This window comes from Geomonas azotofigens (assembly GCF_018919395.1).
GTDB classification, from domain to species: Bacteria; Desulfobacterota; Desulfuromonadia; order Geobacterales; family Geobacteraceae; genus Geomonas; species Geomonas azotofigens.
Genome location: NZ_JAHLME010000001.1, coordinates 746,641 through 802,956 on the forward strand (window position 1 = coordinate 746,641; position 56,316 = coordinate 802,956).

Annotated in this window: 53 protein-coding genes, 1 tRNA gene and 1 other RNA gene (2 of these 55 cut by a window edge); 26 read left to right on the forward strand and 29 right to left on the reverse strand. The window is 63.5% G+C overall.

Annotated features, from left to right (window positions below):
- The 7 genes from KOL99_RS03310 to KOL99_RS03340 all read left to right on the forward strand — a co-directional run.
- Positions 1-238, forward strand: partial view of an Rne/Rng family ribonuclease gene (locus KOL99_RS03310; protein WP_216509053.1) — the end only. Its footprint begins 1,253 nt before the window's first position; only the last 238 of its 1,491 coding nucleotides appear in the window; its start codon lies beyond the left edge, outside the window; its stop codon occupies positions 236-238.
- 19 nt (positions 239-257) lie between these two features.
- Entirely contained in the window at positions 258-1,436 is a 1,179-nt protein-coding gene (gene purT / locus KOL99_RS03315; protein WP_216509054.1) for a formate-dependent phosphoribosylglycinamide formyltransferase, read from the forward strand.
- Positions 1,437-1,649: 213 nt separating this feature from the next.
- Positions 1,650-1,955, forward strand: coding sequence for a Rieske (2Fe-2S) protein (locus tag KOL99_RS03320; protein ID WP_216509055.1), 306 nt, complete (start codon positions 1,650-1,652; stop codon positions 1,953-1,955).
- 118 nt (positions 1,956-2,073) lie between these two features.
- A complete protein-coding gene (gene rplU / locus KOL99_RS03325; protein WP_015718499.1) occupies positions 2,074-2,382 on the forward strand; it encodes a 50S ribosomal protein L21 in 309 nt (102 codons plus the stop codon).
- 74 nt (positions 2,383-2,456) lie between these two features.
- On the forward strand, positions 2,457-2,714 hold the full coding sequence (rpmA, locus tag KOL99_RS03330; protein ID WP_183344437.1) for a 50S ribosomal protein L27: 258 nt from the start codon (positions 2,457-2,459) through the stop codon (positions 2,712-2,714).
- Positions 2,715-2,792: 78 nt separating this feature from the next.
- A complete protein-coding gene (gene obgE / locus KOL99_RS03335) occupies positions 2,793-3,809 on the forward strand; it encodes a GTPase ObgE (protein WP_216509056.1) in 1,017 nt (338 codons plus the stop codon).
- Positions 3,810-4,023: 214 nt separating this feature from the next.
- Positions 4,024-4,959, forward strand: a complete 936-nt coding sequence (locus KOL99_RS03340; RefSeq protein ID WP_216509057.1) for an HD-GYP domain-containing protein — start codon at positions 4,024-4,026, stop codon at positions 4,957-4,959.
- Positions 4,960-5,149: 190 nt separating this feature from the next.
- Here KOL99_RS03340 and KOL99_RS03345 read toward each other — a convergent pair whose 3' ends face one another.
- The 16 genes from KOL99_RS03345 to KOL99_RS03420 form a co-directional block, all read right to left on the reverse strand.
- Positions 5,150-6,544, reverse strand: coding sequence for an NADH-quinone oxidoreductase subunit N (locus tag KOL99_RS03345; RefSeq protein WP_216509058.1), 1,395 nt, complete (start codon positions 6,542-6,544; stop codon positions 5,150-5,152).
- Between the two features lie 88 nt (positions 6,545-6,632).
- The gene (locus KOL99_RS03350) at positions 6,633-8,111 is read right to left on the reverse strand and encodes a complex I subunit 4 family protein (protein ID WP_216509059.1); all 1,479 of its coding nucleotides are present in this window, start codon (positions 8,109-8,111) and stop codon (positions 6,633-6,635) included.
- Positions 8,112-8,146: 35 nt separating this feature from the next.
- Positions 8,147-10,024 carry an NADH-quinone oxidoreductase subunit L gene (gene nuoL, locus KOL99_RS03355; protein WP_407931845.1) on the reverse strand — a complete coding sequence of 626 codons (1,878 nt, stop codon included), beginning with the start codon at positions 10,022-10,024 and terminating at the stop codon, positions 8,147-8,149.
- 139 nt (positions 10,025-10,163) lie between these two features.
- Complete coding sequence (nuoK, locus tag KOL99_RS03360; protein ID WP_216509060.1) at positions 10,164-10,472, reverse strand: NADH-quinone oxidoreductase subunit NuoK; 309 nt, start codon at positions 10,470-10,472, stop codon at positions 10,164-10,166.
- A complete protein-coding gene (locus KOL99_RS03365; RefSeq protein ID WP_216509061.1) occupies positions 10,469-10,954 on the reverse strand; it encodes an NADH-quinone oxidoreductase subunit J family protein in 486 nt (161 codons plus the stop codon). Before KOL99_RS03365 ends, nuoK begins: the two co-directional genes overlap by 4 nt.
- 117 nt (positions 10,955-11,071) lie before the next feature.
- Complete coding sequence (nuoI, locus tag KOL99_RS03370) at positions 11,072-11,602, reverse strand: NADH-quinone oxidoreductase subunit NuoI (protein ID WP_216509062.1); 531 nt, start codon at positions 11,600-11,602, stop codon at positions 11,072-11,074.
- A gap of 137 nt (positions 11,603-11,739) precedes the next feature.
- Positions 11,740-12,189 (reverse strand): ankyrin repeat domain-containing protein, encoded by a 450-nt coding sequence (locus tag KOL99_RS03375; RefSeq protein WP_216509063.1) that lies wholly within the window; start codon positions 12,187-12,189, stop codon positions 11,740-11,742.
- Between the two features lie 45 nt (positions 12,190-12,234).
- On the reverse strand, positions 12,235-13,224 hold the full coding sequence (nuoH, locus tag KOL99_RS03380) for an NADH-quinone oxidoreductase subunit NuoH (RefSeq protein WP_216509064.1): 990 nt from the start codon (positions 13,222-13,224) through the stop codon (positions 12,235-12,237).
- A 192-nt stretch (positions 13,225-13,416) separates the two neighbouring features.
- Complete coding sequence (locus KOL99_RS03385; protein WP_216509065.1) at positions 13,417-15,354, reverse strand: 2Fe-2S iron-sulfur cluster-binding protein; 1,938 nt, start codon at positions 15,352-15,354, stop codon at positions 13,417-13,419.
- A gap of 6 nt (positions 15,355-15,360) precedes the next feature.
- On the reverse strand, positions 15,361-16,623 hold the full coding sequence (locus KOL99_RS03390) for a complex I 51 kDa subunit family protein (RefSeq protein ID WP_216509066.1): 1,263 nt from the start codon (positions 16,621-16,623) through the stop codon (positions 15,361-15,363).
- Positions 16,624-16,734: 111 nt separating this feature from the next.
- Entirely contained in the window at positions 16,735-17,208 is a 474-nt protein-coding gene (gene nuoE / locus KOL99_RS03395) for an NADH-quinone oxidoreductase subunit NuoE (protein ID WP_216509067.1), read from the reverse strand.
- 21 nt (positions 17,209-17,229) lie between these two features.
- The gene (locus tag KOL99_RS03400) at positions 17,230-19,614 is read right to left on the reverse strand and encodes an NADH-quinone oxidoreductase subunit B/C/D (RefSeq protein WP_216509068.1); all 2,385 of its coding nucleotides are present in this window, start codon (positions 19,612-19,614) and stop codon (positions 17,230-17,232) included.
- Positions 19,611-20,012, reverse strand: a complete 402-nt coding sequence (locus KOL99_RS03405; RefSeq protein ID WP_216509069.1) for an NADH-quinone oxidoreductase subunit A — start codon at positions 20,010-20,012, stop codon at positions 19,611-19,613. Before KOL99_RS03405 ends, KOL99_RS03400 begins: the two co-directional genes overlap by 4 nt.
- Before the next feature lie 103 nt (positions 20,013-20,115).
- Positions 20,116-21,528, reverse strand: a complete 1,413-nt coding sequence (locus KOL99_RS03410) for a GspE/PulE/PilB domain-containing protein (RefSeq protein ID WP_236025805.1) — start codon at positions 21,526-21,528, stop codon at positions 20,116-20,118.
- A 178-nt stretch (positions 21,529-21,706) separates the two neighbouring features.
- Entirely contained in the window at positions 21,707-22,162 is a 456-nt protein-coding gene (locus tag KOL99_RS03415; protein ID WP_216509071.1) for a GreA/GreB family elongation factor, read from the reverse strand.
- Positions 22,163-22,298: 136 nt separating this feature from the next.
- Positions 22,299-22,838 (reverse strand): acyloxyacyl hydrolase, encoded by a 540-nt coding sequence (locus KOL99_RS03420; RefSeq protein ID WP_216509072.1) that lies wholly within the window; start codon positions 22,836-22,838, stop codon positions 22,299-22,301.
- 225 nt (positions 22,839-23,063) lie between these two features.
- Between KOL99_RS03420 and KOL99_RS03425 the strand changes: the two genes are divergently transcribed.
- Positions 23,064-23,435, forward strand: a complete 372-nt coding sequence (locus KOL99_RS03425) for a hypothetical protein (protein ID WP_216509073.1) — start codon at positions 23,064-23,066, stop codon at positions 23,433-23,435.
- Positions 23,436-23,508: 73 nt separating this feature from the next.
- On the opposite strand, the gene KOL99_RS03430 is transcribed toward KOL99_RS03425, so the two are convergent.
- Positions 23,509-23,985: a peroxiredoxin gene (locus tag KOL99_RS03430; RefSeq protein WP_216509074.1), complete on the reverse strand. Its 477-nt coding sequence runs from the start codon at positions 23,983-23,985 to the stop codon at positions 23,509-23,511.
- A 103-nt stretch (positions 23,986-24,088) separates the two neighbouring features.
- Here KOL99_RS03430 and KOL99_RS03435 point away from each other — a divergent pair, with 103 nt between their 5' ends.
- Entirely contained in the window at positions 24,089-24,646 is a 558-nt protein-coding gene (locus KOL99_RS03435; protein WP_236025748.1) for a hypothetical protein, read from the forward strand.
- Here KOL99_RS03435 and KOL99_RS03440 read toward each other — a convergent pair.
- Together KOL99_RS03440 and KOL99_RS03445 are read right to left on the reverse strand one after the other, a co-directional pair.
- Positions 24,643-25,449, reverse strand: a complete 807-nt coding sequence (locus KOL99_RS03440; protein ID WP_216509075.1) for a four helix bundle suffix domain-containing protein — start codon at positions 25,447-25,449, stop codon at positions 24,643-24,645. The two genes, KOL99_RS03435 and KOL99_RS03440, sit on opposite strands and share 4 nt — an antisense overlap.
- 122 nt (positions 25,450-25,571) lie before the next feature.
- Entirely contained in the window at positions 25,572-26,771 is a 1,200-nt protein-coding gene (locus tag KOL99_RS03445) for a protoporphyrinogen/coproporphyrinogen oxidase (protein WP_216509076.1), read from the reverse strand.
- A gap of 151 nt (positions 26,772-26,922) precedes the next feature.
- Here KOL99_RS03445 and KOL99_RS03450 point away from each other — a divergent pair, with 151 nt between their 5' ends.
- Entirely contained in the window at positions 26,923-27,816 is an 894-nt protein-coding gene (locus tag KOL99_RS03450) for a DnaJ C-terminal domain-containing protein (RefSeq protein WP_216509077.1), read from the forward strand.
- Between the two features lie 72 nt (positions 27,817-27,888).
- Here KOL99_RS03450 and KOL99_RS03455 read toward each other — a convergent pair whose 3' ends face one another.
- The 3 genes from KOL99_RS03455 to mfd form a co-directional block, all read right to left on the reverse strand.
- On the reverse strand, positions 27,889-28,851 hold the full coding sequence (locus tag KOL99_RS03455; RefSeq protein WP_216509078.1) for a peptidylprolyl isomerase: 963 nt from the start codon (positions 28,849-28,851) through the stop codon (positions 27,889-27,891).
- Positions 28,852-28,947: 96 nt separating this feature from the next.
- Complete coding sequence (locus tag KOL99_RS03460; RefSeq protein WP_216509079.1) at positions 28,948-29,904, reverse strand: peptidylprolyl isomerase; 957 nt, start codon at positions 29,902-29,904, stop codon at positions 28,948-28,950.
- 57 nt (positions 29,905-29,961) lie between these two features.
- Entirely contained in the window at positions 29,962-33,435 is a 3,474-nt protein-coding gene (gene mfd, locus KOL99_RS03465) for a transcription-repair coupling factor (RefSeq protein ID WP_216509080.1), read from the reverse strand.
- Between the two features lie 206 nt (positions 33,436-33,641).
- On the opposite strand from mfd, the gene KOL99_RS03470 reads away from it, so the two are divergent.
- The 8 genes from KOL99_RS03470 (at position 33,642) to KOL99_RS03505 (ending at position 41,191) form a co-directional block, all read left to right on the forward strand.
- Positions 33,642-33,980, forward strand: coding sequence for a hypothetical protein (locus tag KOL99_RS03470; RefSeq protein WP_216509081.1), 339 nt, complete (start codon positions 33,642-33,644; stop codon positions 33,978-33,980).
- A 123-nt stretch (positions 33,981-34,103) separates the two neighbouring features.
- A tRNA-Ser gene (locus tag KOL99_RS03475) sits at positions 34,104-34,194 on the forward strand.
- Between the two features lie 33 nt (positions 34,195-34,227).
- Positions 34,228-34,326, forward strand: an RNA gene (gene ffs, locus KOL99_RS03480) — signal recognition particle sRNA small type.
- A gap of 78 nt (positions 34,327-34,404) precedes the next feature.
- Positions 34,405-36,153 carry a DNA polymerase III subunit gamma/tau gene (gene dnaX / locus KOL99_RS03485; protein ID WP_216509082.1) on the forward strand — a complete coding sequence of 583 codons (1,749 nt, stop codon included), beginning with the start codon at positions 34,405-34,407 and terminating at the stop codon, positions 36,151-36,153.
- 48 nt (positions 36,154-36,201) lie between these two features.
- Positions 36,202-36,516, forward strand: a complete 315-nt coding sequence (locus KOL99_RS03490) for a YbaB/EbfC family nucleoid-associated protein (protein ID WP_216509083.1) — start codon at positions 36,202-36,204, stop codon at positions 36,514-36,516.
- 141 nt (positions 36,517-36,657) lie between these two features.
- Positions 36,658-37,251 (forward strand): recombination mediator RecR, encoded by a 594-nt coding sequence (recR, locus tag KOL99_RS03495; RefSeq protein WP_216509084.1) that lies wholly within the window; start codon positions 36,658-36,660, stop codon positions 37,249-37,251.
- Positions 37,252-37,328: 77 nt separating this feature from the next.
- Positions 37,329-40,880: a pyruvate:ferredoxin (flavodoxin) oxidoreductase gene (gene nifJ, locus KOL99_RS03500; RefSeq protein WP_216509085.1), complete on the forward strand. Its 3,552-nt coding sequence runs from the start codon at positions 37,329-37,331 to the stop codon at positions 40,878-40,880.
- A gap of 110 nt (positions 40,881-40,990) precedes the next feature.
- The gene (locus tag KOL99_RS03505; RefSeq protein ID WP_216509086.1) at positions 40,991-41,191 is read left to right on the forward strand and encodes a cold-shock protein; all 201 of its coding nucleotides are present in this window, start codon (positions 40,991-40,993) and stop codon (positions 41,189-41,191) included.
- 149 nt (positions 41,192-41,340) lie between these two features.
- Here the strand turns inward: KOL99_RS03505 and KOL99_RS03510 are convergent, their stop codons facing one another.
- Positions 41,341-42,018, reverse strand: coding sequence for a pentapeptide repeat-containing protein (locus tag KOL99_RS03510; RefSeq protein WP_216509087.1), 678 nt, complete (start codon positions 42,016-42,018; stop codon positions 41,341-41,343).
- Positions 42,019-42,231: 213 nt separating this feature from the next.
- Here KOL99_RS03510 and uvrA point away from each other — a divergent pair, with 213 nt between their 5' ends.
- From uvrA to KOL99_RS03530, 4 genes are all read left to right on the forward strand, one after another.
- Positions 42,232-45,069 carry an excinuclease ABC subunit UvrA gene (gene uvrA / locus KOL99_RS03515; RefSeq protein WP_216509088.1) on the forward strand — a complete coding sequence of 946 codons (2,838 nt, stop codon included), beginning with the start codon at positions 42,232-42,234 and terminating at the stop codon, positions 45,067-45,069.
- An 18-nt stretch (positions 45,070-45,087) separates the two neighbouring features.
- The gene (locus tag KOL99_RS03520) at positions 45,088-45,252 is read left to right on the forward strand and encodes a hypothetical protein (protein ID WP_216509089.1); all 165 of its coding nucleotides are present in this window, start codon (positions 45,088-45,090) and stop codon (positions 45,250-45,252) included.
- A gap of 75 nt (positions 45,253-45,327) precedes the next feature.
- Positions 45,328-45,897: a hypothetical protein gene (locus KOL99_RS03525; protein ID WP_216509090.1), complete on the forward strand. Its 570-nt coding sequence runs from the start codon at positions 45,328-45,330 to the stop codon at positions 45,895-45,897.
- A gap of 158 nt (positions 45,898-46,055) precedes the next feature.
- On the forward strand, positions 46,056-47,042 hold the full coding sequence (locus tag KOL99_RS03530; RefSeq protein WP_216509091.1) for a serine/threonine protein kinase: 987 nt from the start codon (positions 46,056-46,058) through the stop codon (positions 47,040-47,042).
- Between the two features lie 84 nt (positions 47,043-47,126).
- On the opposite strand, the gene KOL99_RS03535 is transcribed toward KOL99_RS03530, so the two are convergent.
- The 3 genes from KOL99_RS03535 to KOL99_RS03545 all read right to left on the reverse strand — a co-directional run bounded on the left by KOL99_RS03535 (position 47,127) and on the right by KOL99_RS03545 (position 49,520).
- Positions 47,127-47,621 (reverse strand): hypothetical protein, encoded by a 495-nt coding sequence (locus tag KOL99_RS03535; protein WP_216509092.1) that lies wholly within the window; start codon positions 47,619-47,621, stop codon positions 47,127-47,129.
- Positions 47,618-48,871: a HAMP domain-containing protein gene (locus KOL99_RS03540; RefSeq protein WP_236025749.1), complete on the reverse strand. Its 1,254-nt coding sequence runs from the start codon at positions 48,869-48,871 to the stop codon at positions 47,618-47,620. The genes KOL99_RS03535 and KOL99_RS03540 overlap by 4 nt, the downstream gene beginning before the upstream one ends.
- Before the next feature lie 145 nt (positions 48,872-49,016).
- Positions 49,017-49,520 carry a shikimate kinase gene (locus KOL99_RS03545; protein WP_216509094.1) on the reverse strand — a complete coding sequence of 168 codons (504 nt, stop codon included), beginning with the start codon at positions 49,518-49,520 and terminating at the stop codon, positions 49,017-49,019.
- A 434-nt stretch (positions 49,521-49,954) separates the two neighbouring features.
- Here KOL99_RS03545 and KOL99_RS03550 point away from each other — a divergent pair, with 434 nt between their 5' ends.
- From KOL99_RS03550 to KOL99_RS03565, 4 genes are all read left to right on the forward strand, one after another.
- A complete protein-coding gene (locus tag KOL99_RS03550) occupies positions 49,955-50,482 on the forward strand; it encodes a DUF4402 domain-containing protein (protein WP_216509095.1) in 528 nt (175 codons plus the stop codon).
- Between the two features lie 84 nt (positions 50,483-50,566).
- Positions 50,567-51,037: a DUF4402 domain-containing protein gene (locus KOL99_RS03555; RefSeq protein ID WP_216509096.1), complete on the forward strand. Its 471-nt coding sequence runs from the start codon at positions 50,567-50,569 to the stop codon at positions 51,035-51,037.
- A gap of 9 nt (positions 51,038-51,046) precedes the next feature.
- Entirely contained in the window at positions 51,047-51,877 is an 831-nt protein-coding gene (locus KOL99_RS03560) for a fimbrial biogenesis chaperone (RefSeq protein WP_216509097.1), read from the forward strand.
- A 3-nt stretch (positions 51,878-51,880) separates the two neighbouring features.
- On the forward strand, positions 51,881-54,598 hold the full coding sequence (locus KOL99_RS03565) for a hypothetical protein (protein WP_216509098.1): 2,718 nt from the start codon (positions 51,881-51,883) through the stop codon (positions 54,596-54,598).
- A gap of 6 nt (positions 54,599-54,604) precedes the next feature.
- On the opposite strand, the gene KOL99_RS03570 is transcribed toward KOL99_RS03565, so the two are convergent.
- The 3 genes in view from KOL99_RS03570 to KOL99_RS03580 are tightly spaced (at most 48 nt apart) and all read right to left on the reverse strand, a layout consistent with a single transcriptional unit that may run on beyond the window.
- A complete protein-coding gene (locus KOL99_RS03570) occupies positions 54,605-54,913 on the reverse strand; it encodes a hypothetical protein (protein ID WP_216509099.1) in 309 nt (102 codons plus the stop codon).
- Between the two features lie 48 nt (positions 54,914-54,961).
- Positions 54,962-55,747 (reverse strand): rhomboid family intramembrane serine protease, encoded by a 786-nt coding sequence (locus tag KOL99_RS03575; RefSeq protein WP_216509100.1) that lies wholly within the window; start codon positions 55,745-55,747, stop codon positions 54,962-54,964.
- On the reverse strand, positions 55,734-56,316 hold the 3' portion of the coding sequence (locus KOL99_RS03580) for a hypothetical protein (protein WP_216509101.1). 155 nt of this gene lie beyond the right edge of the window; the window shows 583 of its 738 coding nt (coding positions 156-738); its start codon lies off the right edge, out of view; it ends in the stop codon at positions 55,734-55,736. Before KOL99_RS03580 ends, KOL99_RS03575 begins: the two co-directional genes overlap by 14 nt.

Here is a 56,316-nt window from a genome sequence, read left to right on the forward strand (position 1 = left end):
CGGCTACGTGAAGTCCAAGATCACCGTCTGCCATGAGATCTTCCGCGAACTGCGCCGCGAGATGCTCGACATCCGCGGCACCAAGGTGATGCTCACCGTGCACCCGCAGGTGGCCGATCTCCTCTACGACGAGGAGCGCCGCGGCCTCGAGGAGCTGGAGAAGAACTTCAAGAAGCGGATCACCGTCCGCGCTAAGCCCGGCTTCCACCAGGAACAGTTCGAAGTAGCCGTAAGTTAATAAAGGAGCAGGAGAAAAGATGATTGGCACGCCGCTGAAAAATGGTGCGACGAGGATGATGCTGCTGGGCTCGGGTGAGCTTGGCAAGGAAGTGGCCATCGAGGCCCAGAGGTTCGGGATCGAGGTGGTCGCGGTGGACCGCTACGCCGACGCGCCGGCCATGCAGGTCGCGCACAGAAGCCACGTGATCGACATGCTGGACCGTGAGCAGCTGGACCGGGTGATACGCCTGGAAAAGCCGGGCTACATCGTCCCCGAGATCGAGGCGATCAACACCGAGTATCTCCTGGAGCTGGAAAAGGAAGGGTTCAACGTCGTCCCCACGGCGCGCGCCACCAATCTGACCATGAACCGCGAGGGGATCCGCCGCCTCGCCGCGGAGGAGCTTGGCCTCCCCACCGCCGCCTACCGTTTCGCCACCAGCATGGACGAATTCAGCGAGGCCGTCGCCGCCATCGGGCTTCCCTGCGTCGTGAAGCCGATCATGAGCTCGTCGGGGAAAGGGCAGAGCGTCCTGCGCGACGCGGCCGACATGGAGCGCTGCTTCACATACGCCATCGAGGGGGCGCGCGGCGCCTCCAACAAGGTCATCGTGGAGCAGTTCATCCCGTTCGACTACGAGATCACCCTGCTCACCGTGCGCCACGTCGGCGGCACCAGCTTCTGTCCTCCCATCGGGCATCGCCAGATCGACGGCGATTACCACGAATCGTGGCAGCCGACCCCGATGACCCCGGCGGTACTGGCCGAGGCGCAGCGCCAGGCGGAGGCCGTGACGGGCTCCTTGGGCGGGCGCGGCATCTTCGGGTGCGAATTCTTCGTCACCGGGGACAAGGTCTGGTTCTCCGAGGTTTCGCCCAGGCCGCACGATACCGGCATGGTGACCATGATTTCCCAGAACCTCTCCGAGTTCGAGCTGCACGTGCGCGCCATCTTGGGCCTTCCGGTGCCGGAGGTGGTGAGCCAGGGGTGCGCGGCGTCGCACGTCATCCTGGCCGAGGACTCCGCAGCGGAGGTCGGCTTCGAAGGGGTCGCCGAGGCGCTCGCCGTTGCCGGCAGCAAGCTGCGCCTGTTCGGCAAGCCCGACACCAGGAAGGGGCGCCGCATGGGCGTCGTCCTCGCCTTTGGTGCCGACTGCGACGAGGCGAGGCAGAAGGCCGAGGAGTCGGCGCACTGCGTGAAGATCGTGAAGCGGTAACGAGTTCCCAGCGTGAGGTTCTGTAGGGGCGAATAACTATTCGCCCAGCCGCAGATGGCCTCGGCAATGCCGCTGCCGCACGACCCGTACAGGTGGCGTCTGCAACGGTGGTTTGCCTATGGGGGGCGAATGATTATTCGCCCCTACAGGAGGCCCCTGACGAAGACCAATATTTTGCTGGGACCAATTTCTTTGATCATCCGGAGGTGTTCCATGGTATTTGCCGCGAAGGTTTCCGAAGTTCCTGAATTTGGCAAGAAGCTGGTCGAGGTTGGCGGGGTGCAGATCCTCCTGGTGAAAACCAAGGGGACCGTGTACGCCTGCGAGCACGAATGCCCACACCAGGGGGCGCCGCTGCAGGGGGCATTGATCAAGGAGGCCGGCAAGCTCTCCTGTCAGCGCCACGGCTACCGTTTCGACCTGGTCACCGGCGACTGCCCCGAACACAAGGAGTGCGCTCCCCTGAAGATCTACCCGGTCGAGATCCGGGGCGACGAGGTCTTCGTGGAGCTCGATTAGCCTCTGGCGCCTCTCGGCAGGAAAATCGCGATTGCCCGAAAAAAACCTTGACTCAAAATACTTTTCAAGATAAGTTTGACCGCTCAATTGTAAATCCAGAGTAAAGGTGGTGAAGTACATGTACGCAGTAGTCAAAACCGGAGGGAAGCAATATAAAGTTTCCGAAGGCGACTTTCTCAAAGTCGAAAAGCTGGAGGGTGCGGTAGGTGATACCGTTGAAATCTCCGACGTCCTGATGGTTGGCGGCGATAAGGTTGTTATCGGAACACCTTTAGTGCCCAGCGCCTCTGTTGTCGGCAAGATTGTCGAGCAGGGCAAAGACAAGAAGATTCTGGTCTTCAAGTCCAAGCGCCGGAAAAACTCGAGGAAACTTAACGGGCACCGTCAACTCAGGACCATTCTGTTGATTGAGAAGATTAACGCCTAGGTAATATTCAAAACGGCGGTGCGGCAGCCGCGATTCGTTGGGATCAGGGCCGCTACCGGCAGAAGGAGCAGAAAATGGCACACAAGAAAGGCGTCGGTAGTTCCAGGAACGGTCGCGACTCCGACGGCCAAAGACTTGGTTGCAAGAAGTTTGGCGGCGAAGCCGTCAAAGCTGGCAACATCATCTACCGTCAGCACGGCACCAAGATCCACCCGGGCAACAACGTGGGCCTCGGTAAGGATTACACGCTGTACGCCCTGATCGAGGGCGTGGTGAAGTTCGAGCGTCTGGGCAAGGACCGCAAGAAGGTCTCTGTCTACCCGGCCAACTAGCCAGCGCAGCAAGACGAAAGTGTGAAAGCCCGGAGCCGCAAGGTCCGGGCTTTTGCCGTTTGCACAGGATAAAACTTAATGAGTTTCATAGATGAAGTAAAAATTTACGTGAAGTCAGGCGACGGCGGTGCAGGATGCGTTTCGTTCCGCCGTGAGAAGTTCATCCCGCTGGGCGGGCCCGACGGCGGCGACGGCGGCAAGGGGGGCGACGTGGTATTCAGGGTGTCGTCGCACCTCTCCACGCTGCTCGACCTGCGCCAGCATCCGCACCAGAAGGCCGGCCGCGGCAGGAACGGCATGGGGAGCGACCGCCACGGCGCCAACGGCGCAGCCAAGGAGATCCTGGTGCCTCGGGGGACCGTGATCAAGGACGCCGAGACCGACGAGATCCTCGCCGACCTCACCGAGCCGGATTCGTCGATCGTGCTCCTCAAAGGTGGACGTGGCGGCCAGGGCAACGCCCGCTTCAAGACGGCGACCCACAAGGCGCCCAAATTCGCCCAGCCGGGTGAGCCGGGCGAGGAGCGCTGGATCCGCCTGGAGCTGAAGCTCATGGCCGACGTCGGCCTGCTCGGGATGCCGAGCGTGGGCAAGTCCTCGCTGATCAGCAAGATCTCGGCGGCGCGCCCGAAGATCGCCGAGTACCACTTCACCACCCTCAAGCCGAACCTCGGCGTGGTCAAGTACAAGAACTACCGCAGCTTCGTAATGGCTGATATCCCGGGCCTGATCGAAGGGGCGAGCGAGGGGGCTGGTCTTGGCCATCGTTTCCTCAAGCACCTGGAGCGCACCGGGCAGCTTCTGCACCTGCTCGATCTCTCCTGGATGCCGGACCGCGATCCCATCGCCGAGTACGAGGCGATCAACCGCGAACTGGCACTCTTCAACCCGGACCTGGCAGAGAAGCGGCAGACCGTGGTGATCAACAAGATCGACCTGCCGCATGTGAAGGAGAACCTGGCACAGGTGCTCCCTTACTTCGAGGAGCGCGGCATCAAGGTCTTCCCGATTTCCGCTGCGACCGGCGAGGGGATACCGGAGCTTCTTGATGACATCGCCTTGAACCTTTGGGGCGAGCCGGACGAGACCTGGTAAAAACTGAAAACAATGGTGTGAGAAGGGGGAGGGCCGACAGGCTGCTCCCCCTTTGTTTGTTCCGGCATTCGCCGGGGGAGCAATTCCTGAGGCGGCAATCCCTAAAAGACATGGTAGACTAGCATTTGCTTTTTCTAATAAACACGCAGGCAGGTTGTCGGATGTTCCAGAAGTAGTGCTGCGGCGCGGTTCCCACTTCTTCAGGAGGTCGGGCATGTACCGAATGATCCAGCTGGAATCCCTGATACCGGAAACACTGCCGGGTGTCGCCCTGTTCATCAAGCACGGGGAGAATCACGTACTGTACAAGGACCCCAAGCTCTCATTCACCCAAACCGACAAGGAGCGGCTACTCGACAACAATGTGAAGCATCTCTTCGTCAAGGCCGCCGAAATGTCGACCTATAACCAGTACGTTGAGGCCAACCTTCCGTTACTGCTCAGCGATGACAGTATCGAGCCGGAACTAAAGCAGACCATGCTGTACCAGGCATCGGTCAACTACGTGCAGGAAATCTTCGACAGCCCCGCCATCGCCATCAGGCAGAACGTAGACCGCTGCCGCAACCTCATCAAGCACATCCTCAACGACGTGATGAACTCCGACGGCGTCATGCCTGCCCTGAGCAGCCTGGTGGACCACAACGCCTATACCTACGTGCACTCGGTCCAAGTCGCCACCTACTCGATATCCCTGCATATAAAGGAATTCGATCTCGGCAAGGACGAGTTGATGGACGTTGGCATGGGATCGCTGTTCCACGACTACGGCAAGGTCTACGTTCCCAAGGAACTGCTGGACAAGCCGGGCAAGCTCTCGGCCACGGAGTTCCAGGAAGTGAAAAAGCATCCTGTCTACGGCTACAGCACCTTGAAGGACCTGGAGATCTTTACCCCGGTGGCCCTCGGCATCGTCAAGCACCACCACGAAAAGGAGAACGGCAGCGGTTATCCAGACGGTCTCTCCAGTTACGACATCGCCAGGAGTTCGAAGATCACCGCCATCGCCGACGTCTTCAGCGCCCTGACCACCAACCGGTCCTATCGCCAGGCCCTCACCAAGGAGAAGGCGCTCGAGATCATGTACGGCGAGATGGAGGGCTCCTTCGATCACCAGTACCTGAACACCTTCCGCGACAGCCTACAGTAGTCACCCCAACAAAGACAACGACAGGGTAATGAAAAAAGGCACCGACCCGGCGATTGGGCACGGTGCCTCTATTATTCAGGCCTTTACAGGATTGCTGCCCGTCCCCCTCCCCTTGCGGGAGGGGGTTAGGGGGTGAGGGGACATGCCATCATCAAGAAAGCCCGCAGCTTCTGCAACGAGAGGCTGAGTTTCAGTGCAGAGCCGCCTCGATGGCCCCCAAGAGCGGCCCGGGGTAGACCCCGATCACCAGGATCATCAAAGAAGCGAGGCAGAGGGCGAGGCCTTCGGCGAGAGAGACGGGGCGAGGCGCGGGTGCTTCGCCGCGGTGCATGTAAAGCTGGGCCACCACTTTGAGATAGAAATGGGCCGACGCGGCGGCGCTCAGGATACCGATGATGGCGAGGGTTATCGCCCCTCCCTTTATGGCGGAGTAGAAGATGAAGAACTTGCCGATGAAGCCCGCTGCCGGCGGGATACCCGCCAGGGAGATCATGGCGAGGGCGAGCACCCCGCCACGCAGAGGAGCGGTGAAGCCAAGCCCGGCGTAGTCGGTGATCAGCTCCCTTTCTTCTTCGACGGAGAGGGAGGAGATCGCGCCGAAGGCGGCGAGGTTCATGGCGGTGTAGACCGCGCCGTAGAGAAGGACGGCGGCATAGCCATCACGGCTGCCGCTTAACAGCGCGAGGGCCAGGTAACCCATGTGGGCCACCGAGGAGTAGGCCAGCATCCTCTTGATGTTCTGCTGCCGCAGCGCGGCGAGATTACCGAGCACCATGGAGAGCACCGACAAGGCCGCGAGCGGGACGCGCAGCTCGGGCATGGGAGGAGACAAGCCCAGCAGCATCAGCAGCAGCGCAGCTGCCGCAACCTTGGAGCTGGTGGAGAGATAGGCCGAAACCGGTGCGGGAGCTCCCTGGTAAACGTCGGGCGTCCAGAGGTGACCGGGGACCAGTGAGAGCTTGAACGCCATACCTACCAGGATGACGCCCCATCCTGCGGAGATGATGGCCCGGTTTTCGGGGCGGGCGAGGGCGCCGGAGAGTTGGAGGGTGCCGCTGCCGGTGAAGAGCAGGGCGAAGCCGAAGGCGGTGAACGCGGCCGCGACCGCTCCGAGGAGCAGGTATTTCAGTCCCGCCTCACCTGACTCGGCGCGGCTCAGGTCCATGCTGACCAGGATGTAGAAGGCGAAGGAGACCGACTCCAGCGCCAGGAACAGGATCAGCATGTTGGTGGCGCAGGGGAGGACGCAGGTGGCGAACAGGGCGAAGAGCACCGTGGCGGGGAATTCTTCCCCCTTGATGCCGCGGCGCTCGTTGTAGCTGTGAGAGAGGAGCAGGGTGATCGCCGCAGCGAAGCAAAAAAGCGGGATGAGGAACCGGGCCAGCGGAGTGAAGGCGAGGCCCGCGACCGCAGGAGTGGAAGTCGGTGTGGAGAGCGCCGCCCACACCCCGGCCGCCGCGGAAGCAGTCACGCCGATGGCAGTGAGGCTTGCCGACAAGAGCATCGGTCCGCACAGCAGCACGACCAGCGCCGCCCCCGCGGTGATGATAATCGGCATGATGGAATATAAGTCAGCAAGCGTCATTAAAAGCTCCAAGGGAAAACCAGCATAAGTGCGCTCGCTTTCCCATTCTTCCCGCAACTCCCAGACTTCCCATAACTCACAGAAGTCGTTAAGGTTTAAGCAGTACCTCCAACGGCGCCCTGAACAAGTCCAGCACCGGCCCCGGGTGCACGCCGAGGGCAACCACCACCAGCGCCATCACGCCCAGCACCCCCGCCTCTCTCAGCGACAGGTCCTTAAGATCCAGCGGTTTCTTCTCTTTGCCGAATACCACCTCCTGCACCAGCCGCACCGTGTAGACCAAAGTGAGTATAGTGCCCAGGAAGGCGAGGGCGGCAGCCAGCGGCGCGACCCTGAAGGTCCCCACCAGGATGATCAGCTCGCTGACGAAGTTGTTCAGCCCCGGCACCCCGGCGGACGCCATGTTGAAGACCAGGAAGAAGAAGGAAAAGACCGGGATCTTCCCCCAGGTGCCGCCGTAGCCGGAAAGATCGCGGTTGTCTGCCCGTTCCTCCAGCATGCCGACCGCAACGAAGAGCGCGCCGGTGGTAACGGCATGGTTGACCATCTGCAGCAGCGCGCCGGAGACGGCGACCGGGCTCCAGGCGGCGATTCCGAGTGCGACGAAGCCCATGTGGCTGACGCTCGAATAGGCCAGCATCCGCTTCATGTCCCGCTGCGCGAAAGCGATCCAGGCGAAGTAGCCGATGCCGAGCACGGCCACAACGTAGATCAGCGGTGTGAAGGCCCGCGATGCCTCGGGGAAGAGCGGGAACGCGATGCGGATCAAGCCGTAGGCGGCGGTCTTGGAGAGGAGGCTGCCAAGCATCAGGGTGCCGGCCGCGGGTGCGTCACAGTAGGCGTCGGGCTGCCAGGTGTGCAGCGGGAACAACGGGAACTTGATGGCGAATGAGAGCAGGAACGCGGCGAACAGCCACAGGCCGAGGTCATACGGAATGCTGGTATGAACCAGTTCGGGGAGGGCGAAGGTGTAGCTTCCGCTCTGCGCCCCGTGCATCAGGTAGAGTGCGATGATGGCCAGCAGCATGAGCAGCGAGCCCACGAAGGTGTACAGGAAGAACTTGATGGTGGAGTACACCGGCCGGCCGCTCCCCCATACGCCGATCAGAAGCAGCATCGGGATCAGCATCGCCTCCCAGAAGAGGTAGAAGAGGAACAGGTCGAGGCTCAGGAACAGCCCCTGAACCGCAGCCTGCAGGGCGAGCAAAAGGGAGAAGAACAGCCCGGCGCGCTCCTTCACCTGCCAGGCGGAGAGCACGGCGATCAAGGTGATGAACGCGGTCAGCAGGGTCATGACCAGGCTGATTCCGTCCATGCCCAGCGTGTAGCGGATCCCGAACCGCTCGATCCACGCGGCATCCTGGTAGAGGAAGTACCCGGCAGGCGCGCCCGCGGCTTTCTCGCCGGTCAGCGCCAGCGGCCAGAGGCACAGCGCGAGCTCCGCCAAGCCGAATGCTAGCGCGACCCCCCGCGCCGCCGCCTCGCTGCGCCGGAGCGCGAAAACCAGCAGCGAGCCGCAGAGCGGGAGGAAGATCAGCAGGGTGAGTATCGGGATGAGAGAAGTCATCGGCAGTTCCCGTTGGCGCGCAGGCGCCGGTTACGTTACAGCGCGAGCCAGGCGAGGTAGGCCAGTATCAAGGCTCCCCCGGCGGCGAAACTGATGAGATAGACAGCGACCTTCCCGGTGCTCCAGCGTCCGAGCAGCCGGCCCACGCCGCCGAAGCCCGAACCGAGACCGTCGACAGAGGCATCGATCACCCCTTCATCGACGCCCTTCCACAGGAAGCCGGCAAGTGTGTGATACGGGCGGATCAGCACGAGGTCGTACAGCTTGTCGAAGTACCAGCCCCCGGCCAGGAAGGAGATCAGTGAGGACGGTTGTGCCTGCGCCTCCCGGATCCGCTCGGCACGGGCCTTCCCATAGCGAAGGTACGCCGCGAGCAGACCGACCAGCGCCACGATACCGGCCACGACCTGCAGTGCGATCTCCTGCTCGTGCAACGCGGTCGGGAGGTCGCCGGCGGGGAGCGACGCGAAGAAGCCGCTCAGAAACCCGCCCCCGAGGTAGGCGGGGAGGTCGAGCAGACCGCCCAACAGACCGAGGATGGCGAGCGGGATCAGCACGATCTGCATGACGGTAAGCCCTGAGCTTTGGTGCACGTGGCCGTTGTCCCCTGCGAAGACCAGGAACACCAGCCTGAAACTGTAGTAAGCGGTGATCAACGCCGTAATGAGCCCGAGCAGGTACAGTGCCTGGTACAGAACCCCACCCTTGAGCCAGACCGCGAGCAGGATGCTGTCCTTGCTGAAGAAGCCGCCGGTGAGCGGGATGCCGGCCAGGCAGGCCGCGCCGATCAGGAAGCTCCAGAATGTCAGCGGCAGCGAACGCCTGAGCCCACCCATCTTGTAGATGTCCTGCTCGTGGTGCATGGCGGCAATGACGCAGCCGGCGCCAAGGAAGAGCAGCGCCTTGAAGAAGGCGTGCACCAGCAGGTGGAAGGTCGCGGCGGTCACCGCACCGGCTCCGACGCCGAGCATCATGTAGCCGATCTGGCTGATGGTCGAGTAGGCCAGCACCCGTTTCAGGTCGCGCTGCGCTAAGGCGCAGGTGGCGCCGTAGAAGGCGGTCACCGCACCGGTGACGGCGATGGCGGCGAGGGCGACTTTCGAGGCGCCTATCAGCGGCAACAGGCGCGCCAGCAGGTACACACCGGCGGTGACCATGGTGGCGGCGTGAATCATTGCGGAGACCGGGGTCGGGCCGGCCATGGCGTCGGGGAGCCAGACCATGAGCGGCACCTGCGCCGACTTGCCCATGGCGGCGATCAGGAACAGGATGCCCAGCATGGTGATGACCGAGACCGGCATCAGGAAGCCCATACCGTTCACCTTGGTGATGGAAAGGGTGCCGAAAAGCTGGAACAGCCAAGCCAGCGCGATCATGAGCGCAACATCGCCGATCCTGGTGGTGATGAAGGCCTTTCTGCCCGCGTCGGCGTTGGCGGGATCCGAGTACCAGAAGCCGATCAGCAGGTAAGAGCAGAAGCCCACCCCTTCCCAGCCGAGGTACAGAAGCGGCAGGGTCTCCCCGAGGACCAGGGTCAGCATGGCGAACACGAACAGGTTCAACAGGGCGAAGTAGCGCGCGTAATCCTCGTCCTCGCGCATGTAGTACACGGAATAGACGTGGATCAGCCCGCAGACGAAGCCGATCATGACCACCATGGAGAGCGAGAGGGGGTCGAGGTAGAGCGAGATCGGAACGGAAAGGTCGAAGCTTGCGAACCAGTCGGCAAGGGTAATCACCTGCGGTGTGGTGTAGGCGGCGGCAGCGAGCACGGCGCAGACGAAGCTACCCCAGACCGTGGCGCAGGCGAGCACCTCCACCAGCGCGCGCGGCAGCTTTCGCCCTGCGACGGCGCAGGTGAGGCCGCCCAGGAGCGGAAACAGGAGCATCAATGTCAGGTAGGTAGGCAGCATCGTGATCCTTACAATTCTTGTTGCCGTCCATACCGTCTCCCCAAGGGAGAGGGTGCCCGGAGGGCGGGGGAGGGGGGTGCCCTAGCAACAGTTTCCTAATTACCAGCGCCCTCACCCCGGCCGAGGGAGGGAATGGGAGTTAGCCTTTCATTGAATCGAAGTTGTCCGTGTTGACCGTCTGCTTGCGCCGGTGCAGGTAGACGACCATGGCGAGCGCCAGCGAGACCTCCGCCGACGTCAAAGCCATCAGCATCAGCGCGAACAGCTGACCGTCGGCGATGCCCCAGTGGGCGGAGCCGCCCACGAAGGTGAGCATCACCGCGTTCAGCATGATCTCGATACCGATCAGCATCATGATCACGTTGGCGCGCCAGGCGACCACGCAGCCAAGGCCCATGGCGAACATAAGCGAGGCCACGATCAGCACGTGGGAAAGCGGTACGCTCATCTGCGCCTCCCGAGGTAGAGCGCGCCCACCAGCGCGAAGAGGAGCTGCATGGAAACGACCTCCACGGCAACCCCGTACTGCTTGAACAGGGCGAACGCGAACTGGCGCACCGGGATCTCGGTGAACCCCGGCGGCACCGCCTGCAGGCGGGAGCAGAGCAGGACCACCAGCGCACCGACCACCGCGCCCGCGAGGAGCAGGGCCGGGAGCCAGTTCTTGAAGTGCGGCTTGGCGAGCTTCTCTGGCGACTCCAGTTCCAGCATCATGATGACGAACAGGAAGAGCACCATGATGGCGCCGGCGTAGATGATCACCTCGAAGGCCGCGATGAGCGGCGCCCCCAGGAGGTAGAACATCAGGGCCAGGGCGAAGAACGAGGTCACCAGGTAGACGATGGAGCGCACCGCCTGCCGGGCCGTAATGGCGAGCAGTATCCCGATCAGGAGTACCGCCGCCAGTATGTAGAAAAGGGTCGCTTCCATTTCGCTCCGATTTAGCGTCCCCGCCCCCGGAGGGGGAGGGTTAGGGAGGGGGAAGTCATTGCGCCGGCAGTTGCCCCCCTCCCAACCTCCCCCCTCCGGGGGGAGGAGTTAGCCCGACTACGGCAACAGGCTCCTCGGGTCCGCCGGGGCCTGCTCACCTGCGCCGCTACCGCGCGGCTGCACCACACCAATGCCGGCATGGCGGTAGAAATTGTAATCGGGATCCTTCCCCGTGCCGTCGATCAGCAGGTCCTCCTTCTCGTAGACCATGTCGATCACCTGGCGTCTGCAATGGAACATCTCGGGCGACATCTGGATGGCCAGCGTCGGGCAGGCCTCGGCGCACATGCCGCACAGGATGCAGCGCGAGAAGTTGATGCGGAACCACGCCGCGTAGCGCCGGCCGTTCTCCCCTTCCGCCGCGGCCATCGAGATGCAGTCGACGGGGCAGGCCCCGGAGCACAGATAGCACGCGACGCAGCGCTCGGCGCCGTCGGGATCGCGGGTCAGCACGATGCTGCCCCGGAACCGCTCCGGCATGGCCCGGCGCTCCTCGGGGAATTGCACCGTGACCGGCTTCCGGAAGATGTGCCGGAAGGTGATGGAAAGGCCGGTCAGGATCTCTTTTATGTCGTTCAGTATGGGCATCTGTTCCTGCTCGAAGTGTCGTTGGTGCCGTGGTAGATGCCGGCAAATTCAGTTAGGACCGCCCGCTGCGTCAACCGATGTAACGGTACGGGCCGGGGCCCGGCAGGCAGCGCTGGGCTGCCTGCCGGAAGGAGGTGTTAGTTGGGCCGTAGTGACTTCATCAAGACGTCGAGGGTTTGTCTGTGCTGGTTGTTCTCTGCGTAGGCAAGGGCGGTGGTTCCGGAGTACGACATTGCCAGCGGGTCGGCCCCGCTGTCGACCAGCATCTGCGTGGTCTGGGTGCAGCCATAGTTGGCTGCCAGCATGAGAGGCGTGTGGCCGTCACGGTCGCGGGCATCGACCTCGGCCCCTTTTTGCAGCAGCAGGCGTACCACGTCTGCGTTGCCGTGTGCCGCTGCGAAGTGCAGCGCGGTTTTACCCTTGTCGCTTCTGGCCGCGATGTTGGCGCCCCGCTCCATCAGGTCGACCACCTCGGCCAGGTTGCCGGCCTTCGCTGCGTCCATGAGAGCGGTGTGGCCGTTTTTGTCCACCGCATCCACCTGTGCCCTGAACCCTGCCCCCAACTCGACTTCCACGGTTGTTGTCATCGCAGTTCCTCCTTTGTGAGAATACATTGCCCAGTACAACGCCTCTTATCGTAAAGCCAGCCACCACCCGGTGACTAGAATATTGAGAAGAGCTAGCGGTGTCAGGAACTTCCAGCCCAGGTGCATGAGCTGGTCGTAGCGAAGGCGTGGGAGGGTTCCCCTGACCCAGATGAACAGGAACGAGAATAATCCGACCTTGATGAAGAACCACACGATCGGCGGCAGCAGCGGCCCGCGCCATCCCCCCAGGAAAAAGAGCGAGGCGAGCGAGCTCAGCGAGATGATGTTGATGTACTCCCCGACGAAGAAGAGCCCGAAGCGCATCCCGGAGTATTCCGTGTGGAAGCCGGCCACCAGTTCCCCCTCCGCCTCGGGAAGGTCGAACGGGATCCTGCGGCACTCGGCCAGGATGCTGACCAGGAAGATGACGAAGGCGACCGGCTGGTACACGATGAAGGGCATGTCCGCCTGCGCGTTGACGATGTCGGCGAGGCTCAGCGACTTGGAGAGCATCACCACGGGGACCAGCGACAGTCCCATGGAGAGTTCGTAGGAGATCAACTGGGAAAGGCCGCGGATGCTCCCCAAAAGGGCGTACTTCGAGTTGGACGCCCACCCGCCCAGAGCCACGCCGTAGACCGCGACGGAGGAGAGTGCCATGAAGAAGAGCACCCCCACGTTCAGGTCGGCGATCTGCAGGCTCACCTGGCGCCCGAAGAGTTGCAGCGGCGCCCCCACCGGGATGATGGCGAAGGTCAGTATGGCCGGAATGGCGGCCATGGCCGGCGCCATGGAGAAGAGCAGGCGGTCGGCGGCCTTCGGGATCATGTCCTCCTTGGTGATCATCTTGATCACGTCGGCCAGGGGCTGCAACAGCCCGAAGGGACCGACCCGGTTGGGGCCGATCCGGTCCTGGAGAAAGCCCAGGATACGCCGCTCCGCCAGCACCAGGTAGGCGGCGCCGGTGAGGATGATGGCGTAGAGCAGCACGATCTTGCCGAGCATCAGCGCTATGTCGGTGGCAGTCCAGGTCATAAGCGTTCCTCCCGCCGTGGCGGGAACAGGCGAATGTTCTTCGCCCGGTTCTAGTACTGTTTCCTCTGTGTCACGTCCCCGCCCCCGGAGGGGGAGGGACAGGGAGGGGGAATTCCTTTGCCGGCAGTTGCCCCCCTCCCAACCTCCCCCCTCCGGGGGGAGGAGCTGTGCTCACGCTGTAGGGGCGAATAATCATTCGCCCAGACCGATCTCGAAAATACGTACCCCTTCTCCCTCCGGGTCGAGGCTCTTCAGCGAACTCCATTTGCCGGACAACGGCTCGATCGGTTCGCCCCCAAGCCGCTCGATCAGCTGCGCCATCACGCGCCAGGCGTCCCGTTCGGCTCCGCCCGGGACCTCCTTGCGGTGCACCCGCGGCGGGTGCAGGCTGACGGCCTCGGTGGCACTGCCGTAGTACTTCGGGTCGAGCCCCTTCAAGGGGAGACCGGCGATTCTCGTGCGCTGAAACCGTTGCGCCCTTCCCTCGAAGTTGATCGCGGTACCGTCGGATTCCACCCAGGTGGTGGTGGGGAGGAAGATGGGGCTTGTGTCCGTCACCGCCTCCCGGCGCCAATCCGCGTTTGCGAGCACCTCCACGTCGGCGAGCAACACTTCCGGCACATCGGCCTCGAAGCACACCACCCCCCGCACCTGCCGGGCCGCCACCAGTTCCTTCAACGGGGCGGCGCCATGTTCCTGCGCGAGGAGCGCGGCCGCGAACCCGTTCGGACCCGGCTGCAGCATGACCAGCTTTGCGCCGCTGGAGGCCATTTCCGCCAACAGATCGGGATCCTTGCTGCCGGCACCGCAGATGATCACCCCTTTGCCGCCCCCCTCGAAGGGAACCTGGTTCAGGGTCTCCACCGATGTGTACTTGAAGGGGAGCACGTCCCGCGCCGGCAAAGCCTCCGCCGCTACCAGGAAGATCTGTGCACCGGCCAGGAATGCCTTGCGCACCGCCAGGGCCAGCATCGGGCCCTCCTCCATCAGGTCGAGGGCATGCAAAGAGACCCACTGCGCCTGCTCGATGTCCTTCACGTAGGCCGTGTTTTCCTCGTTGAGAAGCTTGGCCGCCGCCATGCTCCCCTGCTGTTGGCCGGCGTCGCCGAAATAGCAGATCCTGGCCCCGCCCGCTGCATCGGCAAGCTGCGCCAGCAGGATCATCCCTTCCAGCGAGAGCCTGGTTGATCCGACGAAGGCGAGCTTGTCGGCGCCGTGTTGGCGCACGAACTCCCTGATCGATTTCGCCGCCGCGTCCACGGCGACGTCGTAGCCGCAGGTGGCGCCGTCCAGGCGGGGCTCCCGCGGCCGCTGCGGGTCGTTCAGGTAGGTCTTGTCGAAGCGGGCGCGGTCGCAGATGAACCAGCCGTTTACTTGGTCGTTGCGGCGCCCGACGATCTTGATCGTCTCGCGTTCGAAGTTTTGCGGCGAGGTGTTGCACCCGACCGAGCAATGCTGGCAGATCGACGGGGCGAACTGGTAATCCCAGTAGCGGGCACGGAAGCGCCCGGTCTTGTCGGTGAAGACGCCGGTGGGGCAGATGTCCACCAGGTTGCCCGAGAAGGGGGACTCCAGTGCTCCCTCCTGGAACCGGCCGAAGTAGACCCGTCCCGCGCTCCCCATCACGCCGAAGTCGGTGCCGCCGGCGTAGTCCTGGTAGAAACGGACGCAGCGGTAGCACTCGATGCAGCGGTTCATCTCGTGATGGATTCCCTCGCCCAGGTACTGGTTCTGGAAGGTGCGCTTCTTGCCCTGGTAGCGGCGTCGGCTGTGCCCCCCGGCGATGGTGAAGTCCTGGAGCAGGCACTCGCCCCCCTCGTCGCAGACCGGGCAGTCGTGCGGGTGGTTCAGCATGAGCCACTCGATGACCAGGGAGCGCATCTTGAGCGCCTCGGGATCGGTGGTGGAGACCACCATGCCGTCCTGGGCCGGCAGCGCGCAGGACATCTGGATTCCCTTTACCGGGCCGTCCAGGAGCTTCACCGCGCACAGCCTGCAGGCGGCGGCGATGGCCAGGGCCGGGTGGTAGCAAAAGTGCGGGATGGTGATCCCGACGCTGCGCGCCGCCTCCAGCACGCTGGTCCCCGGCGCGACCTCCACCGGTATGTCATCGATGATCAGCTTGGGCATAAGTTCCTATTTCAGCGGGCACTTCCTCTTCACGATATGCTCCCGCACCTCGTCCTCGAAATCCCGCAGCAGGCCGTCCAGGGGGGCCATGGCGCCGGGGGCGAGGGCGCAGAAGGTGTAGTTCAGGTACTTCACGTGCTCGCGCAGGATGGCGATGTCGTCTTCCTCGCCGCGACCGTTCTCGATCCGGGTCAGGATCTCCTTCACGTACGGCAGCCCCTCGCGGCAGGGCGTGCACCAGCCGCAGGATTCCCGGGCGAAGAAGTTGATCAGGTTCAGGGTCGCCTCCACCAGGCAGTGCCCCTCGTCGAAGACGATCACCCCGCCCGAGCCGAGCCGGGAGCCCGCCTTGGCGACCGTCTCGTAGTCCATGGGGAGATTCCAGTGCTCCGGCTTCAGGAACTGGGTCGACGCCCCACCCGGGATGCAGGCCTTGAATTTCTTGCCGTCGCGCATGCCGCCGCAGGCGCCGTCGATGATGTCGCCGAGCGTGGTGCCGATGGGGAGCTCGACGCAGGCGCGGTTCTTGACCGAGCCGCTCACGCAGAAGAGCTTGCTGCCGGCCCCTTCCGGGTTGAGCGCCAGTCCCTTGAACCAGGCGGCGCCGTTGGCGACGATGGCCGGGACGTTGGCCAGGGTCTCCACGTTGTTGACCACGGTCGGCCCCTGCCAGAGCCCCTTCACCGCCGGGAAGGGGGGCTTCGAGCGCGGGTTGGGGCGCTTCCCCTCCAGGGCGTTGATCAGCGCGGTCTCCTCGCCGCAGATGTAGCGGCCGGCGGAGAGATGCAGGTCGAGTTCGATGGAGTGCTCGCTCCCCAGGATGTGCTCGCCGAGCAGGCCCGCCTGCTTGGCCTCCTCGATGCCGCGCGCCAGGTTGGCTGCCGCCTTCTCGTACCCCTTCCGGATGAAGATGAAGGCGTGCCGGACACCGAGCGCGTAGCAGGCGAGCGTCATCCCCTCGATCAGGCTGTACGGGTTGTGCTCCAGGAGCACCCGGTCCTTGTAGGTTCCCGGCTCCATCTCGTCGCAGTTGCAGATGAGCCAGCGCGGCCCGGGGAGGTCGCGGGGGACGAAGGACCACTTCCTGCCGGTGGCGAAGCCGGCGCCGCCGCGTCCCCTAAGCCCCGAGTCGAGCACCGCCTGCTGCACGTCGTTGGGGCTCATCCCGGAGAAGGCCTTCTTCAGCCCCTCGAAGCCCCCCTCCTCGCGGTACTCGTCGAAGGTGACGACGCGGTCGGGGCGGTTATGTCGGAAAAGAGGGAGTTCCATGCCATCCTATTGGTCAGTTATCTCCCTCCCCCGGAGGGGGAGGGTTGGGGAGGGGGAGTTCGAGGCTGCGCTACCCCCCTCCCGACCTCCCCCCTCCGGGGGGAGGAGGTGTTACGCCTTATGTCGCTCCGCTTCCAGTATTTCGTCCACCAGCTCCGTGGTCAGCCTGCCGTACGGCGTCCCGCCCACCGACATGGCCGGGCTGTCGCCGCACATCCCCATGCAGCAGCAGGGGATCAGGGTGAACATGCCGTCCGCCGTGGTGCCGCCCAGGCCGACGCCGAGCTTGTCCTTCAGGTACTGGATGATCTTGTCGCAATCGGCGCACCAGCAGGAGATGGAGTCGCAGACATGGATCACCTTTTTCCCCACCGGACGGCGGTAGATCATCTCGTAGAAGGTGGCCAGTTCTTCCACCTGCAACGGCGAAAGCCCCAGCAGCGTCGCGGCCTCCTCGACCGCCTCGTCGGTCAGCCAGCCGTAGTGGGCCTGCAGCTCCTTCATCACGTCCACCGCGGCCTCGCGGGCGGTGATGGCGGAGGCAACGCGCGCCTCAAGCGATATTTTCAGCGTCTCGGGTATCATCCCCGGTTCTCTCCTTGCTAACTACCGGTCCAGGTCCGCCAGGACGAAATCGAGCGAGCCCAGGATGGCGAGGAAGTCCGACACCAGCCACCCCTTGCTCAACTGCGGCAGCGACTGGATGTGCGGGAAGGTCGGCGTCCTGATCCGCATGCGGTAGGCGGTGTGCAGGCCGTCGGAAACGGCGAAGTAGCCGTATTCTCCCTTGGGTGCCTCGATCGGCGCGTAGCACTCCCCCTTGGGGGGGGACATGCCGCGCGTGGCGTTGACGAAGTGGTGGATCAGCGACTCGATGTCTTCCAGGGCGTCGCGCTTCTGGGGCAGCGTGTAGCGGTAGTCGGACGAGATCCAGCGCCCCCCCGGCATCCCTGCGGCCGCCTGCTTGACGATGGAGAGCGACTGCCGCATCTCCTCCATGCGCACCAGGTAGCGCGCGTAGCAGTCGCCTCCCTCCGCGGTGGCGACCTGGAAGTCGAAGCGGTCGTAACCGCAGTAGGGCATGGTCTTGCGCAGGTCCCAGGCGAAGCCGCACGCCCTCAGCATCGGCCCGGTGAGGCCCCACTCGAGCGCCTCGTCCTTGGTTATGGCCGAGACCCCCTTGAGCCGCGCGGTGAAGATGGGGTTGCCGGTCAGCAGTTTCTCGTATTCGGCGAGCCGCGGCGGGAACCAGTCCAAAAACGCCTGCACCTTGGCCATCCACCCCTCGGGAAGGTCGTCCGCCACGCCGCCGATCCTGAACCAGGCCGGGTGCATGCGGCCGCCGGTGACCGATTCGACGATGTCGAAGATCTTTTCGCGGTCGGTGAAGGTGTAGAAGACCGGGGTCATGGCGCCGATGTCGGCGGCGAAGGTTCCCAGCCAGACCAGGTGGTTCGCGATCCGGAACAGCTCGCAGAGCATGACCCGGATGTACTGGGCCCGCTCCGGTACCTCGATGCCGCACAGCTTCTCCACCGAATTCACGTAGGCGAGGTTGTTCTGCACGCCGGAAAGGTAGTCGACCCGGTCGGTGTAGGGGATGTACTGGTGCCAATTCTGGCGCTCCCCGATCTTCTCGGCGCCACGATGGTGGTAGCCGATCTCGGTGTCCATGTCGACGATTTCCTCGCCGGAGAGCTTGAGCACGAAGCGAACAACGCCGTGGGTGCCGGGGTGCTGGGGGCCGAGGTTCAGGATCAGGGTCTCGTCATCGACGCGATCGAAGAAGTCGCTGGCCGGCAGCGTCCTGCGTCCGCGCGCCTCCTCCGCCGTGTACGCGGGCATCTCCGTGGCGCGGGACGGATGTTCCTTCCTGAGCGGGTGCCCCTGCCAGTCCGGCGGCATCAGGATCCGGCTCAGGTTGGGGTGCCCGGCGAAGCGGATGCCGAACATGTCGTAGGCTTCCCGCTCGTACCAGTTGGCGACGGGGAAGACGGAGGTGACGCTGGGAGTCTCGGGGTACTCGCCGGCGAGCTCGGTCTTGATCCGGATCCTGCCGGGGGTGTCGAAGCAGGTGAGGTGGTAGTTCACGGTGAAGTCGCGGAAGCGGCCCCGGTCGCGGCGGCAGGACTCGTCCACGCAGGCGATGTCTTCCAGGCGACGGAAGGGCGAGGACTTCCTCTGTTTCAGGTGCTTCAGGAGTTCGGGCACCAGGCGCGCGGGCGCGCGGTAGGTGAGCATGTCGGCCGCCGCCTCGTCCCTTCTCACCTCGCCGTTGAACGCCGCCTGCAGCTCCTCTTCCAGGCCGAAGTCGGGATAGGGGAGGCGGGGCTGTTTCGGGCGCCAGAGCTCATCCGAGCGCGGCGCGGCGAAGTGGGGGTGCTGCATCGCGGTACCGCGGATCGGGATCCCTTCCATGCCGGGGCCGCGCGTATCGCGGGACTTGGTGACGCCGTCGACGAGGATGGGGGCGACGGTCCCCTGGGTGCCACCCTGCATGCGCAGCACCGGCCGGGTGGGGCGCTCCTCGCTCCTGATCTTCTGCTGCAGCAGCATGAGCCCTTCCAGGAAGGATTCCGGACGCGGCGGACAGCCGGGGATGTACAGGTCGACCGGCAGGATCTGGTTCACTCCCTGCACCACGGAGTAGACGTCGTACATGCCGCCGGAGTTGGCGCAGCTCCCCATCGAGATGACCCACTTGGGCTCGGCCATCTGGTCGTAGAGCCTGAGGATGCTCGGGGCCATCTTCTTGAAGACGGTCCCCGCGATCACCATGAGATCGGCCTCGCGCGGGGTGCCGCGCAGCACCTCGGCGCCGAAGCGCGAGACGTCGTAGCGCGAGGTGAAGGAAGCCATCATTTCCACGAAGCAGCAGGAAAGACCGAAGAACATCGGCCAGAGTGAGTTCGCCCTCCCCCAGTTGATCAGGTCGTCCAAGGAGGTGAGGAGGACGTTTTGCGGTATGTTTTCGTCGTCCCTCTCGGTCAATGTTTACCTCGCATGCGGATAGCGGAAGGGCCCCATTCGAGCCCCCCCTTCATCCAGAGCCAGATCAGCCCCAACATCAGGATGATGACGAAGACGGTGATGTGCACCAGCCCCTGTATCCCGAGCAGGTCCCAGGCGGTGGCCCAGGTCAGGATGAAGGAGCCTTCGACGTCGAAGACGATGAAGAAAATGGCGATGAGGTAGAAGGGGACTTGTGAGGCATGACGGGCGGTCCCGGTCGGGACCACTCCGGATTCATACGGTATGTGCTTGTCGGGGGTATCCCGGCCCGAACCGAGGAAATAGGCTGCCGCCAGCAGGACGCCAATCAGCCCCACCGCGAGGGCGGTGTAAATGGCAAGGGGGATGAACTCGACCTGCTGTGCGGTGACTGGCATACCGGCCTTTCAATGAGAATCACAGGGGATTTTAGTACCCGTATAATCTAGCGTAGCGCCGCTGAAAGTCAATTAGCCCGCGTGAGGCGATGGGATCATTAGATTACGTCATCATTATCTTGCTCTTCAGGATCAGGATCTCGAAAGCCATGGCCGCTTTGGCGATCAGCTTTTGTATTTCGGGCACCTTCTCGTCAAGAGGCGTGCTCCCCCCGCCGACGTAGAGGACGGCGACCACGCGTCCCATCATCATCAGTGGCACCAGCAGGTTGTTGAACGGCGTGCCCCCCTTCAGCGCCTCCATGATGGCCTGGTTGCCGGGAGTGGGCGGCATCGGGCCCAGGAAGAAGCTCTTGCTCTGGTCCACCACGTTGAGCACCGACGGCTCGCTCAGGGACAGCTCCAGCCCCTCGAACTCGGGAACCGGCTTGTTGTCGACCCGCGCCATCCAGCCGGTCGCGCGTCCGCCGCGCAGCAGGAAGAAGGCGACCCGCCTGAACTGGGGCCCCAGGTGTCCGGTGATCAATTCGGCGATCCAGTCGCGGTCATCGGCCTCGGCGAGCCCTGCCAGAACGCTGTCCATCGAGTAGTCCTGTTCCGGTTCCTCGAACTCCTCCTGGTACAGTTCGACCACCGCGGCGGGCGCTGGCTGCTGTGGGGGAGGCTCGGTCGTGGGCGGCGCTGCCGGTGCCGCAGTCTCCGGCGCGGGTGCCGGGGCCGGTGTGGCCGTCTGCGCGGTGCCAGGCGTCGCCGCCGGGGCGACCGGGGGTGCGGATTGGGCCGGCGGCTGGACTGCGGGCTGGACTGCGGGCTGGACTGCGGGCTGGACTGCGGGCTGGACTGGCGCCGGGGATGATACCGCCGCCGGCTCCAGCGTCTCCAGGCTCAATTCCTCGAGCATGGGGAGATCGAGGAATTCCTCCTCCGTCTGGGCGGGCCACTCATCGAGGGTCGGTTTGGGTGCCGGTGGAGGCGGGGGGGCTGTCACCACCCGTGCGGCCGGCGCAGCCTGATGTGGCGTGGCAGAATGGGAGGCGTGATGCTTGGTCCGGCCCCTGCTGCCGCCTTCGACGCTGATGTAGCGTACTTCGCGCTTGATCCCGTAGTACTTCTCCATGGCCGTTACGATGCGCAGCTCCGCCGCGACGACCGGGACGATGATGTAGCCCGTAGCGAAGGCGATCTCGTCGATGGCGTGCAGGTCGGTCGGATCGACCATGGCCAGGGTGACTTTGCGGTTGTTGAGCGCGATGGGGACGACTTTGTACTTCTTGACGTAGTCGAACGGGATCAGCTTTATGATGTGTGGGGGGATATCGAGGAGATCCCCCGGAGGGGCGTACGCGACGCCGATTTTCTGGCTCAGGAACTCCGCCAGGTCCTGCTCGTCCAGGTACCCCATTTCCACCAGGTTGGTACCGAAACGTCCGCCGAAGATGGCCTGTCCTTTGAGAGTTTCATCAAGCTGGGCCGCAGTGATCTTCCCTGCCTGGACCAGCATTTCCCCTAACCGCATTTTCTTCAAGCTACCCTCCGCCAAAACATTACATGCTCAATTCATTCAGCCAGCGCCAGAAAGGCGAGGAGCAGGCGCCGGTCACCCGCCGGATCGGCAGAGAAACCGCGCTGTTAACCAGGCGCTAATTTAGAGCCGCCGCAAGACAATGTCAATAACAAACGGTGACTTGCACGGCTCAGCACAGGTCGACGATCTCGTAGCGGCTGTTGCCCAGTTCCACCTCGTCTCCGAGTGATTTCCCGAGCAGTTCGCCCCCCAGCGGAGAGCCGGCGGTGATGACCATGATCTCCTCGCCGTCGAGCCGGAGTTTCAGGCCCCCTTCCTGCGGCCCGATGAAGAAGGTCTTCCTGGCTCCCTCCTCATCCTCGAGGGTGACCAGGGCGGTAAGCCGGATGCTGCTCCCCTCGCTGAAGGGCTGCAGGGCGAGGCGCTGGTAGGCCTGCAGGGAGTGCTTCAATTCCTGGGCGCGGTTCGCCTGCCCCTGTGCCACGTACGAGGCTTCCAAGCTCAGCGTGTCGTACTTGTTGTCGGGGATATTCTCTTCGTGAATGGCGGCTTCATGGGCGGCTTTCGCGGCATCGGACAAAACCGACAGGTCGCGGGCCAGTGTTTCGATGATGAGCCGGTGCAAACGGCTCTTTCTGGTGGTAACGATGGGGAACCTTCCTAAGCTGAAATATCCTGCCGGGGCCGTCTTAGGACGTGCCCCGGACTTTGGCGGGGACCGATACTATAACGCGGCAGCGGATCTGTCAAAAGGAAGATGCTCACCTTCCCGGGTACCAGTTGATCCCGAAGAGGTGCATGTTCAGGCCGGGGTTGATCTGACCGTTCAATCCCGCGTTGGACATGTGTTGGAAACGGTAGGAAAGGGCAAAGGCCGGGGTGAAGTGATAGATGACGCCGGCGTGGGAGATGAACTGCTGGATGCCGTTGTAGTCTCTGCCGCCGAACCGGTCGCGGCTGAGGATGGCGATGCTGACACCGAGGTCGAGTTCTACGAATTCGGGATTGCCGAGGTCGAAGGCGGGGCCAAAGGAGCCGACGAAACCGCAGTCTTTGCCGCTGGAAAGTGAGCCGGCCGTGAGGGCAACTTCGGTGGAGACCCCCCAGCCGCCCTTGCTGCGCAGGCTCCAGGGGAGTTGGTAGCTGGCGAAAGCCTCGACTGTTTCCGCACCGTGGTCTTTGCGGTCGACCGAGAATCCTCCTCGCACGCCGAAAGGCCCCCAGTTATTGGCCGACGCGGAACCTGCTGCTCCCAAAGACAGAGCAAATGCGATCAAAACCAGGCGGAGGATTCTTGTCATGGCACGCTCCGAGTTAGGTTGAGTTAACGACATAACATTTAAGCGGGTAATTTTTTAAATTCAAGCGCCTGACAGCAGACAGGGCGGGAGAAGGTCCCTTTCCGGCCACAGCTTCGGGACGGGCTAGTACACTGTCGCTTGCGTAAAAACAACGCGGGATGTACTATTTAATAGGCGCTATCAGGCAGAAAGAGGCAGGCAGTAACAAGCCCGAAGGAGGTGGCCATGAAAGGATACCAACTGGTAAAAGAGATCAGAGAGGCGAAGGGTGCTCACCCCGACCGGGTATTCATCAAGTGGTGGCGCAATGAGGAGGACTTCATTGACTTCGACCTGCTTGACAGGTTCTTGCAGAACCTGAAAGAGGGTGAGAAGATCGACGGCTTCGAACTGATCAACGAAGATGAGATGTGGCGCACGCTTGAAGCCCGCTGTCAGGGCAGGATTTCCAAGGTAAAAAGAGATGGGGATTGGGTACTGCAATGGACCCCGCCGCCTAACAGGAAAGTCGAGGAAGTCCAGACAGAGTATCCGTACTCTGCAGAGTCCATGGTGAAGATCCTGGATTCGGAGACGAATTACAACTACGTGGATTGATAGGCTGACGCCACAGCGCCGGCTGTCAGGGTGAAAAAGAGAGGGGCGAAGATTTTCGCCCCTTTTCTTTTGCCTACCGTCCCTTCGCCAGCATCTTGAAGAAATCGAGCACTTTGTCCGGATGTTCGGAGGCCTTGGCGACCTTGAGCCAGTGCTTGATGACGATCCCTTCCGGTGAGATCACGACGGTGGATCGGATGGTGCCCATGGTGGTCTTGCCGTACTGGACTTTTTCTCCGAAGGCACCGTACCTTTTCATCACCGAGGCGTCCGGGTCGGAGAGGAGGGTGAAGGGGAGCTTGAAATCGGCGATGAACTTGTCGTGGGACTTCATAGAGTCCTTGGAAACCCCGACCAGCACCGCGCCGAGCTGCTCGAAGAGCGATTGCAGCTTGGCGAAGCCAACTGCCTCAGCCGTGCAGCCGGGGGTGTTGTCCCTGGGGTAGAAGAAGAGAACCAGGATCCTGCCCCGGTAGTCCGCGAGCGTGTGCTCCTTGCCGTCGCTCCCCAGCAGTTTGAAGTCGGGTGCGTTCTGTCCTTCCAAAAACATGATGGCCTCCTTGGATGTGCTTCTCATTAACTCATAAACCATAGCAGAATGGCGGTAGTTCGCAAGGGGAATCGCGTTGTTGTAACCGGTCCGGATTCGGGTTATGCTGCAGATTCTCTGGAGGGGGGATATGGGCGGGATGATGCAGGTCGCGGTGGATCCGGAACGGTGGCATCACTTTGCGGGGGTGCTGCTGGTAATTGCGCTGGCGGTATTGCAGGCGAGGGTGGGAAGGGCCGGTGCCTTTTGGCAGATCTGTTGGGCGCTCCCCGGGACGCTGCTGCACGAGCTGTCCCACCTGCTGGTGGCCGCGGTCACCGGCGGCCGACCGGTGGGCTTCACTGTTATACCCCGCCGGGATGGCCCCGGCCGATGGGTGCTCGGGTCGGTTACCATCGGCAATCCCGGACCGGTTTCCGCGCTTCCCTCGGCGCTTGCGCCGCTTTGTTTGAACGTTGTCGCCTATTACCTGTACCTGGGATGGAGTACGTGGTTCCTGGCGGACCTGCCGCACACACTGCTGATGTATGTCGCCATCTATGTTTTCAGCTACAGTTCGATACCGTCGGGGCAGGATCTGAAGGTTGCCCTTTCCAGTCCCGTCGGGGTGCTGCTGTATGGTGGGGCGGTCGGGTTGTGTATGTGGCGGTGGGGGCTTTAGGCGCGGTTGCGGCCTTGCGTTCTGGTGCGGTAGAGGCGTTCGGTGAAGCCCCCCTCGCGCTCGAAAGCCGCCGCCTGGGCCTGCAGTTGGCGCTCCAGTAGCGAGCATGCCACGGCTATGAGGGTAAGCGCAGCGTTGGCCGCCGCCTCAGCATAGCCGCGGGCTGTGGACCCTGTGGACCCTGTGGACCCTGTGGACCCTGTGGACCCTGTGGACCCTGTGGACCCTGTGGACCCTGTGGACCCGGTGGACCCTGTGGACCCGGTGGACCCGGTGGACCCGGTGGACCCGGTGGACCCTGTGGACCCGGCTACTTTGGTAGCCGGCTGTCCACTTCGTTGTCCATGTTGTCCATTGGGTCCACTCAGTCCATGTCCACTTTGTCCACCGTTTCCACCCTTGCAAACCTCCACCACCCACCGCGCTACCTCGTCGGCGCTTTTACAGCGCTGGGCAACCAGGTCCGCGCGGCGCGGGTCCAGCCGGTCCCACTGCGGCAGCCTGCGCTGACGCAGAAAGTCCTGGTAGTCCAGGCGCAGCTCTTCCAGGCTGGCACGGGCGACGTTGGTCAGCTTCAACTCAGTCTTCTTCGAGGTCCCCGAGGCCTGGCTCCCTTCGGCGATGTTCTGTACGCCGCTCCGGGCTGCCTGGACCATTTGGTCATGGGTCCGGCTGCGCTTGTCGATATAGCGGTCGCAAAAGCGGACGGTCAGGTCATATACCAACTGGGCCAGCTGAAAACTCTTCAACTGACGATACCCCCCGTGGCTCTGCAACAGCTTTCCCGCTTCGGTTTCGCCCATGGCAACCCTCCTCGGCCAGCAGGCATTTTACCATAGCGCCTTGAAGCAGCCGTAAGCAGGCTCAAAAAAAGCCCGCCCCACTTCGTGGACGGGCTTTTGCCACAGTAATCTGCCGGCTGGCGTTACAGCGATGCGGCCAGCCTCTCGAACTCCTTCTTGGAGCGGACGATGCAGTCCTCGACGGCCATCCCGGCGAAGTAGTTGCCGGTGACGTAGAGGTTGCTCGCCTGGACCAAACGGTCGATCTGGTCGGTGAGGGCCTTGTGGCCGACCACCGGAGACGGTAGCTGGCTCTCGCGCTGCACCACCTGCTCGAGATCTGCTGTCTGAACCTGCAATACGGACGCGATCCGCTTCAGCTTGGCCTCCAACGAAACCTTCCCGGCTTTGTAGTGGAAGCTGAAGCCGCGGTAGCTGTCATGGAGCACGGTGTCCCTGGAGACCGCGGAATAGAACTCCTCCCCGATCGGAATCAGGCCGGCCAGAAGCGGGAGCTTCAGTTTGCTCTTCTGCACCGCCACCCCGACGCTCTCGATGGTCTCCAGCTTGACCTGGCTGAGCACCTTGGAGAGCTCCGGCGCGATCTCGGCGGCAAGCTTGGCGCTCGCGGGGGGAGGAACGGCCAGGGCCAGCCGCTGCGCCTGGTACGTGGTCCCGTCGGCAAGCTCCACCGTGTAGCCGTCGCTGCCCTTGGCGATACGCGCCACCTCGGCGCCGGTCTGCAGGGTCACCAGGTCGGCGACGGCCAGCTTGTCGATGACGCTGTTCAGCCCGCCCTGAAGGGTGAAGCTCTTGATGACGTCCTTTCTCCTTGGACGCTTGTTGAACAGCATGTCGGCGGGGAAGTCGTCGGCACGCTGCGAGATGACGGCGTTGAACGCGGGACCGAAGACCCGGTCGTAGTTGCTGCGGCCGACGATGCTGCCGTAATAGGAGGCGACGCTCGCCCCGTCCTTTTTAAGGGTGAACAGCTTCCATGCGGAGCAGGCCAACTCGGGGAAGGAAAGCTGCGAGGGAATGCTCTTCACCTCGTTGTTGACCAGCATCTTGAACGACACCTTTTCCCTGGGGAGGATGCTTCCCATCAGGCCGTGTCTCTCCATCAGCTCCAGCAATCCGCCGTATGAGTTGTAGCAGGTATGGGCGCCCAGCTCCAGCCAGAACCCGGCCGCGCTCCCCTCGAAACGGTGCGAATGAAAGCAGCCGCCCGGCCGGTCGCTCTTCTCGAGGACCAGCGTGTTCAGCCCCTTGGCAGCTGCATGGCTTGCGAAACTGAGACCGCTGATCCCTGCACCTATGACGATGGCGTCGAATTGCTTCATCTGGCAACTCCTGTTTTTAAGGGTCGTTAATTCCAGCCTATATAAGCGCGCCTGCAGCGGGTTGTCAAGGTTTACAACATGTTGACAACCACTGGGTCAGCTATTACATTCTGTGGAGCTAAAACCAAGCAAGTGTGAAAGGGAATTAAACATGGCGCAGAGAGATTATTACGAAGTACTCGGACTCAAAAAAGGCGCCTCGGCCGACGAAATCAAGCGGGCCTACCGCAAACTCGCCGTCAAGTATCACCCGGACAAGAACCCGGGCGACAAGCAGGCCGAGGAGCGCTTCAAGGAGATCAACGAGGCGTACGCGGTCCTGTCCGACCCGAAAAAGAAAGAACAGTTCGACCAGTTCGGCTCCACCGATTTCCACCAGCGGTTCTCGCAGGAGGACATCTTCAGGGGCTTCAACGTCGACGACATGTTCCGCGACCAGGGCTTTGGCACCGACGACATCTTCTCCCGTATTTTCGGAGACGCGGTGCGGCGGCAGCGTGGCGGCCGCGGCCGTCCCATGGCCGCCAAGGGAGAGGACTTCTCCATGGAGATCCAGGTCACCTTCCGCGATGCCTACGACGGCGCGGAGAAACGGGTGGCCTTCATGCGCGACGGCGCCCGCGAGGAACTCTCGGTCAAGATCCCGGCCGGCATCGAATCCGGGGCGAGGCTCAGGGTGGCCGGGCGCGGCGCGCCGGGGCGCATGGGCGGCCCTGCCGGCGACCTCTACCTCTCGGTGACGGTGGGGACCGATCCCCTGTTCCAGCGCGAGGGGGCCGATATCGTGCTCAACCACGAGGTGCGCTTCTCCCTGGCGGTGCTCGGTGGCCACATCGAGGTGCCGACCATGGAGGGGACCAAGAGGATCAAGATCCCGGCCGGCATCCAGTCGGGCACCAAGGTGCGCCTGAAGGGGCTGGGCTTCCCGGTGCTGGGATCGCAGACGCGTGGCGACATGTACGTGAGGATTGCGGTGCACGTGCCCGAAAAGCTGACGGCGCGACAGCGCGACCTGGTGGAGCGACTGGCGGCGGAAGAACTCTAGGCGTTCAAAGGCAGGCAAAAAAATCCCCCTCCCGGGTCCGGTGAGGGGGATTTTTTTCGTTATGGCAAGGCATCAGGGCTGCTTGATGTCGATGCTGGCGGCGCTACGCAGGTCCTTGACCCACTGGTTGAAGCGGTCATCGGATTTCTTCTTGTAGAGCTGCTCCTCGATGGAATCCTTCACCTCCTCGAAGGGGCGCCCTTTCTCCTGGCTCTTCTGCTCCAGCTTGATGATGTGCAAACCGGCCGGGCTCGCCACCAGCGAACTCACCTCACCGGGCTTCATGGCGGCGACGCTGTTGCCGATCTCGGCCAGCATGTCGCTCCTCTTGAAGGTGCCCAGGTCCCCCCCGTCCTTGGCGGCCGCGGGATCCTGCGAGTACTTCTTGGCCAGTTCCACGAAGTCCTCGCCGCCCCGGGCCTTGGCCAGCACCTCCTCGGCGAGCTTCGTGGTCTTGGCGGCCTCCTCGGCGCTCGCCTTCGAATCGAGCTTGAAGAAGATGTGCCGCGCGTGGAAGGTCTCGCTGCCGCCGCCGTAGTCGGCCCGGTGCGCCTCGTAGTATTCGCGCATCTCGCGCTCACCAACCTGGATCTTGGAGCGGACCTCCTGGCTCATGAGCCGCATCCGCTCCAGCTGCTCCTTGAGCTGCACCTTGTACTGCGGGAAGGTGAGCCCCTGGCTGGCCAGCGCCTTCTCCAGCGCCTCCTGGGAGAGGTTGTTCTGTTTCTTTACGTCCTCGATGGCCAGGCGCACGTCTTCGTCGGTTACCTTGATGTCCAGCTCGCGGATCTTCTGCTCGACCAGCTTGCGGTCCACCAAACGGTTCAGCGCGGCGCTTCTTTGCACGTTCCTCTCGGCGGCGGGAAGCTTTTCGGCTTCCTTCTGCATCTGGGAGTATTCCTTGTCGAGGTCGGTGCTGGTGATGACCTCGTCGTTGACGATGGCGGCGATGCCGCTCAACGGTTTCGCGGCGGCGAAGGTCGGAGCGGCCGCGAAAAGGGACAGCATGCAACAGGCGATGATGATCTTAACCATGGGTTCTCTCTGTGGCCGCTGGGCGCGGCGTCTGTGCAAAAACGGCCGGGCTCGCGCCCGGCCGTCGGTTCTTCGGTTGTAGCCTGACCGTCGTGCCTACTTGCCCTTGGCGGGCTGAGCCGGCCGTGCTTCCTGGCCGGGCATGCCGGGATGGGCCGCGCCCCCCTTGGCGCCTTCGCCACCCAGCTCCTTGAGCGCGTCTTCCTTCACGGAAACCTTGGCCTGCTTCTTCAGGTCTTCCTTGAGCTGCTTGAAGGTCTCCTGCTGCTTGGCCGGTGCCAGGGCCGCCTTGATCTCGTCCTTCACCTCGTCCAGGGTGCGGGCGCCGGCAGGACGGGAGCCGGTCTTCTTGATGATGTGGTAGCCGAACTGGGTCTTCACGATCCCGGAGGTCTCGCCGTCCTTGAGGCCGAAGGCGACCTTCTCGAAGTCAGGAATCATGGAGCCTTTGCTGAACCAGCCGAGGTCGCCACCCTTGGGGGCCGCGCCATCGATGGAGTTCTTCTTGGCCAGTTCCTCGAAGCTCGCGCCTGCCTTGAGTTGCTTCTCGATCTCCTTGGCCTGCGCCTCGGACTTCACCAGGATGTGGCTGGCGCGGATCTGGGCGTCGGATTTGAACTTGTCCTTGTTCTTGTTGTAGTAGTCCTGCATCTCGGCGTCGCTCACCTTGCCGGACTCCTCGATCTTCTTCTTGAGGAAGGCCTCGACGATGACCCGCTTTTTCAGGTCCTCGAGCTTGGCGGCAACTTCCGGACTCTTGTCGATGCCGTCCTTGGCGGCCTGCTGCAGGATCAGTTCGCGCACCACCATGGTGTCGACCATCTCCTTCTTCCCTTCCGGGGTCTCGGTCATCGGCTTGAGCTGGGGGGGAAGGGCGGCCTGCTCCTTGTAGAAATCCTTGTCGGTGATGCTGGCGCCGTTCACCTCGGCGAGGACGATCCCCTTACCCGGACCTTCCTGTTTCGCCTCGGTGGCCCCCTCCTGCTTTTTGCAGCCGGTGAAGGCGACGCTGAGTGCGATGAAAAGTATTGCGGCGGTTTTGCTGAAGTGCACGATTGGCTCCTTTTGTTATTAGCGTAAATTTATTCCAATCCGGGGAACGCTAGCATATCAGACTAGGCATTTCAAGACATTTCTGGCTTCCGCCAGCACCCCGTCGAACGAGCCGTCGGCGACCCGCACGTAAAGCCGGAAGTCCGGTGTAAACCTGTATTTTCCTTTCTCTTTCCGCAACAGGCCGGTGATGGCGTCCGGTGACACCGGCGTCCTCTCGTGGAAGGCGAGCGAGAGCTCGTTGCCCGAGTACTCGATCTCCTTCACCAGGAGCCGTTTCAGGGCGACGCGCAGGCGCATCACCTCGAGGAGGTAGAGCGCCGCGACCGGCAGCGGCCCGAAGCGATCGGCGAGCTCCTCGCGGATGTCGTCGACCTCGGCCTCGTCGGCGGGCTGGGTCAGCTTCTTGTAGATGAGCAGGCGCTGGTTCGGGTCCCGCACGTAATCCTCGGGGATGAAGGCCGGCACCTTGAGCTTGATCTCCGGTTCCACCCGGTCCGGGAGCGCCTCCCCCTTGAGGGTCCGCACCGCCTCGTCCAAAAGCTCCGTGTAGAGTTCGAAACCGACCGCCGCGATGTCGCCGCTTTGGCGGGCACCCAACAGGTCGCCGGCGCCGCGGATCTCCAGGTCGTGCGTGGCGATCCTGAACCCCGCCCCCAGCTCGGTAAGCTCCTGGATGATCTTCAGCCGCTCGCGCGCGTCGGAGGATATCGACCCCTCTCCCGGGATGAGGAGGTAGGCATAGGCGCGGGTCTTGGAGCGCCCCACCCTGCCGCGCAGCTGGTAGAGCTGCGAGAGACCGAAGGTGTCGGCGCGGTTCACGATCAGCGTGTTGGCGGTGGGGATGTCCAGGCCGCTCTCGATGATGGTGGTGCACAGAAGCAGGTTTGCCTCGCCGTGCATGAAGGAGAGCATCACCTGCTCCAGCTCCTTCTCAGCCATCTGGCCGTGGCCGACGGCGATCTTCGCCTCCGGGACGATGCGCCGCAGTTCCTCGGCCATGGCGCCGATCGACTGCACCCGGTTGTGCACGAAGAAGACCTGGCCGCCGCGCCTGAGCTCCCTGAGTACCGCCTCGCGGATCAGCTCGTCCGAGGAGCGGGAGACGAAGGTCTTGATGGCGAGCCGGTCCACCGGCGGGGTGTCGATGATGGAGAGGTCCCGGATCCCCATGAGCGACATGTACAGGGTGCGCGGGATAGGGGTCGCAGTCAGGGTGAGGATGTCCACGACGGCCCGGAACTGCTTGAGCCTCTCCTTGTGGGCCACGCCGAAGCGCTGCTCCTCGTCCACGATCAAAAGCCCCAGGTCCTTGAAGACCACGTCCTTTTGCAAGAGGCGATGAGTGCCGATCACGATGTCGACCTCCCCCTTCTTCACCCCCTCCAGGATCTGCTTTTGCTGCTGCGGGGTGCGAAAGCGCGACAGCATCTCCACCCGCACCGGGTAATCCTTGAGCCGCGTCGCGAAGCTCTCCGCGTGCTGCTGGGCGAGCACCGTGGTCGGCACCAGGATGGCCACCTGCTTGCCGTCCAGGGTCGCCTTGAAGGCGGCGCGCATGGCGACCTCGGTCTTGCCGTAGCCGACGTCGCCGCAGACCAGGCGGTCCATGGGGCGCGGGCTTTCCATGTCGGCGATGACCTGGTCGATGGCGGCCGCCTGGTCCGGGGTCTCCTCGAAGGCGAAGGAGGCCTCGAAGGCGCGGTACATGTCGTCGGCCGGCGAGAAGCGGTACCCTTCCTCGATCTCGCGGGCGGCGTGGATCTTCAGCAGTTCCGCCGCCATCTCCTGGATCTCGGCCCGGGCCTTGGCCTTCGCCTTTTCCCAGCCGGCCCCGCCCAGCCGGTCCAGCCTCGGTTCGATCCCCTCGGCGCCGACGTAGCGCTGCACCAGGTTGATGCGGTCCACCGGGAGGTAGAGCTTGTCGCCGCCGGCGTACTCGAGGAGCAGGAAATCCCCCTCCAGGCCGGTGAGGCTTAAGTGCTGCAGCCCGCGGTAGAGGGCGACGCCGAAGTCGATGTGCACCATGTGGTCGCCCGGCTTCAATTCCGCCAGCGAGGTGAGGAGCTGCTTCTTCTTGGCCTCGGAGAGGCCGCGCCGCTTCACCCTCTTGCCGAAGATCTCCTCCTCGGCAATCACCACCAGGCGCTCCTCCTCCAGGCGGAAGCCGCGCGAGATCTCGCCGATCAGGATCTCGACCCGGCCGGCGGGGCGGGCGGCGGCGCTCCGGAAGGAGTCCTGGGAGTGCTCCAGGGGAAGGCGGTAGTGGGACAGAAGCTCGTAGAGCCTTCTGGCCTGCCCGGCCTGGTGGCAGGGGATCAGCACGCGGTTTCCCGCCGCGATCCAGGTCACCATCTTCTCGGTCAAGGGGGCGAGCACGCGCTCCCCTTCCTGGTTGGTGTCCAGTTTCAGGTCCTGGTTCCCGGCGCAGGGGACGCGGAGCTTCTCGCCACCCTCCCCTTCGATCTCCAGGCGGGGGAACTCCAGGCGGCGGCCCCCGGCGATGGCGCGCTCCAGCTCCTGCGCCGAGAGGTAGAGCTCGGCCGGGTCGCAGACGATGGCGTCGCGCAGCTCGGCGCGCTTGGCTGCGCTGTCGAGGTCGTCGCCGAAGCGCTGCAGCGCATCGGCAATGGCGTCCGGGTCGACCAGGACCCGTATGGCCCCCTCGCCCACGTAGTCGAGGATGGTCTCCAGCTGCGGGTGGAACAGGGGCTGCAGGAACTCGACCCCCGGCGGGTAGATGGCGTGCTGCAGCTGCTCCAGGAGCTCGCGGCGCCGGTCGGCGCCGATGCCGAGGTGGTCGCAGCGGCGCTTGAGCCTCGGCGCGAGATCCTTCACCACCTGCTCCGAGAGGATCACCTCGCGCGAGGGGAGCAGCACCAGTTCCTCGAGCGGCTCCAGGGAGCGCTGGGAGACCGGGTCGAAGAGGCGCATGGTCTCCACCGTGTCCCCGAAGAACTCGATGCGCACCGGCTGCTCCCGGTCGGGCGGGAAGATGTCGAGGATGCCGCCGCGTACCGAGAAGGTGCCGCGGTCCTCGACCAGGGGGACGTGGGAGTAGCCGAGCTTGACCAGCTTCTCGACCAGGCCGTCGCGCTCCAGCTCCTCGCCGGCCACCAGGTACTGGCAGACCCCGCCCAGGGTGAGGCGCGGGATGACGCGCTGCAGGGCGCTCGCCACCGGGAGCACCAGCATCCGCGCGCCGCCGTCCAGGAGGCGGACCAGGGCGTTCAGCCGCTCGCCGACCAGATCGGGGTGCGGCGAGGCGGCCTCGAAGGGGGTGACGTCCCAGGCGGGGAAGGGGAGCACGGCATCCGGTCGGGCGGTGAAGAAGCGCAGTTCACGGGCGATCTCGTCGGCGCTCTCCTGGTCGGGGGTTAGCACGACCAGCGGCGGCGCTCCGTCGTCGGCAAGCCGCGAGAGGAGGTAGGCCGGGGCCGCCCCCTCGAGCCCCGTCACGCTCACGTGGCAGGAGGGGGGAGTCAGTTTCTCGTTGAGCTTTTTCAGGTACTGCGCTTCGGGCATGGTCATCGTATCGGGCGGGGCCTTTCGCTTTGGTGGGTGGAGCTCTTTAGCACCGGTTGAGCATAGCAAAAACGGGGCCGATTATCCAGACGCAAGGCGGCAAAGTTTTTCCGCTGCGGCCAAATAAAAGTAAAGAAAAAACGGGAGCCGCCGAAGAGCTTTTTGAAGGCAGAGGAGACCCAGTTGTGCGTGGTTTAATTAAAGGTGAGCCTATGAAACAAGAAGATGTCCTCCACTCCGACGTGATCAATTACTTCACCACGGAGTTTGCTGCACTAGAGGAACGCCTCAAATCGGGCCGGCTGGAAGACTACCGTGAACGCGTGCTGGTAAGCCGCAAGATATCCGAGGCCGTACACCTGCTCTCCCCGTATGTCCGCAGCGATCCCCGGGCCAGGCACCTGGTGAAGAACGCCGAGGCGCTCAGAAAGGAGCTCCTCTCGGTGCGCTCCATCATTGCCAAGCAGCTGCTGCAAAAGGACAAGCAGTCGCTGCTGCAAGCCATCCTCACCCGCAAGAAGGGGCGCCGTCCTGACGAACTGGCCGGTTGACCTCAGCGCACTGGTGCCGGGTCCGGCCCACAACAGCTGCTGGGCCTCCCGGCGTTTTACGTCCCCATGAAGAATTCGCTTTACAATTAATGCGCCGTGTATTATATATCTCCTCCTTGTTGTGGAGAGATGTCCGAGTGGTTGAAGGAGCACGCCTGGAAAGCGTGTGTACGTTAATAGCGTACCGAGGGTTCGAATCCCTCTCTCTCCGCCATACTTATATTTACCCTTTGCGGATAGACCTGATAGCTGGGTCCCGCGCAACGGAAGGTTATGAACCCCGTCAGGTCCGGAAGGAAGCAGCGGCAGTAACCGCCCCCGTGTGCCGCGGGGTAGCCCAGCTATCAGCTCTTTCCGCAACCCCCCGCCCGCCCCACGCCCCGCACGAACCATGAACCACGTGAAGCCATAGAGGTACGCCGCCTTGTCCTATCTTGTTCTTGCTAGAAAATGGCGCCCCCAGACCTTCAGCGACCTGGTCGGCCAGGAGCACGTCAGCCAGACCCTCAAAAACGCCATCGACGGCGGCAGGGTTGCGCACGCTTTCCTCTTTACCGGCGCCCGCGGCGTGGGCAAGACCAGTTCGGCGCGCATCCTCGCCAAGGCCCTCAACTGCGAGAGCGGCCTGACCGTCGAGCCGTGCAACACCTGCTCCACCTGCCTGGAGATCACCGAGGGGAACTCGGTCGACGTCTTCGAGATCGACGGCGCCTCCAATACCGGCGTCGACGACATCCGCGAACTGCGGGACAACATCAAGTACCTCCCCTCGCGCTCGCGCTACAAGATCTTCATCATCGACGAAGTGCACATGCTGACCACCAACGCCTTCAACGCGCTGTTGAAGACGCTGGAGGAGCCGCCGCCGCACGTCAAGTTCATCTTCGCCACCACCGAACCGCACAAGGTCCCCATCACCATCCTGTCGCGCTGCCAGCGCTTCGACTTCAAGAGGATCGCGCTGCCGCGCATCGTCTCCAGGCTCCGCTTCATCGTGGACCAGGAGGGGGTGCAGGTCTCCGACGAGGCGCTCTCGGTCGTGGCCCGCAAGGGGGACGGCAGCATGCGCGATTCCCTCTCCACGCTGGACCAGGTGCTTGCCTTCTGCGGCAACAGCGTCTCCGACACGGACGTGGCCGCCCTTTTGGGCGTGGTGGACCGGCGCCTGATCATGGACGGCTGCAAAGCCGTGCTGCAGGCCGACGTCAAGGGGGCGCTGGAGATCGTGGCCCAGGTGGATTCCTTCGGCTACAGCATGCGCCAGTTCTGCCAGGAACTCATCAACCAGTTCCGCAACATCGCCATCTTGAAGGCGGTGGGGGAGCCGGGGGATCTGCTCGAGCTCTCGGACGCGGAGCTGGGTGACCTGACCGCGCTCGGCGCCCAGGCCTCGGTCCAGGACCTGCAGCGCCACCTGGCCATCCTGCTCAAGGCCGAAGCAGAGATCGCGCACGCGGGCTTCCCGCGCCTGATCCTGGAGATGGCGCTGATCAAGATGGCGAGCCTCGCTCCGGCCATCCCGGTGCAGGACCTGCTGGCGCGTCTCGACGCCCTGGAAAAGGGGGGACCGCTGCCGCCGCGCGGCGAGGCCCCGCGCCCGTTGGCGCCCGCGCCGCGTCCGGCGCAGCAGGCGCCGCCCCAGCAGCAGGGCGTGTCCCGCCCCGCCGCCGCTCCCGTTGCGGCGGCGCCGGTCGCGGCCGCTCCGCAGCGCCACGCCGCTGCACCCCAGGCTGCACCGTCCGGCTTCGCTTCCGGCGGCGACCTCTGGGGAGGCTTCGTGCAGGCGGTCAAGGCGAAGAAGCCGATGCTCGGTGGCGCGCTGGAAGAGGTCTACCCGGTCAAGGTGGCCCAGGGCGTCCTGGAGATTGGCTGCCTGCAGGGGTCCTTCCAACTGACCCGGCTGCAGGACCCCGAGCAGATCAACGAACTCAAGAGCCTCGCCCAGGGGCACTTCGGCGTCCCGACCCAGGTCAAGGTGGTTGCGCTGAACGCGCCTCCCACGGACGCCGCCCCGACCCTGTCGGAAAAAAAAAGCCTTGAAGACGCCGAGCGCAAGGCCGTCCTGAGGCGCGAGGCTGAGGAGCACCCGCTGGTGGCCGCGGCGGTGGAGCTCTTCGACGGCGAAATCGCCGAGGTGCGGGAACTTCCGCAAAAAGAAGCGGCGAAATCATAACAATGTTCCGCGGTACGCTGCGACAATAAAGGAAAATTGGAGGATACGATGTCGAAAGGTTTGGCGCAGATCATGAAGCAGGCGCAGATGATGCAGCAGAAGATGGGCAAGCTGCAGGAGCAGGCGGCGGAAAGAACCGCCGAGGTGACCACCGGCGGCGGTGCGGTAACGGTGGTTGTCAACGGCAAGAACCAGGTGCTCTCGCTGGTCATCAAGAAGGAAGCGGTCGATCCGGAAGACGTGGAAATGCTGCAGGATCTGGTCCTCACCGCCGTCAACGAGGCCCTCAAGAAGGTGCACCAGGAGATGAGCGAGGAGATGAGCAAGATCACCGGCGGGCTGAGCATCCCCGGCCTTTTCTAGGGGGACGCCGCCAAGCGCAGGATAGGGATCAAAGAGAGGGTGCATGCCGTTTGGTGTGCACCCTTTAATTATCCAATTCTGCGATCAAAATTTTTTTGGTAAAAATAACCAGTAAAAACTTGTTTTATCCATGGTGGGAATATGCTACATTTTTCGGGCTCGCTGACCAGGCTGGTGGGAGAACTGAAGAAACTGCCTGGCGTCGGTGAAAAAAGTGCCTTGCGACTCGCCTTTCATCTGCTTAAATATCCCGGTAATATCGAGGCGTTAGCAGAGAGCCTCGTGCAGGTGAAGGAAAAGGTCCGTTTTTGCTCCCGCTGCTTTGCCATTACCGAGGACGATCCCTGCTGGATCTGCTCGGGGGAGCGCGACGGCGCCACGCTCTGCGTGGTGGAGGAGCCGCAAGACCTGCTGGCCCTTGAGAGAAGCCGCGCTTTCCGCGGCCGCTACCACGTGCTGCAGGGGGCGCTTTCACCGTTAAACGGCGTTACACCCCGCGACCTGAGGATCGCCGAACTGATGCAGCGGTTGGAGGGGGGCGAGGTGCGCGAGGTGCTGATCGCCACCAACTTCACGGTGGAAGGGGAGGCAACGGCACTCTACCTGACCAGGATGATCAAGCCGCTCGGGATCAAGGTGACGCGTCTGGCGCACGGCATCCCCATCGGCAGCGACCTGGAATACGTGGACGCGGCGACCGTGCAGCGGGCAGTGGAGGGGCGTTCGGAGCTTTAGAGGTCCTTCCGCGAGTTGGAACTAGAACGATCTTTTACCGTAAAGCCAATTGGATTTTCAAACACAGGAGGAAATCAATGTCCCGCAGAATGGTAACAATCGACGGTAACACCGCTGCCGCCCACGTGGCGCACGCCACCAACGAGGTGATCGCCATCTACCCGATCACCCCCTCTTCCGTAATGGGGGAGATCTCGGACGAGAAGAGCGCCCGGGGCGAGAAGAACATCTGGGGTACCGTCCCCTCGGTCTCGGAACTGCAGTCCGAAGGTGGCGCCTCCGGCGCGGTCCACGGCGCGCTCCAGGCCGGCGCTCTGACCACCACCTTCACCGCCAGCCAGGGTCTCCTGCTCATGATCCCGAACATGTTCAAGATCGCAGGCGAGCTCACCTCCACCGTGTTCCACATCTCGGCGCGCGCCATCTCGGCGGCGGCACTGAACATCTTCGGCGACCACTCCGACGTCATGTCGGCCCGTTCCACCGGCTGGGGCATGATCTGTTCCAACAACGTGCAGGAGGTCATGGACTTTGCGCTGATCTCCCAGGCCGCCACCCTCAGGGCGCGCGTCCCGTTCATGCACTACTTCGACGGCTTCAGGACCTCGCACGAGGTGCAGAAGGTCGAGGAACTCTCCTTCGACGACATGCGCTTCATGATCAGCGACGAGCTGGTGCAGGCGCACCGGTCACGCGCGCTCACGCCGGACCGCCCGGTGCTGCGCGGCACCGCCCAGAACCCGGACGTCTACTTCCAGGGTCGCGAGACCGTGAACGCCTACTACCCGCAGGCGCTCAAGATCGTGCAGGAGGAGATGGACAAGTTCGCCGGCCTCACCGGCCGCAAGTACTCCGTCGCCGAGTACGTGGGCGCCCCTGACGCCGAGCGCGTCGTCATCGTGATGGGTAGCGCCGCCGACACGGTCCAGGAGACCCTGGAGACCCTGAACGCCTCCGGCGAGAAGGTGGGTCTCGTGAAGGTGCGCCTGTTCAGGCCGTTCCCGGTCGACGCCGTCGCCGCCTGCCTGCCGGCCAGCGTCAAGAAGATCGCGGTGCTCGACCGCACCAAGGAGCCGGGCTCCCTGGGCGAGCCGCTCTATCTCGACGTCAGGACCGCCATCGGCGAGGCCATGGCTGACGGCAAGACCAATTTCAAGTCCTACCCGATCATCGTGGGCGGCCGCTTCGGCCTGGGCTCCAAGGAGTTCACCCCGGGCATGGCCAAGGGTGTGTTCGACAACCTGAAAGCCGACAAGCCGAAGAACCACTTCGTGGTCGGCATCAAGGAAGACGTCACCAACTGCTCGCTGGACTACGATCCCTCCTTCGTGAACGCCTCCGCCGGAACCTACGCCGCCATGTTCTTCGGCCTGGGCTCGGACGGCACCGTCGGCGCCAACAAGAACTCCATCAAGATCATCGGCGAGAACACCGACAACAACGTTCAGGCCTACTTCGTCTACGACTCCAAGAAGGCCGGCACCGTGACCGTCTCGCACCTGCGCTTCGGCAAGGGCGAGATCCGCTCCCCGTACCTGATCGACCAGGCGGACTTCGTGGCCTGCCACAACTTCTCCTTCCTGGAGAAGTACGACATGCTCTCCCGCGCCAAGGTGGGGGGCACCTTCCTCCTCTGCTCGCTGACCGACGACAAGGACGCGGTCTGGAACGCGATGCCGGTCGAGGTGCAGCAGCAGATCATCGACAAGAAGCTCAAGTTCTACGTGATCAACGCTATCGCTCTCGGCGAGAAGCTCGGCCTGGGCGCCAGGATCAACGTGATCATGCAAACCGCCTTTTTCAAGATCTCCAACATCATGCCGCTCGACGCGGCCATCGCCTCCATCAAGGACGCCATCAAGAAGTCCTACGGCAAGTCCGGTGAGAAGGTGGTCGAGATGAACAACAAGGCGGTGGACGCAGCTCTCGAGAACATCTTCGAGATCACCGTGCCGGCGACCGCGACCAGCAAGATCAGGAAGCCGGCCGTCGTGAGCGCCCACGCGCCGCAGTTCGTGCAGGAGGTCACCGCGCAGCTGATCGCCGGCCGCGGCGACGACGTCCCGGTCTCCATGCTCCCGGCCGACGGCACCTTCCCGACCGCGACCTCGCAGTACGAGAAGCGCAACATCGCCGTCGACATCCCGGTGTGGGATGAGGGCCTCTGCATCCAGTGCGGCATCTGCTCCTTCGTCTGTCCGCACGCCACCATCAGGATGAAGGTGTACGACGCCGACAAGCTCGCCGGCGCGCCCGAAACCTTCAAGTCCGCCGACGCCCGCGGCAACGAGTTCAAGGGGATGAAGTGCACCATCCAGGTCGCCCCTGAGGACTGCACCGGCTGCGCCGCCTGCGTCGCCAACTGCCCGGCCAAGTCCAAGGACGACCCGAAGCACAAGGCGATCAACATGAAGTTCCAGGCGCCGCTCAGGGCCTCCGAGGCCGCCAACTACGAATTCTTCCTCAACCTCCCCGAGACCGACCCGAGCCTCCTGAAGCTCGACACCCTCAAGGGGAGCCAGCTGGTGCGCCCGCTCTTCGAGTACTCCGGCGCCTGCGCCGGCTGCGGCGAGACCCCGTACCTGAAGCTCATGTCCCAGCTCTTCGGCGACCGGGCGCTGATCGCCAACGCTACCGGCTGCACCTCGATCTACGGCGGCAACCTGCCGACCACCCCGTGGGCGAAAAACGCCGATGGCCGCGGCCCGGCCTGGTCCAACTCCCTCTTCGAGGACAACGCCGAGTTCGGCTTCGGCATGAGGCTCGCCGTCGACAAGTTCAACCAGGCGGCGCTGGAACTGATCGACACCCTCTCCCTCCCGGCCGACCTGGTCGCCGAGATCAAGGGCGCCGACCAGAAGACCCAGGCGGGCGTCGAGGCGCAGCGTGCCCGCGTGGCCAAGCTGAAGGAAATCCTGGCCGCTTCCGGCGACGCCGCCGCGAAGAAGCTCCTCTCCATCGCCGATTACCTGGTCAAGAAGTCGGTCTGGATCGTCGGCGGCGACGGCTGGGCCTATGACATCGGCTACGGCGGCCTTGACCACGTCATCGCCTCCGGCAAGAACGTGAACCTGCTGGTGCTCGACACCGAGGTCTACTCCAACACCGGCGGCCAGGCCTCCAAGTCCACCCCGATGGGTGCGGTAGCCCAGTTCGCCGCGGGCGGCAAGCCGCAGGCCAAGAAGGACCTGGCCATGATCGCCATGGCCTACGGCAACGTCTACGTCGCCAAGGTGTCCCTCTCCAACCCGGCCCAGGTGGTCAAGGCGTTCATGGAAGCCGAGGCGTATGACGGCCCGTCCCTGATCCTCGCCTACAGCCACTGCATCGCCCACGGCATCGACATGGCCACCGCCGTCGACACCCAGAAGCGCGCCGTCGCCTCCGGCCACTGGCCGCTGGTCCGCTACAACCCGGAGCTGGCCGAGCAGGGCAAGAACCCGCTCATCCTGGACAGCAAGGAACCGAGCATCTCTCTCGAGGAGTACGCCTACGGCGAGAACCGCTACCGCGTACTGAAGAAGAACAACCCGGAGGCGGCCGCGACTCTCATGGCCCGCTCCTCCGAGCTCACTGCCCGCCGCTTCGATCTGTACAAGCGGATGGCGGAGATGGACTTCGGCAAATAAAAAAATCTAACAAAAGCGCTTGACAGGGACCAGACCCGTGCATAAAATCTTTACCTGTGTCGGGGATGGTCCCGCAATCACGTAAAAGAGTAGTAACAGGAGAAGTCGTAATGGCAAAAGGTGTAGTGAAGTGGTTCAATGACAGCAAGGGTTTTGGTTTCATCGAGCAGGAGAACGGCGAGGATGTGTTCGTACACTTCTCCGCCATCCAGTCTGATGGGTTCAAGTCCCTGGCAGAGGGCGATTCCGTAACTTTCGACGTGCAGCAGGGGCCGAAAGGTCTCCAGGCAGCCAACGTAGTCAGGGTTTAAAGTCATCCTTTAAACGACGAAAAGCCCCCGGGGGATACCCCGGGGGCTTTTTTTTATTTACTGCTGCAGGTGAGGTACTTCCCCCTCCCGCAAGGGGGGAGGACCGGTCAGCGCGGACGACATGAACAGGTTTAGACACTCGGCTCTTTTTACTCGATGCAGTTCCCCACCGACCCAGCCCGGCAGATGGTCTTGTCGGTCCACATGGCGCCGTCGAGCTTGGCGCCGGCGAGCCTGGTGCCCCTGATGCGCGCCTGGTTCAGCGACGCGCCGCGCAGGTTGGCGCCGGTCAGGTCGGCCAGCTCCAGGTCGGTCTCGGAGAGGTCGGCGCGCTCCAGGTTGACCGACTGCAGGTTGGCGCGGTTGAACTTGGCGCCGGTCAGATCGTAGCCGGTCAGGTTGAGGCCGCTTAAGTCGGCGCCGGCAAAGTCGCGGCTGCCGGCCAGCACCCCCTGGACCTCGGCCTGCGTCATGCGGCGCTCCAGCACCTTGGCCTTGACGGCCACGGCCCCCTTCCCGTTACCCTTCCCGTTACTCTTCCGGGCCACCTTTCCCCTTTTATCATGCTTCTTGAGTTTCCCCGCCGCGCTCTTCATCCCCGTCGTTTTCTTGGACACCTGTGCCGCCGGCTTGCCCGACTCCACCTCCCTGGCGAGTGCGGCGAGTTTCGCCTCCGCGGCCTTGAGGGTCTGCGCCTCGGCCGCGTCCTCCTTGGTTGCCGGTGCCGGCGCGGGTGCGGCGGCCTGGGCGTGCAGGGAGGGGACTGCGGCACAAAGCCAGGCTGCCAGGGTGAAGGGTGCGATATGCGCTGCAAGATGGCGGTTCATGGGCGCCTCCGTGTTCTTTGGCTTTCCGGCCGGGCCGGAGCGTTGCTCATTCCCTTATCGGCGGCTTTCGCAAAAGCTGAAGGTCTCTGTCTTGCGGTAGCGGCGGCCTTCTCATTATAATGAAGCAGGCGGCTGCAAAATGAAGGGCGTATGTGCTATATTTTACTGCTGCGCGCCTGACCGGCGCTTGAGCGACATGGAAACGGGAGCATCATGGCAACGGACAAGATCATCGTTAAAGGTGCCTGCGAGCACAACCTGAAATGCATCGACGTCGAGATCCCGAGGGACAAGCTGGTCGTTATCACCGGCATCTCCGGGTCGGGGAAATCGACCCTCGCCTTCGACACCATCTACGCCGAGGGGCAAAGGCGCTACGTCGAGTCGCTCTCCGCCTACGCGCGCCAGTTCCTGGAGCAGATGGAAAAGCCCGACGTGGAGTCGATCGAGGGGCTTTCCCCCGCCATCTCCATCGAACAGAAGACTACCAGCAAGAACCCCCGCTCCACGGTGGGGACCGTCACCGAAATCTACGATTACCTGCGCCTGCTCTTCGCCCGTGTCGGGAAGCCGCACTGTTACAACTGCGGCCGCCTGATCACCTCGCAGACTGTGTCCCAGATGGTGGACCAGATCGCCGCGCTCCCCCAGGGGGCCAAGCTCACCCTCCTCTCCCCCATCGTGCGCGGCCGCAAGGGGGAGTACAAAAAGGAGCTGGCCCAGTTGAGAAAGGACGGCTTCGTCCGCGTGGTGATCGACGGCGAGACCCACGATCTCGGCGACGAGATCACCCTCGACAAGAAGAAAAAGCACGACATCGACATCGTGGTGGACCGCCTGGTGGTGAAGCCCGGCTTCGAGAAGCGGCTCGCCGACTCGCTGGAAACGGCGCTCTCCCACGCCGAGGGTATCGTCAAGGTGGCGCTCTCCGAGGACGAGACCCGGGAGGTCAAGGCCGAGACGCTGCTCTTCTCGGAATCCGCCGCCTGCATCGACTGCGGCATCTCCTACCCCGAGATGACGCCGCGCATGTTCTCCTTCAACAACCCCTACGGCGCCTGCCCGGACTGCACCGGCCTGGGCACCAGGATGTACCTCGACCCGGAACTGGTGGTGCCCGACCCCGAGCTCTCCCTGGCCGACGGAGCCATTGCGCCGTGGCAGACCCGCTTCTCGGGCTGGTACCAGCTGACCCTGGAGGCGCTCGCCAAGGCCTACGGCTTCAGCATGAACGTCCCCTTCAAGAGCCTCTCCAAGAAGGCGAAGGAGGTCATCCTGCAGGGCTCCGGCGGCGATGCGGTTGATTTCTGGTGGGTCGACGACGCCGGCAAGCGGCACACGTACCGCAAACCGTTCGAGGGGGTGCTCAACAACCTGGAGCGGCGCCACCGGGAGAGCGAGTCGGAGACGGTGCGCGAGGAGCTGGAAAAGTACATGGACGTCATGCCCTGCCCTTCCTGCAACGGGGCGCGCCTCAAGAAGGAGGCGCTCTACGTCCTGGTGGGGAACCAGAACATCCAGCAGGTGACGGCCCTTTCCATCAAGGACAGCCTCGCCTTCTTCGAGGCGCTCGCCCTCACCGAGAAGGAGGAGGACATCGCGCGCAGGATCCTGAAGGAGATCCGGGAGCGCCTCAACTTCCTGGTCAACGTGGGGCTCGACTACCTCTCGCTGGACCGCTCCTCCGGCACCCTGTCCGGCGGCGAGGGGCAGCGCATCAGGCTGGCGACCCAGATCGGCTCCTCGCTGGTGGGGGTCCTCTACATCCTGGACGAGCCCTCCATCGGCCTGCACCAGCGCGACAACGGGCGGCTCTTGTCGACGCTGCGGCACCTGCGCGACATCGGCAACACCGTGCTGGTGGTCGAGCACGACGAGGAGACCATCACCGAGGCGGACTGGGTCATCGACATGGGACCGGGCGCGGGCGTGCACGGGGGCGAGGTGGTGGCCGAGGGAACCCCGGCCGAGATCATGGCCAACCCGCACTCGCTGACCGGGCGCTACCTTTCCGGCGCGCTCACCATTCCGGTGCCCAAAAAGCGCAGAAAGGGGCACCGCTTCCTCAACATCGAGGGGGCCAGCGAGAACAACCTGAAGAACGTGAGCGTCGACGTCCCGCTGGGGGTGATGACCTGCATCACCGGCGTGTCCGGCTCGGGGAAGTCCACGCTCATCATCGACACGCTCTACAAGACGCTGAACCAGCGCCTCTACAAGAGCCGGGACAAGGCGGGTGCGGTGCGGGGCATCCACGGCATCGAGGTGCTGGACAAGGTGATCAACATCGACCAGTCCCCCATCGGGCGCACGCCGCGCTCCAACCCTGCCACCTACACCGGCCTCTTTACCGAGATCCGCGAGATCTTCGCGCAGCTGCCCGAGTCCAAGATGCGCGGCTACAAGCCGGGGCGCTACTCCTTCAACGTCAAGGGGGGGCGCTGCGAGGCGTGCTCCGGGGACGGCATCATCAAGATCGAGATGCACTTTCTCCCCGACGTCTACGTGCAGTGCGAGGTCTGCAAGGGGGCGCGCTACAACCGCGAAACGCTTGAGGTGAAGTTCAAGGGGCGCTCCATCGCCGAGGTGCTGGACATGACCGTGTCCCAAGCCCTGGTCTTTCTGGAGCACATCCCGCGCACCCGGGCGAAGCTGCAGACCCTGGAGGAGGTGGGGCTTGGCTACATCAAGCTCGGGCAGTCCGCCACCACGCTCTCCGGCGGCGAGGCGCAGCGCGTGAAGCTCGCCAAGGAACTTTCCAAGCGCGCCACCGGGCGTACCATCTACATCCTGGACGAGCCGACCACGGGCCTGCATTTCGCCGACATCGCCAAGCTTTTGGAGGTGCTGCACAAGCTGGTGGATGCGGGGAACACCATCGTGGTCATCGAGCACAACCTCGACGTCATCAAGACCTCGGACTGGATCATCGATCTCGGGCCGGAGGGGGGCGACCGCGGCGGGGAGATCATCGCCGTGGGGACGCCGGAGCAAGTGGCACGGGTGGAGCGCTCCTACACGGGGCAGTACCTGAGCAAGATGCTGCCGTAGAGAAGGGGAGGTCGGGTCATGGCGGGCAAAGAAAACTGCGGTCACGACGACAACGGGGGCAAGGGGTGTGCGGCCTGCCGCCGCGAGGAAGTCTTTCCCTACTGGTGCCAGTCCTGCCAGCGCCCGGTCCCGGAGAAGCGCTGTCCGTACTGCGGATTGAAGGCGCAGAAAAAGAAGGATTGACGGGCGGGACTTGGCGCGGAACTGCGTTATAATCTGCTCGTTGCGGTTCGGGGACGTATCAAAAAGGATTGCCCCATGTGCTCGAATTCAGTAAAGAAAACGATCCTGTTCCTGCTCCTGGCGACGCAAGTCGGCTGCGCCAACCTGCTGCCGCGCAGCAAGGCGATCACCGAGTCCCCCTGGGAGGAGTACGAAGCTGCCAAGGCCTCCTACGACAACATCATCGTAGGGAAGACCACGGTGGAGGATCTGCAGAAGCTCGGCTTCGACATCAAGGCCTCCCCCAACATCAAGATCCTCAACTACCTCGACATCGCGGCCATGCTGCAGGGGATGCCCTCCAAGGATCTCGACCCGGGGCTGCAGGCCTGCCTGCGGGCGCGGTCCGACTGCCGCGCCTACGTCTTCGAGCCCAAGAGGAGCTACAGCAAACGGGTCGGTAACTTCTGGCTCGACATCTTCAACTTCAAGCGCAAAACCCACGAGACCGGGTGGCGCTTCAAGGCCCTGGTGGTTTTCGTGAACCACCACGTCGCCTACAAGCTTTCCAGCGGCGAGCCCAAGAACGACCAGATGACCGACCAGGTCAACCCGCTGGGGCCGTTCCAGGCGCCGGCGGACATATTCACCAAGGCTCTTTTCTAGTTCATGGGACGGGGCCGTTCCCCTGGCCTGCTGCGCGGTTGCGCGGCAGGCCTTTTTTGTCGGCAAGCGGAAAGGGGCCGCCGGCGCGTCACACCCCTTGGTTCCCAGGGCGATTGGTGCTATTGTGCCTGAGCCAACAAAACGCCGGAGAGGACCTTATGCACGATGCCCAGCACCCGTTCCATACCCTGACCCCCAACTTCATCATGGACGCCGTGGAGAGCCAGGGATACCGCTGTGACTGCCGCACCTCGGCCCTGAACAGCTACGAGAACCGCGTCTACCAGGTGGGGATCGAGGAAGACAAGCCGCTCATCGCCAAGTTCTACCGTCCCGGACGCTGGAGCGACGAGCAGATCGTCGAGGAGCACCGCTTCTGCCTGGAGCTGGCCGAGCACGAGCTTTCCGTGGTGCCTCCCCTGGCCAACCCGTCCGGTGAAACCCTCTTCCACTATAAGGGGTTCCGTTTCGCGCTCTACCCGCGCCAGGGGGGGCACGCCCCCGAATTCGACAACGACGGGAACTTGCTCATCCTGGGGCGCATGCTGGGGCGCATCCACAGTATCGGGGCGGTACGCCCGTTTTCGCACCGCCCCTCCCTGGACAGCCGCGACTTCGGCCACGACAGCGTGGCCCTGATCCAGGAGCGCTTCATCCCGCAGGAGTACCGGGAGAGCTACCAGGCGGTCACCAGTCAGCTGTTGCAGGTGGTGGACGAGGCCTTCGCCTCGGTGCCGCAGGTGCGCTACATCCGCGCCCACGGGGACTGCCATGCCGGCAACATCCTCTGGCGCGACGACGCCCCCCATTTCGTCGATTTCGACGACGCGCGCATGGCCCCGGCGGTGCAGGACCTCTGGATGATGCTCTCCGGCGACCGGCCGCGCCAGCTGGCCCAACTCGCCCAGTTGATCAAGGGGTACGAGGAGTTCTGCGACTTCAACCCGGCCGAGCTGCGCCTGGTCGAGGCGCTGCGTTCCCTGCGCATGCTGCACTACAGCGCCTGGCTGGCGCGCCGGTGGGACGACCCCGCTTTCCCCACCGCCTTTCCCTGGTTCAACACGGTGCGCTACTGGGGAGAGCACATCCTGCAGTTGCGCGAACAGCTCGCGGCGCTCGAAGAGCCGCCGCTGCAACTCCCCTAGCACGGGGCAAACGCGAAACGAAGAAGAGGCGGCCGGGAATCCCGGCCGCCTCTTTTCATGATCGATGCGGTGTCATAGCGTTTGCTAGCGCGCTTTCTTCTCCAACTCCTGGTCGAGGGTCTTCAACTGCTCGATGCGCTGGTTCAGCTCGCCGATCTCCCGGCTCAAAGCCTGGTTGGTTCCCTTGAGCGCCTTGTTCTGGCGCCGCTGCTCTTCAAGCAGGTTGGCCAGTTCGCTGACCGGGGCCGCCAGCGCGGTCCACGGGCTGGCCGGGTACTCCTTTTTCAGCCGTTTCAGCAGCTGCTGCGCCTGCGCCGACCCCGGTTTCGACCTAAGGGTGAGGAGCGCCAGGCGAAAGAGTGCCTCGTCGGTCACCCCGGCGACGGCGGGGCCGCTGCAGATGCCGTCCAGCACGTGGGCGGCGCCGTGGCTGTCCCCCTCCCTGAGCATGGTGTCGGCCTGCGCCAGCTGCCTTGATCCATGGTAACGATCGAGGAAGCCTCCCTCCCTCGGACCCGTGGTGGCGCACCCGGCGCAAAGGAGCGCGGCGAGGCAGATGAAGCGGGCGACGTTTCTCATGCCGTCACCTTCCCGGGGCTTTCGATCAGGTACTTGCTGCCCGGCTTTTCCTTGGCGCGGTCCTTGACCTTGGCGGCGGCCCTGGCGATGTCGACCGCCGAGGAGTACTGGTCCCTGCCGCAGATGATCACCGCGATGGAGATGGTCATCACCGGGAAGAAACGCTGCACGCCGTAGCGATCGCACCCCTCTATCCCTCCCTGCCTCAGGTCCTCCGGAGAGTAGTGTTTCAGCACCTCCGCGTTGAAATCGCTGATCACCGCTTCGCACAGCGGCGCGACCCGGTCCACGGGGACCACCATCACGAAATCGTCCCCCCCGACGTGCCCGACGAAACCGTCGCTGCCGCCGTGCTGCTTCACGGCCGCCTGAATCAGGTCGCCGGTGAGGCGGAGTAATTCGCTCCCCTTGGCATAGCCGTAATGGTCGCCGTAAGGCTTGAAGTTATCCAGGTCGGCGTAGCAGAAGGCGAAGGGGGAGCCGTCATGCAGGCGCTCCTCCAGTACCCGCTCGATGACGAAGTTGCCGGGAAGGCGGGTGAGTGGGCTGGCGTCCAGGCTCATCTGCTCGAGGACCTTGAGGCGGGCCGCCATGCTGGTGAAGTCCCGGGCCAGCTCGCTGATCTCGTCGCCGGAGGGGACCTTGGGGTTGTAGTCGAAGTCCCCCGCCGCGATGCGGTGCGTCGCGCTCTGCAACTCGCGGATGGCGCCGAAGGTGCGGTAGGTGACGAAGGGGGCCACGCCGATGGCGAGCAGGAAACCGGTGCAGGAGATGGCGACGGTCCACCAGATGGTTTGTTTTTGCTGCTCGTCCGCGCGGGAGAGCACCAGCTTCAGCATGTCCTTGCGTTTGAGGTAGGAGGCGTCCACGGCGTTGAGCAGCTTGAGCGCCGACGACCGCATCGGTCCGGTGTTGCTGGTATGACCGGCGAAGAGCTCCTCGGCCGCGTTCTGGTAGGCGTGGTACAGCCCGTTCAACTGTTTCAGATCGCCCGTCGGTTTTCCTTTGCCCAACACGTCGAGGCTCGCCAACGCCTCCGCCTGGCGCTGGTGGAACAGGTCGATGAAGGCGGGATCCTTGAGGATGGCGTACTTGCCGGCGAAACTCTCCTGGCTTAAAAGCGAGGTGCGCAGCTCGATCAGGGCGCTGATGACCGGGAGCTCGTTGTTGGCGATGCGACGGGTGATGTTGGTGCTGCGGTAGATATTATAGGAGGAGAAGACGAGCGCGGCCGCCGTGAACAGTGCCATGGCGGCATAACCAGCACTGATCTTCTGTATCAGGGAGAGCCCCGACAGGCTTACCCTCGAAGACTTTTTTGTCTCGATGGTTTCAGGCATGAGGTAGATATTAGGGGACTGAGCCGACAAAGTCAACGCGGTTGGCGCCGCTTCATCAAGACACGCCGCATTGAGATATGACACGCGTGGCCGCCTCCTGCAGGTTCTCGCCGTGGAGCAGCACGATGCTGTGCGCGTACTTGTGATACAGCTCGAAGCGTTTCTGGTAGAGCTCCTCCAGTCCTCCCTCCCCCATGCCGACGATGCCGCGCGGTGCCGCCCTCGCGATGCGGACGTGCAGGTGCTGTATCGGGACGTCGAGAAAAACCACGGTGGATATGGCTGCCAGGTGACGCATGGCGGCGTCGGAGTAGACCACGCTGCCGCCAGTGGAGATGATGATGGGGCCCTCGCTGGGCAGCGCCAGCACGGTCTCCTCCTCGATGCGGGCGAATTCTTCGCTCCCGACCTGGTCCACCACCGCCTGGAGCTTCTTGCCGAAGCGCCTCTCGATGCAGTGATCAGTGTCGATAAAGCGCCACCCCAGGCGGGTGGCGATGACCCTTCCGATGGCGCTCTTGCCCGACCCGGGCATCCCTATCAGCGTCAACCTGTTCATTTTGTTTCCTTTCGCGGTACCCGTCTCCAATGCGACTACAACATCTTACCAGTTAGGGCGCGTCGTGGAACATGACACCATTAAATTTGTAGAAAAGTTTTTTAGGTTAGATATATTTAATCGTCGTGAAAATCCTGCCGGCGTGCGCCGCATCCGCGTCAGGCCCAACGCCCTGGAACATGCCCCTGAACCTGCCAGAACGGCACTTTGTTTCACGAATGGCTTCCGGTATAGAAATGCCGGCCAGCCCATTCGGAGGACCAGATGGACTGGCACCCATGGGACCGTAAGGATGGAAGTGTCGGGACAGAAAACGCTTGTCGGGGTGGAGCTGGCATCCACCATGGCAGGGGAAGGCCACCACCCGGGGAAGGATGCTCACCCCTTGCAATCACGCCCCATCCGCTACCGTGAAGACAGAAAAGGAGAAACCTATGAGACCAATAGCGAAGATCGCAGTCGTGGCAGGTTGTGCTGCAGTCGCGTGGGCTGCCGGAGCCGGCGTGGGTAACGCCGCGACGGCGCCGACCTCGGCAAGTGCGACGGTCGTGGTGCCGATCACCATCGGTACAGTGACGGACTTGAACTTCGGCAAGTTCGTATCCGGTGGCACCGGCGGGACCGTTGTGGTCAGCACCACCGGGGCGCAATCGGTAACCGGCGGCGTCACCTCCACCGCCACCATGGCTACCACCGCCACCGCCGGCAATTTCAACATATCAGGTGAAAACGGCAGCTCATACAGCGTCACGGTGCCGTCCACCGTCACCCTGTCCGGGGGCGGTGGACCGAACATGACCATGGACACGCTCGTTACCACGATCAACGGGGCTGCGGCCAGTTCGGGCACCTTTGGAGTTGCGGCAGATGTTCTCAAGATCGGCGCCACGCTGACGGTGGGCGCCTCCCAGGGAGCTGGCTTGTACAGCGGTACGTTTAACCTGGTGGTGGATTACAACTAGTCGTAGGTGCCACTCACGGCAAGGGGGGCGGGAATCACGCTCCCCTTGCCTTTTGCGCGACACGTGACGGGGCGGAGGGAGACGGTGATACGCTCGATGGGGCTTCCGGCAAAGTTCGGGGCCATCTTCCTGATGCTGTGGCTTGCCGCAGCGGAACCGGCATTCGCTGCGCCGACGTCGGTGACCAAAAACCAGGACATCAACTTCGGCAAGGTGGTGGGGGGGGCGGGGCGCTCGGGAACGGTAACCATCAGCCCGTACGGGGGGAGAATCTATACCGGCAGCGTCATGCCTTTGGGGACGGCGTTCTCAGCGGCAAGCTACACCATTGCCGGGACCGCTGGGAAGAACTACACCATAACCCTGCCAGCCAGCGTCACCATTAACGCCGGCCCGGACCAGATGACCATCACCTCCCTGACCGCCTCGGTGCCGCTGGCTGGCGTCATTCCGGCAGCTGGGGTGCTGTCCTTCGCGGTGGGGGGCACCTTGAACGTGAATAGTGTGCAGAGAAACACCCTGTACAGCGGTAACCTGACAGTCTCAGTTAAATAGGAGGTATAGGTGAAGTTGCTGTTAGCCAAATCATTGATCTTTCTGTTCACCGCTTCGAATGTCATCGTGATGACGCCTACCGTGACGGTGGTCGCAGCGGACCTGATGGTGTATCCGACGCGGGTGGTCATGACCGACAGGCAGCGTACCAGCCAGGTTGACATAATCAACGCCGGGGCCTCGCAGGCCACCTACAAGATCACCATGGTGAGGAAGCGGATGACGGAAACAGGTGATTTTACGGAAGTCGTCACGCCAGAAAAAGAGGAGAAGTTCGCGGACGAGGTGGTGAAGTATTCCCCACGCCAGGTGACCCTGCTGCCAGGCGGCGGACAGACCATCCGCATCATGTTCAAGGTCCCGCCCGACCTCGATCCTGGCGAATACCGGTCACACCTGCAGTTCACCAAGGCCGCCCCCGCCATCACCGCGCTCCCGGAGAACGAGCAAGAGGAGCCCGGCGTCATTAAGATGAACATCGTGGCCAACGTCGGCATCTCCATTCCGGTCATAGCCCGGCACGGCGATCTGCAAGCCCGCGTCGCCATCGATACCAAGTCGGTCACGCTGAAGCCTGGCGGGGAGAAGCAGCAGCTGCTCTCGTTCACCATGCTCCGGTCCGGCACCAGGTCGGTTTACGGCGACGTCGCCGCCTACCGCGGGGAGGAGAAGGTTGCCGAAGGTAAGGGATTCGCAATCTATACCCCCAATACGGTGCGCAAGGTGGCCATAGTCGTGCCGGAAAACTCGCGTCTCAGAAGCGGCGACACCGTACGCCTGGTCTTCACCGAGCGTGACGAAAAAAAGCCCCTCACCGAGACAGCCGTCGTCATTCCCTAGCAGATGCTTCCCCACGCGGGCGCTCATACCTCGCGGGTTTCCGCCTGGCTGGCGCTGCTCCTCCTCCTTGCCCACCTCCTCATGAGGCCTGCCCCGTGTCTTGCCGCCGCCGAGGCGGAGCGTCCGGCCACCCCCGACCAGGAACTGGTAGTCGCGCTGGAACTGGACAAGGAAACATTGACTGACAGCTTTCTGCTCACCGAGAGAAACGGCCAGATCTTCATCCCGGTCTGTTCCCTGGTCCAGGCCCTGTCCCTGGCCGTCAGCTGTGACAAGGACCGGGCTTTCGGCTTCGTGCTGAGCCAAGAGCGCCCATTCGTCATCGACCTGGACGAGGGGTACACCGTCCACGGCAGGGAATCGTTCTCCATCAACGGCGAGGCTTTCGTTCAGAAGGGGGAGATCCTGGTGAATTCCGGCGCCCTGTCGAGGTGGTTGCCGGTGGATTTCAACCTGCGTCGCGAGACCTTGACGCTGGAACTCAGGGCACGGGAACCGCTACCACTGCAGGCTGCCAGGAAACGGCGCGGTTTCCTCCGACCCAAGGCTAGTGAGGAGGTCAGGCGGTACCCGGACCTCACCGCGCCCAGGCGCGGCATAGCCGTCCCCGCGCTGGACCTGGCTACGCAATTGAGCATGTCGTCGGACGGCAACAAGGGCGATCGCGGCAGGATGCTGAACTCGCTGGACCTCTACGGCGACCTGCTCCACATGACCGGCGAGGCCCATATCCTCGCCGACGGTGAGGATCTGAGACGGCTGGACTTCACCCTTTCGCGCCGCAGCGCGTCGGGCTACCGCGCCGGGCCGTTGTGGTTCAACCAAGTGGCGCTCGGCTCGAACCAAGCCCCCTACGTGGACGGGGTGGGAGCATCGATCAAACCGATGTACGGGCTCTACCTCTCGAACCGCCCCCTGCTGGGTGGCGGCCATTTCCTCACCCACGACATTCACGGCCGACTTCCCCCCGGCTGGGATGCGGAACTCTTCCACAACGGCACCCAGATCCGCTACCAGCCCCCAACCGCCGAAGGGATGTACCATTTCGTCAACCTGCGCGTCTTTTACGGCGTCAACAGTTTCAAGGTGGTCCTGCATGGCCCCTTCGGAGAGCGCAAGGAATCGGAGGAGGTCTTTGTTTCGGACGCCACCACTCCCAGCGGCGAGGTGCTCTACTCCCTCTCGGCCGGATGGCGCAGCGGCCTCGGGCGGTATGACGAGACGGAATGGGGCCGTGCCGACTCCAACCTCACCTTCACCTCGGATTTCGGTATGACCCGCAGCCTGACCGGATCGCTCCTGGTGGTGAGAGATACCGAGCACCCGACCGGCGGGAGGGAGTATTTCGGGGTTGGGGTCAGGACGGCCGTCGCCTTCACCCTGCTCTCGTTGGAGGTGATCCAGGCAGTGGGTGAGGGAGGGATGAACGGACAGTTGCTCAGTTTCAAATCCAGCAGCCGCAGCCTCTTCGGGCTGAACCTCGAGCTGGTGCAGCGTTTTTTTCACGATTACCAATCGCCCCAGTTCTACCATCAGAGCGACCCGTTGCGCACCCTGACCAGCGCCAGGGGCAACTCGTCCTTCACCATCATCGATCAGATACGTGTCCCCTACTCGGTGGAACTGGGCTTCGGCACCAGGAAGTCGGGAGAGTCCGAGATCACCTCGCAAGGGCGGATCTCCGGTGGCTGGAACGGCTGGAGCGGCACGCTGCAGGGTGACCTGTCCCGCCTGAAGGGGACCACGTACGCCGCCGGACAGCTGCAGGTCAGCACCCGGCTCAGCGAGGTCAGCGTCAGGGGGGAGGCGGGGTACGCCTTCGCGCCGACGTCGAGGCTCGGGAGCATCAATGTCAGCGCCGATGTGGAGCTCAACCGAGGCATGCAATTGAATGCGGCGCTGTTCCATGATCCGGTGGAGCGGATTACGGGGCTGCGCGCCGGGGTGTCGAAGCGTCTGGGGCGGGTTGGCTACACCCTGGCGGCGCGTGGCAGCACCGATGGCGCCTACGGCTTCGATGTCGGGGTGCGCACTTCGCTCGCCCCCGGTCCCGAGGGGCAGGTGCTGGCATCCGCGGAGCCGCTGGCTCCCTACGGCATGATCGCGGTCTCCACGACGCTGGCGGCGGGCGACGGCGTGAAGAGCCCGCTCCCCGGCGTGGCGATCCTGTTGAACGGCAGCCGGGCCAAGGGGATCGTCGGGGGGGCGGGCACCCAGGTGATTGGATTCCTGCAGCCGGACGTGCCGGTCGACGTGACGGTCGACATGACTTCGGTGGAGGATCCCTTCATGGTCGTTCTCGAGGAGGGGTGCCGGGTCGTGCCCAGAGCGGGGGTGGTGGCCAGGTGCGACTTCACCATGACCAGTGGCGGTGAAATCGACGGCACCGTGCTGGTGCGTCTGGGGCGGGGGAACGAAGTTCCCATCAAGGGGGTGCGGGTGGAGTTGCTGCGGGAAGGGGGGGGCGACCAGGCGCTGGAGACGGCGCTATCCCAGGAAAGCGGTTATTACCTTTTCAAGACGGTGAAGCCGGGGAGGTATCTGGTGCGGATCTCCCGGGACGAGGAAAAGAGGTTGAAAGCGGCCGTCTCGGCGCCGCGCTTGGTTACCATGCCCCCCGGCGGGGACATGGTTTCAGGGATAGACTTCGTGCTCGAATCGGCCGCTGCGGCGCCGGGGCGGGTCATCGACGACTCGGCGCCGGTTTTGAACCAGGAGTAGGGTACCTTAATTCCTGGCGGGGAGCAGGGTCGCCTCCAGCAGGTCGCGCAGGTACTTGTCCGAGCCGGATTCCCGGTTCACGATGGTCTTTCTTTCCCGGCGGGAGATCAGGATGGCAAGGTGCTCGGCGGCCTCCGCGGTTCCCCCCGCTATGGAGGCGGAGAGCTGGCAGAGAATCTGGACCGGCAGGCCGTTTCTGAAGCCCTGCACCAGCTTGGCGATCTCCTCGTGGCGCTGCTCGTAGCTCCAGGTCTGGTAGACCTCGTCGCCGATGTTGTTCAACTTCCCCTGTATGCCCGCCAGCTTGTTCAGCATCTGCTTCTCCTGTAACGCAGCGGGGCGCGCGCCCCGCGTGCGGCGTGATCATTTCTTGTGGTCGTGGCTGAAGATGTGGTCCCTGCAGTAGCCGTACTGGCCGTTGCATTTCGGGCAGTAGCGGAAGTCCATGTCGGGGTGGGTCTTTTCCGTGATGCCGCAGGTGGTGCACTTGTGCACCAGTTCCTTCTCCCGGAACTGCAGTCCACCCACCTTCTTGGTGAGCTGCCTCTTGCCGTGGCGCAGGTTGAGGTAGATGTCGTTGGCGAAGAAGATCAGGTAGTTGGTGATCGCGGCCAGGACCATGACCCGGGAGGGCCAGCCGCCGACGATGATCTGGTAGGCGTAGCCGAGCCAGGTCAAAAGGGCAAGCCACTTGATGCGCACCGGGATCACGAAAAAGAGCAGGATCTGGAATTCCGGGAACAGCGTGGCGAAGGCGAGGAAGACCGAGCCGGCGAGGAACGCGTTGCTGACCGGGTACGCCGGGACCAGGAAGGACGCCGCGAAGGTGATCAGGCCGCCGAGCACCAGGTAGGCGTTGTAGCGGAAGGCCCCCCAGTGCTCCTCGAGGGTCGAGCCGAGCATGTAGAAGAAGTACCAGGCGATCAGGGTGAAGATGATGCTGGACTGGGGAGGATCGAACGGGATGGTAAAGACACGCCACCACTCCCCGGACAGGAACAGCTGCGCGGAGAAGTAGGTCGCCATCCGGTCCAGCTTCCCGGTCATGTACATGAGGTAGAAGAACGACTGCCCCGCGATCAGGTAGAGCGTCAGGTTCGGGATCGCGTAGCGGCCAATCTTTCTATCCAGGCGGTCAATAAATTTCATGCTGCTGGGTCCGGTTCTTCTTGTCTTTGGCGGCTTTCGCCAGGGCAGCCTCGGCGGCATCCTCGTCGGGGGCGGCGTCGTCGTCGGCGGGATGGGGAGCGGCCGCGGTCTGGACCAGTGGCGCACCCGTGGGAGATTCCGGGTTCTTCGGGAACTTCTCCTTCATGATCTTGTCGCGTTCTTCGGGAGTGATGATCTTGAGCAGTGCCAACTCATCCAGGTCGCACGGCCGGGCGTGCTCTACCGTGAAGGCGAAGTCCTCGCTGTCGTAGTCGGACCCTTGCTTGTAGGTGCTGCGCACGATCGCCTGCATCGGGGTCGGGCGGGTGGCCAGGTACAGGCGCCAGTCCTCGCGCTGCTGGGAGGTCAGGCCGTTATACCAGACGTGGTGCGCCAGTTCGTGCAGCATAACCGAGCGGAGCTGACTGTCGCTGTAGTCCTGAAACAGGTTGCGATAGATGAGCTTGGTGTCGGGGCGGTAGGCACCGAGGTGGAACTTCACCTCGTCCGGCATCATGACCTCGTCGAAGGAGGTCCCGGAAACGCGCACGGTGCTCCGGTCGGGGTCG

Excerpts from the sequence above, each read along its gene's own strand:
- purT (WP_216509054.1), top strand. The coding sequence starts at position 258 with ATGATTGGCACGCCGCTGAAAAATGGTGCGACGAGGATGATGCTGCTG.
- KOL99_RS03320 (WP_216509055.1), top strand. The coding sequence starts at position 1,650 with ATGGTATTTGCCGCGAAGGTTTCCGAAGTTCCTGAATTTGGCAAGAAG.
- rplU (WP_015718499.1), top strand. The coding sequence starts at position 2,074 with ATGTACGCAGTAGTCAAAACCGGAGGGAAGCAATATAAAGTTTCCGAA.
- rpmA (WP_183344437.1), top strand. The coding sequence starts at position 2,457 with ATGGCACACAAGAAAGGCGTCGGTAGTTCCAGGAACGGTCGCGACTCC.
- obgE (WP_216509056.1), top strand. The coding sequence starts at position 2,793 with ATGAGTTTCATAGATGAAGTAAAAATTTACGTGAAGTCAGGCGACGGC.
- KOL99_RS03340 (WP_216509057.1), top strand. The coding sequence starts at position 4,024 with ATGTACCGAATGATCCAGCTGGAATCCCTGATACCGGAAACACTGCCG.
- KOL99_RS03345 (WP_216509058.1), bottom strand. The coding sequence starts at position 6,544 with ATGACGCTTGCTGACTTATATTCCATCATGCCGATTATCATCACCGCG.
- KOL99_RS03350 (WP_216509059.1), bottom strand. The coding sequence starts at position 8,111 with ATGACTTCTCTCATCCCGATACTCACCCTGCTGATCTTCCTCCCGCTC.
- nuoL (WP_407931845.1), bottom strand. The coding sequence starts at position 10,024 with ATGCTGCCTACCTACCTGACATTGATGCTCCTGTTTCCGCTCCTGGGC.
- nuoK (WP_216509060.1), bottom strand. The coding sequence starts at position 10,472 with ATGAGCGTACCGCTTTCCCACGTGCTGATCGTGGCCTCGCTTATGTTC.
- KOL99_RS03365 (WP_216509061.1), bottom strand. The coding sequence starts at position 10,954 with ATGGAAGCGACCCTTTTCTACATACTGGCGGCGGTACTCCTGATCGGG.
- nuoI (WP_216509062.1), bottom strand. The coding sequence starts at position 11,602 with ATGCCCATACTGAACGACATAAAAGAGATCCTGACCGGCCTTTCCATC.
- KOL99_RS03375 (WP_216509063.1), bottom strand. The coding sequence starts at position 12,189 with ATGACAACAACCGTGGAAGTCGAGTTGGGGGCAGGGTTCAGGGCACAG.
- nuoH (WP_216509064.1), bottom strand. The coding sequence starts at position 13,224 with ATGACCTGGACTGCCACCGACATAGCGCTGATGCTCGGCAAGATCGTG.
- KOL99_RS03385 (WP_216509065.1), bottom strand. The coding sequence starts at position 15,354 with ATGCCCAAGCTGATCATCGATGACATACCGGTGGAGGTCGCGCCGGGG.
- KOL99_RS03390 (WP_216509066.1), bottom strand. The coding sequence starts at position 16,623 with ATGGAACTCCCTCTTTTCCGACATAACCGCCCCGACCGCGTCGTCACC.
- nuoE (WP_216509067.1), bottom strand. The coding sequence starts at position 17,208 with ATGATACCCGAGACGCTGAAAATATCGCTTGAGGCGCGCGTTGCCTCC.
- KOL99_RS03405 (WP_216509069.1), bottom strand. The coding sequence starts at position 20,012 with ATGCCAGTCACCGCACAGCAGGTCGAGTTCATCCCCCTTGCCATTTAC.
- KOL99_RS03410 (WP_236025805.1), bottom strand. The coding sequence starts at position 21,528 with ATGCGGTTAGGGGAAATGCTGGTCCAGGCAGGGAAGATCACTGCGGCC.
- KOL99_RS03420 (WP_216509072.1), bottom strand. The coding sequence starts at position 22,838 with ATGACAAGAATCCTCCGCCTGGTTTTGATCGCATTTGCTCTGTCTTTG.
- KOL99_RS03425 (WP_216509073.1), top strand. The coding sequence starts at position 23,064 with ATGAAAGGATACCAACTGGTAAAAGAGATCAGAGAGGCGAAGGGTGCT.
- KOL99_RS03430 (WP_216509074.1), bottom strand. The coding sequence starts at position 23,985 with ATGTTTTTGGAAGGACAGAACGCACCCGACTTCAAACTGCTGGGGAGC.
- KOL99_RS03435 (WP_236025748.1), top strand. The coding sequence starts at position 24,089 with ATGCTGCAGATTCTCTGGAGGGGGGATATGGGCGGGATGATGCAGGTC.
- KOL99_RS03440 (WP_216509075.1), bottom strand. The coding sequence starts at position 25,449 with ATGGGCGAAACCGAAGCGGGAAAGCTGTTGCAGAGCCACGGGGGGTAT.
- KOL99_RS03445 (WP_216509076.1), bottom strand. The coding sequence starts at position 26,771 with ATGAAGCAATTCGACGCCATCGTCATAGGTGCAGGGATCAGCGGTCTC.
- KOL99_RS03450 (WP_216509077.1), top strand. The coding sequence starts at position 26,923 with ATGGCGCAGAGAGATTATTACGAAGTACTCGGACTCAAAAAAGGCGCC.
- KOL99_RS03455 (WP_216509078.1), bottom strand. The coding sequence starts at position 28,851 with ATGGTTAAGATCATCATCGCCTGTTGCATGCTGTCCCTTTTCGCGGCC.
- mfd (WP_216509080.1), bottom strand. The coding sequence starts at position 33,435 with ATGACCATGCCCGAAGCGCAGTACCTGAAAAAGCTCAACGAGAAACTG.
- KOL99_RS03470 (WP_216509081.1), top strand. The coding sequence starts at position 33,642 with ATGAAACAAGAAGATGTCCTCCACTCCGACGTGATCAATTACTTCACC.
- KOL99_RS03490 (WP_216509083.1), top strand. The coding sequence starts at position 36,202 with ATGTCGAAAGGTTTGGCGCAGATCATGAAGCAGGCGCAGATGATGCAG.
- recR (WP_216509084.1), top strand. The coding sequence starts at position 36,658 with ATGCTACATTTTTCGGGCTCGCTGACCAGGCTGGTGGGAGAACTGAAG.
- nifJ (WP_216509085.1), top strand. The coding sequence starts at position 37,329 with ATGTCCCGCAGAATGGTAACAATCGACGGTAACACCGCTGCCGCCCAC.
- KOL99_RS03505 (WP_216509086.1), top strand. The coding sequence starts at position 40,991 with ATGGCAAAAGGTGTAGTGAAGTGGTTCAATGACAGCAAGGGTTTTGGT.
- KOL99_RS03510 (WP_216509087.1), bottom strand. The coding sequence starts at position 42,018 with ATGAACCGCCATCTTGCAGCGCATATCGCACCCTTCACCCTGGCAGCC.
- uvrA (WP_216509088.1), top strand. The coding sequence starts at position 42,232 with ATGGCAACGGACAAGATCATCGTTAAAGGTGCCTGCGAGCACAACCTG.
- KOL99_RS03520 (WP_216509089.1), top strand. The coding sequence starts at position 45,088 with ATGGCGGGCAAAGAAAACTGCGGTCACGACGACAACGGGGGCAAGGGG.
- KOL99_RS03525 (WP_216509090.1), top strand. The coding sequence starts at position 45,328 with ATGTGCTCGAATTCAGTAAAGAAAACGATCCTGTTCCTGCTCCTGGCG.
- KOL99_RS03530 (WP_216509091.1), top strand. The coding sequence starts at position 46,056 with ATGCACGATGCCCAGCACCCGTTCCATACCCTGACCCCCAACTTCATC.
- KOL99_RS03535 (WP_216509092.1), bottom strand. The coding sequence starts at position 47,621 with ATGAGAAACGTCGCCCGCTTCATCTGCCTCGCCGCGCTCCTTTGCGCC.
- KOL99_RS03540 (WP_236025749.1), bottom strand. The coding sequence starts at position 48,871 with ATGGCACTGTTCACGGCGGCCGCGCTCGTCTTCTCCTCCTATAATATC.
- KOL99_RS03545 (WP_216509094.1), bottom strand. The coding sequence starts at position 49,520 with ATGAACAGGTTGACGCTGATAGGGATGCCCGGGTCGGGCAAGAGCGCC.
- KOL99_RS03550 (WP_216509095.1), top strand. The coding sequence starts at position 49,955 with ATGAGACCAATAGCGAAGATCGCAGTCGTGGCAGGTTGTGCTGCAGTC.
- KOL99_RS03565 (WP_216509098.1), top strand. The coding sequence starts at position 51,881 with ATGCTTCCCCACGCGGGCGCTCATACCTCGCGGGTTTCCGCCTGGCTG.
- KOL99_RS03570 (WP_216509099.1), bottom strand. The coding sequence starts at position 54,913 with ATGCTGAACAAGCTGGCGGGCATACAGGGGAAGTTGAACAACATCGGC.
- KOL99_RS03575 (WP_216509100.1), bottom strand. The coding sequence starts at position 55,747 with ATGAAATTTATTGACCGCCTGGATAGAAAGATTGGCCGCTACGCGATC.